General features: G+C 67.0%; 61 protein-coding genes, 1 tRNA gene and 1 pseudogene (2 of these 63 running past the window's edge). 37 read left to right on the forward strand and 26 right to left on the reverse strand.

Translation table 11 applies throughout. From position 1 onward, the window contains the following. Positions 1–23, forward strand: the final stretch of a protein-coding gene (locus CXY79_RS16920; RefSeq protein ID WP_199186747.1) for a PTS glucose transporter subunit IIA. It extends 256 nt beyond the left edge of the window; the window shows 23 of its 279 coding nt (coding positions 257–279); its start codon lies off the left edge, out of view; its stop codon occupies positions 21–23. A gap of 450 nt (positions 24–473) precedes the next feature. On the opposite strand, the gene CXY79_RS08650 is transcribed toward CXY79_RS16920, so the two are convergent. The 5 genes and pseudogenes from CXY79_RS08650 to CXY79_RS16930 form a co-directional block, all read right to left on the reverse strand. Further along, the gene (locus CXY79_RS08650) at positions 474–692 is read right to left on the reverse strand and encodes a hypothetical protein (protein ID WP_158250255.1); all 219 of its coding nucleotides are present in this window, start codon (positions 690–692) and stop codon (positions 474–476) included. A 195-nt stretch (positions 693–887) separates the two neighbouring features. Beyond that, positions 888–1217 (reverse strand): hypothetical protein, encoded by a 330-nt coding sequence (locus tag CXY79_RS08655; protein WP_104100727.1) that lies wholly within the window; start codon positions 1215–1217, stop codon positions 888–890. Continuing rightward, positions 1214–1738 carry a hypothetical protein gene (locus CXY79_RS08660; protein WP_233191373.1) on the reverse strand — a complete coding sequence of 175 codons (525 nt, stop codon included), beginning with the start codon at positions 1736–1738 and terminating at the stop codon, positions 1214–1216. Before CXY79_RS08660 ends, CXY79_RS08655 begins: the two co-directional genes overlap by 4 nt. A 112-nt stretch (positions 1739–1850) precedes the next feature. Beyond that, positions 1851–1985 (reverse strand): sigma factor-like helix-turn-helix DNA-binding protein, encoded by a 135-nt coding sequence (locus tag CXY79_RS16925; RefSeq protein WP_369827963.1) that lies wholly within the window; start codon positions 1983–1985, stop codon positions 1851–1853. 56 nt (positions 1986–2041) lie between these two features. Beyond that, positions 2042–2272 (reverse strand): annotated as a pseudogene (locus CXY79_RS16930) (RNA polymerase sigma factor); the annotation flags it as partial. A gap of 264 nt (positions 2273–2536) precedes the next feature. Here CXY79_RS16930 and CXY79_RS08670 point away from each other — a divergent pair. The 7 genes from CXY79_RS08670 (at position 2537) to CXY79_RS08700 (ending at position 7892) form a co-directional block, all read left to right on the forward strand. Next, on the forward strand, positions 2537–2974 hold the full coding sequence (locus CXY79_RS08670; protein ID WP_104100729.1) for an Asp23/Gls24 family envelope stress response protein: 438 nt from the start codon (positions 2537–2539) through the stop codon (positions 2972–2974). Between the two features lie 23 nt (positions 2975–2997). Next, positions 2998–3165 carry a DUF2273 domain-containing protein gene (locus tag CXY79_RS08675; RefSeq protein WP_347232577.1) on the forward strand — a complete coding sequence of 56 codons (168 nt, stop codon included), beginning with the start codon at positions 2998–3000 and terminating at the stop codon, positions 3163–3165. Between the two features lie 98 nt (positions 3166–3263). Further along, positions 3264–3563, forward strand: coding sequence for a hypothetical protein (locus tag CXY79_RS08680; protein WP_233191374.1), 300 nt, complete (start codon positions 3264–3266; stop codon positions 3561–3563). Next, positions 3560–4141 carry a DUF6286 domain-containing protein gene (locus CXY79_RS08685; protein ID WP_104100731.1) on the forward strand — a complete coding sequence of 194 codons (582 nt, stop codon included), beginning with the start codon at positions 3560–3562 and terminating at the stop codon, positions 4139–4141. The genes CXY79_RS08680 and CXY79_RS08685 overlap by 4 nt, the downstream gene beginning before the upstream one ends. Further along, complete coding sequence (locus CXY79_RS08690) at positions 4138–4758, forward strand: hypothetical protein (RefSeq protein WP_104100732.1); 621 nt, start codon at positions 4138–4140, stop codon at positions 4756–4758. The genes CXY79_RS08685 and CXY79_RS08690 overlap by 4 nt, the downstream gene beginning before the upstream one ends. Positions 4759–4849: 91 nt before the next feature. After that, a complete protein-coding gene (locus CXY79_RS08695; protein ID WP_233191375.1) occupies positions 4850–5731 on the forward strand; it encodes an SDR family oxidoreductase in 882 nt (293 codons plus the stop codon). A 628-nt stretch (positions 5732–6359) separates the two neighbouring features. Continuing rightward, positions 6360–7892 (forward strand): PTS transporter subunit EIIC, encoded by a 1533-nt coding sequence (locus CXY79_RS08700; protein WP_104100734.1) that lies wholly within the window; start codon positions 6360–6362, stop codon positions 7890–7892. A gap of 536 nt (positions 7893–8428) precedes the next feature. Here CXY79_RS08700 and CXY79_RS08710 read toward each other — a convergent pair. Continuing rightward, entirely contained in the window at positions 8429–8884 is a 456-nt protein-coding gene (locus CXY79_RS08710) for a hypothetical protein (protein ID WP_104100736.1), read from the reverse strand. Positions 8885–8979: 95 nt separating this feature from the next. Here CXY79_RS08710 and CXY79_RS08715 point away from each other — a divergent pair, with 95 nt between their 5' ends. The 4 genes from CXY79_RS08715 to CXY79_RS15965 all read left to right on the forward strand — a co-directional run bounded on the left by CXY79_RS08715 (position 8980) and on the right by CXY79_RS15965 (position 10897). After that, positions 8980–9555: a TetR family transcriptional regulator gene (locus tag CXY79_RS08715; protein ID WP_104100737.1), complete on the forward strand. Its 576-nt coding sequence runs from the start codon at positions 8980–8982 to the stop codon at positions 9553–9555. A 331-nt stretch (positions 9556–9886) separates the two neighbouring features. Next, the gene (locus CXY79_RS15960; protein WP_158250256.1) at positions 9887–10039 is read left to right on the forward strand and encodes a hypothetical protein; all 153 of its coding nucleotides are present in this window, start codon (positions 9887–9889) and stop codon (positions 10037–10039) included. Beyond that, positions 10036–10266: a hypothetical protein gene (locus tag CXY79_RS08720; RefSeq protein WP_134415406.1), complete on the forward strand. Its 231-nt coding sequence runs from the start codon at positions 10036–10038 to the stop codon at positions 10264–10266. Before CXY79_RS15960 ends, CXY79_RS08720 begins: the two co-directional genes overlap by 4 nt. Positions 10267–10702: 436 nt before the next feature. Next, positions 10703–10897, forward strand: coding sequence for a hypothetical protein (locus CXY79_RS15965; RefSeq protein WP_158250257.1), 195 nt, complete (start codon positions 10703–10705; stop codon positions 10895–10897). Positions 10898–11048: 151 nt separating this feature from the next. Here CXY79_RS15965 and CXY79_RS08730 read toward each other — a convergent pair whose 3' ends face one another. Next, positions 11049–12767 (reverse strand): AarF/ABC1/UbiB kinase family protein, encoded by a 1719-nt coding sequence (locus tag CXY79_RS08730; protein ID WP_104100740.1) that lies wholly within the window; start codon positions 12765–12767, stop codon positions 11049–11051. Between the two features lie 183 nt (positions 12768–12950). On the opposite strand from CXY79_RS08730, the gene CXY79_RS08735 reads away from it, so the two are divergent. Both CXY79_RS08735 and CXY79_RS08740 read left to right on the forward strand, forming a co-directional pair. Further along, positions 12951–13718, forward strand: coding sequence for an NAD(P)H-hydrate epimerase (locus tag CXY79_RS08735; RefSeq protein ID WP_233191376.1), 768 nt, complete (start codon positions 12951–12953; stop codon positions 13716–13718). A gap of 41 nt (positions 13719–13759) precedes the next feature. After that, positions 13760–13939 (forward strand): hypothetical protein, encoded by a 180-nt coding sequence (locus CXY79_RS08740; RefSeq protein ID WP_104100741.1) that lies wholly within the window; start codon positions 13760–13762, stop codon positions 13937–13939. Between the two features lie 108 nt (positions 13940–14047). On the opposite strand, the gene CXY79_RS08745 is transcribed toward CXY79_RS08740, so the two are convergent. Beyond that, complete coding sequence (locus tag CXY79_RS08745; protein WP_104100742.1) at positions 14048–14959, reverse strand: LysR family transcriptional regulator; 912 nt, start codon at positions 14957–14959, stop codon at positions 14048–14050. Positions 14960–15031: 72 nt separating this feature from the next. Between CXY79_RS08745 and CXY79_RS08750 the strand changes: the two genes are divergently transcribed. Continuing rightward, a complete protein-coding gene (locus tag CXY79_RS08750; RefSeq protein WP_104100743.1) occupies positions 15032–16000 on the forward strand; it encodes a DMT family transporter in 969 nt (322 codons plus the stop codon). A gap of 192 nt (positions 16001–16192) precedes the next feature. Here the strand turns inward: CXY79_RS08750 and CXY79_RS08755 are convergent, their stop codons facing one another. Further along, the gene (locus CXY79_RS08755; RefSeq protein ID WP_104100744.1) at positions 16193–17119 is read right to left on the reverse strand and encodes an ornithine cyclodeaminase family protein; all 927 of its coding nucleotides are present in this window, start codon (positions 17117–17119) and stop codon (positions 16193–16195) included. A 420-nt stretch (positions 17120–17539) separates the two neighbouring features. On the opposite strand from CXY79_RS08755, the gene CXY79_RS08760 reads away from it, so the two are divergent. After that, positions 17540–18481: a carbohydrate kinase family protein gene (locus CXY79_RS08760; protein WP_104100745.1), complete on the forward strand. Its 942-nt coding sequence runs from the start codon at positions 17540–17542 to the stop codon at positions 18479–18481. A 15-nt stretch (positions 18482–18496) separates the two neighbouring features. Here the strand turns inward: CXY79_RS08760 and arsM are convergent, their stop codons facing one another. The 4 genes from arsM to CXY79_RS08780 form a co-directional block, all read right to left on the reverse strand. Further along, complete coding sequence (arsM, locus tag CXY79_RS08765) at positions 18497–19285, reverse strand: arsenite methyltransferase (RefSeq protein ID WP_104100746.1); 789 nt, start codon at positions 19283–19285, stop codon at positions 18497–18499. Between the two features lie 174 nt (positions 19286–19459). Continuing rightward, a complete protein-coding gene (locus CXY79_RS08770; protein ID WP_104100747.1) occupies positions 19460–20212 on the reverse strand; it encodes an SGNH/GDSL hydrolase family protein in 753 nt (250 codons plus the stop codon). A 49-nt stretch (positions 20213–20261) separates the two neighbouring features. Next, a complete protein-coding gene (locus CXY79_RS08775) occupies positions 20262–20870 on the reverse strand; it encodes a HEAT repeat domain-containing protein (protein ID WP_104100748.1) in 609 nt (202 codons plus the stop codon). Between the two features lie 49 nt (positions 20871–20919). Beyond that, positions 20920–21384, reverse strand: coding sequence for a GNAT family N-acetyltransferase (locus CXY79_RS08780; protein WP_158250258.1), 465 nt, complete (start codon positions 21382–21384; stop codon positions 20920–20922). A gap of 55 nt (positions 21385–21439) precedes the next feature. On the opposite strand from CXY79_RS08780, the gene CXY79_RS08785 reads away from it, so the two are divergent. The 3 genes from CXY79_RS08785 to CXY79_RS08795 are packed head-to-tail and all read left to right on the forward strand — an operon-like array spanning position 21440 to position 23509. Continuing rightward, positions 21440–21886 (forward strand): MaoC family dehydratase N-terminal domain-containing protein, encoded by a 447-nt coding sequence (locus CXY79_RS08785; protein WP_104100749.1) that lies wholly within the window; start codon positions 21440–21442, stop codon positions 21884–21886. Then, entirely contained in the window at positions 21883–22317 is a 435-nt protein-coding gene (locus tag CXY79_RS08790; RefSeq protein ID WP_104100750.1) for a MaoC/PaaZ C-terminal domain-containing protein, read from the forward strand. The genes CXY79_RS08785 and CXY79_RS08790 overlap by 4 nt, the downstream gene beginning before the upstream one ends. A 13-nt stretch (positions 22318–22330) precedes the next feature. Further along, positions 22331–23509 carry a UDP-N-acetylmuramate dehydrogenase gene (locus tag CXY79_RS08795; protein WP_104100751.1) on the forward strand — a complete coding sequence of 393 codons (1179 nt, stop codon included), beginning with the start codon at positions 22331–22333 and terminating at the stop codon, positions 23507–23509. A 65-nt stretch (positions 23510–23574) separates the two neighbouring features. Here the strand turns inward: CXY79_RS08795 and CXY79_RS08800 are convergent, their stop codons facing one another. The 4 genes from CXY79_RS08800 to CXY79_RS08815 all read right to left on the reverse strand — a co-directional run bounded on the left by CXY79_RS08800 (position 23575) and on the right by CXY79_RS08815 (position 27570). Continuing rightward, the gene (locus CXY79_RS08800; protein ID WP_104100752.1) at positions 23575–24147 is read right to left on the reverse strand and encodes a hypothetical protein; all 573 of its coding nucleotides are present in this window, start codon (positions 24145–24147) and stop codon (positions 23575–23577) included. Next, complete coding sequence (locus CXY79_RS08805; protein ID WP_104100753.1) at positions 24147–25478, reverse strand: PspC domain-containing protein; 1332 nt, start codon at positions 25476–25478, stop codon at positions 24147–24149. Before CXY79_RS08805 ends, CXY79_RS08800 begins: the two co-directional genes overlap by 1 nt. A gap of 404 nt (positions 25479–25882) precedes the next feature. After that, positions 25883–26221 carry an ABC transporter permease gene (locus CXY79_RS08810; protein WP_104100754.1) on the reverse strand — a complete coding sequence of 113 codons (339 nt, stop codon included), beginning with the start codon at positions 26219–26221 and terminating at the stop codon, positions 25883–25885. Between the two features lie 146 nt (positions 26222–26367). Beyond that, entirely contained in the window at positions 26368–27570 is a 1203-nt protein-coding gene (locus CXY79_RS08815) for a pyridoxal phosphate-dependent aminotransferase (RefSeq protein ID WP_104100755.1), read from the reverse strand. A gap of 170 nt (positions 27571–27740) precedes the next feature. Here CXY79_RS08815 and CXY79_RS08820 point away from each other — a divergent pair. From CXY79_RS08820 to rplA, 5 genes are all read left to right on the forward strand, one after another. Then, positions 27741–27813, forward strand: a tRNA-Trp gene (locus CXY79_RS08820). Between the two features lie 42 nt (positions 27814–27855). Further along, the gene (gene secE, locus CXY79_RS08825; RefSeq protein WP_104100756.1) at positions 27856–28131 is read left to right on the forward strand and encodes a preprotein translocase subunit SecE; all 276 of its coding nucleotides are present in this window, start codon (positions 27856–27858) and stop codon (positions 28129–28131) included. Between the two features lie 134 nt (positions 28132–28265). Beyond that, positions 28266–29249, forward strand: a complete 984-nt coding sequence (nusG, locus tag CXY79_RS08830; RefSeq protein WP_104100757.1) for a transcription termination/antitermination protein NusG — start codon at positions 28266–28268, stop codon at positions 29247–29249. Positions 29250–29352: 103 nt separating this feature from the next. Beyond that, positions 29353–29784, forward strand: coding sequence for a 50S ribosomal protein L11 (gene rplK, locus CXY79_RS08835; RefSeq protein ID WP_104100758.1), 432 nt, complete (start codon positions 29353–29355; stop codon positions 29782–29784). 93 nt (positions 29785–29877) lie between these two features. Beyond that, positions 29878–30567: a 50S ribosomal protein L1 gene (gene rplA, locus CXY79_RS08840; RefSeq protein WP_104100759.1), complete on the forward strand. Its 690-nt coding sequence runs from the start codon at positions 29878–29880 to the stop codon at positions 30565–30567. 74 nt (positions 30568–30641) lie between these two features. Here rplA and CXY79_RS08845 read toward each other — a convergent pair whose 3' ends face one another. Beyond that, positions 30642–32201, reverse strand: coding sequence for an APC family permease (locus CXY79_RS08845; protein ID WP_104100760.1), 1560 nt, complete (start codon positions 32199–32201; stop codon positions 30642–30644). 208 nt (positions 32202–32409) lie between these two features. Here CXY79_RS08845 and CXY79_RS08850 point away from each other — a divergent pair, with 208 nt between their 5' ends. From CXY79_RS08850 to CXY79_RS08860, 3 genes are all read left to right on the forward strand, one after another. Next, the gene (locus CXY79_RS08850; protein WP_255409031.1) at positions 32410–33663 is read left to right on the forward strand and encodes a CaiB/BaiF CoA-transferase family protein; all 1254 of its coding nucleotides are present in this window, start codon (positions 32410–32412) and stop codon (positions 33661–33663) included. A gap of 38 nt (positions 33664–33701) precedes the next feature. After that, a complete protein-coding gene (locus CXY79_RS08855) occupies positions 33702–34856 on the forward strand; it encodes an acyl-CoA dehydrogenase family protein (RefSeq protein ID WP_104100791.1) in 1155 nt (384 codons plus the stop codon). A gap of 70 nt (positions 34857–34926) precedes the next feature. Further along, positions 34927–35586, forward strand: a complete 660-nt coding sequence (locus CXY79_RS08860) for a GntR family transcriptional regulator (RefSeq protein WP_146068117.1) — start codon at positions 34927–34929, stop codon at positions 35584–35586. A gap of 10 nt (positions 35587–35596) precedes the next feature. Here the strand turns inward: CXY79_RS08860 and CXY79_RS08865 are convergent, their stop codons facing one another. Both CXY79_RS08865 and CXY79_RS08870 read right to left on the reverse strand, forming a co-directional pair. Continuing rightward, the gene (locus CXY79_RS08865; RefSeq protein ID WP_158250259.1) at positions 35597–36505 is read right to left on the reverse strand and encodes an ATP-binding cassette domain-containing protein; all 909 of its coding nucleotides are present in this window, start codon (positions 36503–36505) and stop codon (positions 35597–35599) included. A gap of 292 nt (positions 36506–36797) precedes the next feature. Further along, positions 36798–36983, reverse strand: coding sequence for a hypothetical protein (locus tag CXY79_RS08870; protein WP_104100763.1), 186 nt, complete (start codon positions 36981–36983; stop codon positions 36798–36800). Between the two features lie 135 nt (positions 36984–37118). Between CXY79_RS08870 and CXY79_RS15970 the strand changes: the two genes are divergently transcribed. Further along, positions 37119–37271 carry a hypothetical protein gene (locus CXY79_RS15970; RefSeq protein WP_158250260.1) on the forward strand — a complete coding sequence of 51 codons (153 nt, stop codon included), beginning with the start codon at positions 37119–37121 and terminating at the stop codon, positions 37269–37271. 216 nt (positions 37272–37487) lie between these two features. Here CXY79_RS15970 and CXY79_RS08875 read toward each other — a convergent pair whose 3' ends face one another. Together CXY79_RS08875 and CXY79_RS08880 are read right to left on the reverse strand one after the other, a co-directional pair. Continuing rightward, positions 37488–38918 carry an FAD-binding oxidoreductase gene (locus CXY79_RS08875; RefSeq protein ID WP_104100764.1) on the reverse strand — a complete coding sequence of 477 codons (1431 nt, stop codon included), beginning with the start codon at positions 38916–38918 and terminating at the stop codon, positions 37488–37490. An 83-nt stretch (positions 38919–39001) separates the two neighbouring features. Further along, positions 39002–40492, reverse strand: coding sequence for an XRE family transcriptional regulator (locus CXY79_RS08880; protein WP_104100765.1), 1491 nt, complete (start codon positions 40490–40492; stop codon positions 39002–39004). Positions 40493–40678: 186 nt separating this feature from the next. Between CXY79_RS08880 and aceB the strand changes: the two genes are divergently transcribed. Then, complete coding sequence (gene aceB, locus CXY79_RS08885) at positions 40679–42361, forward strand: malate synthase A (protein ID WP_104100766.1); 1683 nt, start codon at positions 40679–40681, stop codon at positions 42359–42361. A 109-nt stretch (positions 42362–42470) separates the two neighbouring features. Next, entirely contained in the window at positions 42471–43007 is a 537-nt protein-coding gene (locus CXY79_RS08890; protein WP_104100767.1) for a GNAT family N-acetyltransferase, read from the forward strand. On the opposite strand, the gene CXY79_RS08895 is transcribed toward CXY79_RS08890, so the two are convergent. The 3 genes from CXY79_RS08895 to CXY79_RS08905 all read right to left on the reverse strand — a co-directional run bounded on the left by CXY79_RS08895 (position 43004) and on the right by CXY79_RS08905 (position 46567). Continuing rightward, positions 43004–44431: a deoxyribodipyrimidine photo-lyase gene (locus CXY79_RS08895; protein WP_104100768.1), complete on the reverse strand. Its 1428-nt coding sequence runs from the start codon at positions 44429–44431 to the stop codon at positions 43004–43006. The two genes, CXY79_RS08890 and CXY79_RS08895, sit on opposite strands and share 4 nt — an antisense overlap. Next, the gene (locus CXY79_RS08900; protein ID WP_233191378.1) at positions 44428–45492 is read right to left on the reverse strand and encodes an NADP-dependent oxidoreductase; all 1065 of its coding nucleotides are present in this window, start codon (positions 45490–45492) and stop codon (positions 44428–44430) included. The genes CXY79_RS08895 and CXY79_RS08900 overlap by 4 nt, the downstream gene beginning before the upstream one ends. A gap of 418 nt (positions 45493–45910) precedes the next feature. Further along, positions 45911–46567: a YqaJ viral recombinase family protein gene (locus tag CXY79_RS08905; protein ID WP_369827964.1), complete on the reverse strand. Its 657-nt coding sequence runs from the start codon at positions 46565–46567 to the stop codon at positions 45911–45913. Positions 46568–46763: 196 nt separating this feature from the next. On the opposite strand from CXY79_RS08905, the gene CXY79_RS08910 reads away from it, so the two are divergent. The 4 genes from CXY79_RS08910 to rplL all read left to right on the forward strand — a co-directional run bounded on the left by CXY79_RS08910 (position 46764) and on the right by rplL (position 50406). Beyond that, positions 46764–47513, forward strand: coding sequence for a response regulator transcription factor (locus CXY79_RS08910; RefSeq protein ID WP_104100770.1), 750 nt, complete (start codon positions 46764–46766; stop codon positions 47511–47513). Next, positions 47510–49018 carry a cell wall metabolism sensor histidine kinase WalK gene (locus CXY79_RS08915; protein WP_233191379.1) on the forward strand — a complete coding sequence of 503 codons (1509 nt, stop codon included), beginning with the start codon at positions 47510–47512 and terminating at the stop codon, positions 49016–49018. Before CXY79_RS08910 ends, CXY79_RS08915 begins: the two co-directional genes overlap by 4 nt. A gap of 436 nt (positions 49019–49454) precedes the next feature. Continuing rightward, a complete protein-coding gene (gene rplJ, locus CXY79_RS08920; RefSeq protein WP_104100771.1) occupies positions 49455–49970 on the forward strand; it encodes a 50S ribosomal protein L10 in 516 nt (171 codons plus the stop codon). Positions 49971–50022: 52 nt separating this feature from the next. Then, positions 50023–50406 (forward strand): 50S ribosomal protein L7/L12, encoded by a 384-nt coding sequence (gene rplL, locus CXY79_RS08925; RefSeq protein ID WP_104100772.1) that lies wholly within the window; start codon positions 50023–50025, stop codon positions 50404–50406. 136 nt (positions 50407–50542) lie between these two features. On the opposite strand, the gene CXY79_RS08930 is transcribed toward rplL, so the two are convergent. Further along, on the reverse strand, positions 50543–51577 hold the full coding sequence (locus CXY79_RS08930; RefSeq protein WP_104100773.1) for a LacI family DNA-binding transcriptional regulator: 1035 nt from the start codon (positions 51575–51577) through the stop codon (positions 50543–50545). A gap of 313 nt (positions 51578–51890) precedes the next feature. Between CXY79_RS08930 and CXY79_RS08935 the strand changes: the two genes are divergently transcribed. From CXY79_RS08935 to CXY79_RS08945, 3 genes are all read left to right on the forward strand, one after another. Beyond that, entirely contained in the window at positions 51891–53207 is a 1317-nt protein-coding gene (locus tag CXY79_RS08935; RefSeq protein WP_104100774.1) for an ABC transporter substrate-binding protein, read from the forward strand. 155 nt (positions 53208–53362) lie between these two features. Next, the gene (locus CXY79_RS08940; RefSeq protein WP_104100775.1) at positions 53363–54496 is read left to right on the forward strand and encodes a carbohydrate ABC transporter permease; all 1134 of its coding nucleotides are present in this window, start codon (positions 53363–53365) and stop codon (positions 54494–54496) included. Beyond that, positions 54493–54806, forward strand: partial view of a carbohydrate ABC transporter permease gene (locus CXY79_RS08945; protein WP_104100776.1) — the start only. It continues 661 nt past the right edge of the window; only the first 314 of its 975 coding nucleotides appear in the window; it begins with the start codon at positions 54493–54495; its stop codon lies beyond the right edge, outside the window. Before CXY79_RS08940 ends, CXY79_RS08945 begins: the two co-directional genes overlap by 4 nt.

Below are 54806 nucleotides of genomic sequence, written 5' to 3' on the forward strand. Positions count from 1 at the left end.
TAGGCCATCTTTCCAATAGCTGAGGATGTGCTCGGCAACCCGGGTGACCAGTTCAGAATTAAGCGCCGCCAATTCCAAACCGGACACCCATCGAGTAATACTCACGCGGGGCCGGTCTGCTAGCGCACGATGTTCGTGCGGCGGGTGCTGCCGGTCCGGCGGAATTCATGCTGTTCTGCATCTTGTTCTTCGCCTGCTCGGCCTGTTCTTTCACGCTGGGAGCGTTCTTGGCCTGTTCTTTCATCTTCGGGGCTTCTTCCTCGGCTTGACGAGGTAGGACTCCCAGCGGGCCTGTATGGGCTTGATCAGGCCGCCGAGGGCGCCCTGGATGAGGGTCTTCATGCCCGCGGCAACGGCCGCGGCGATGACGATGATCTTCGGCAGAAAGCGATGATCCCGGCGAGCAGATCACTAACCGGGTTGGGTCCGAATACTCCGAATGCAAACTGTAAAGCGAACAACACCAGCATGTACTACAGAATCTTTGAGATGATGTCCGACGCGTCCATGGACGAGCTGGTCAAGGCCTTTTTCACACCGCCGCGCTCCATAACGCGGTCAAAGTCCACCTTTCCGGGCAGCTTCGCCAGTGTCTTGGAGATCAGCTTCGCCACGATCAAGCCGACGATCACAATGACCAGGAACAACAGAAGCTTCGGGACAAAAGTCGAGAGCAGCCAGCCCAACTGCAAGGGCGCTGGTGAATTCGTTTTGCATGTCAACCTCCAGAGTTGGGTCGCGCCGATTGGTCGGCAGGGTCACTTCGTGTGTCGCGCCTGTCCTAAGTGAAGGGGCGCGTTACGATGCGAACCGAGCGCAAGAGTGCCACACCTCAAAGACGCAGCTACCGGCCGTTTCGTCACGCTCGGCGGAAAATGGCCGTACTTCTAGCCGATGCTGGCAACCGTCACAGAGATGGTGTTGATGGGGGCAAGCGCCAAAATGGCGGGATTCGCGGCGATCGTGTCATGCACACGTCGGCACACTCCGGTGGATGACGCTGCGTCGGCGACGCCGATTCTCGCGGTCACGCTCAGGCTGGCCTTTCCCGTCGTCACGGCAACTAGTTTCGGTGCCTTTTCCCGCTGCGTAAGGGCATCGACAACAGACCCGACAATCGTGACGACGATCGGCGTGGTCGGGTACAAGGCTGTCACCCCCGCGACAGACCTTACGATAACTTCGAGATTCCCTGCGAGCTCGGCGGCATCCGTCATGGTGTTGCTTCTTCTTCGCCGTGCTCTGGCTTAGTGAGGTAGATGTCGCGAATGATCACGTCGATGCCCGCGATGGCGAGCTCGGTGTGGGTGCGTAGCGCGCCGACGAGCGTGTCTCGCAACTTGTCGGCAAAGGGGGGAATGTTCTCACCCTTGCAGGCCCTGGCATCGACCGTGACCGTGATCGGAGCTCCCAGCACAGTGAGCTCCCCGTCGAGCCGGCATCGACCCACGATGAGGTTGTCGACGGTATCGCCTGCCGCGCGAACGAGTCCGCGGACAGCTCCCTCGGTGACGAAGAGTTGCGCGTTCGGCGACGGGTGCGAGATGGGGATGTCGCGCCCGGACCGGACGTCGAGCACGATCCTGTCCGGGATGGCGGTGACCCAGTTGTCGTCTCGGGCCGGTTGCTCTTCTGCCTCATCCCGGAGCAGCGTGCTCATTGCGCCGCGCAGGCGCTCAAGGGAGGCCATCGCCATCTGGCACGCAGCCGATGTGTCGATCGACGGGTCGGTGGGCATCTTGCCTCGGTCGAGGTAGTCGCTGAGTTCGTCAATGGTGTGGCCATCAAGGAGGTCAGGTTCGTCATTTGACTCGTACCAGGCCGGGGGTGAGGCGGGCGTTTCCTAGTCGTCACCGCCAGGCCTCCATCTCGCGAATCAAAGTTTCGCGGGCGCTAGCAAGCAGCCCGCGAACGGTAGAAAGGGGTAAGTCGAGTTCCTCAGCGATCTCCGAATAACGGTAGTCCCCAAACTCTCTAGGTCCCAGCGTTGTCGTTGATCCTCCGGAAGGGCGGACAAGACTTGGGAGAGTGCCTCGTTACACGAACGCGCCTCCACTATCTGCGTCGGTGAATGGTCCTCCGATGCGGGCACGCCGACGTCGTCGAGGTTGGAGTTCTGCCGCCGCGCGCGGATTCGATCAATGCTCTTGTGGCTGGCGATGCGCATCAGCCAACTTCTTACCAGCGCAGAATCTTTCAAGGTCGATAGCTTCGCCCATGCCGTGATGAACGTGTCCTGTACGACATCGCCTTCATCGTGGCTGCAGCCCAGGTTGCGGGTCGCGTGCGCGCGTACCTACGGGCCGTGCCGTCGCACAATCACTTCGAATGCTCGAACGTCTCCGTCAACAGCGCGGTCCACCAAGGTGCGGTCGTCGGCGTGGGCCAGCAGTGCCCTGCTCTTGCTATCTGAAATGTTTGCCCCTCGATTCGCTGGGAACTGTAGCACCGGGTGTGACGAACGCGTCGTGGCATGCGTCTACATATTAAGCATTGCAATACGTCCCGTTCAGGGGACACGAACAAGGAGCCTCCCATGGCAGATCTCACCAGACCTACTCTTTCCACCGCACCGAACTCCGCCTCGGCGACCCCCGGCCGCGGCAAGACCGTGATCAACGACGCTGTGGTGGCAAAGATCGCCGGCATTGCAGCCCGTGAGGTCAGTGGTGTGCACGCTCTTGGCGGCGGAGCCGCCCGGGCGCTCGGTGCCATCCGCGATGCCCTGAACACCTCGGACGTGAGCCAGGGCATCAACGTGGAGGTCGGAGAAACTCAGGTCGCGGCCGACGTCACCATTGTCGCGGAGTACCCCATGGCCCTGCAGGATGTGGCCGAGCGGGTGCGGTCTGCCGTGATCCGTGTGATCGAAGATCTGGTTGGAATGGAGGTCACCGAGGTGAACGTGAACATCAACGACGTGTACCTGCCGACCGACGACAAGGACGAGAAGTCCGAGGCTCGGGTTCAGTGAGCACCTTGGCGAAAACGGGGGCTGTGTTCGGAGCCGTGCTTGCTCTGACGTGGCTGGTCCTTGGCTTTTGGCCATGCGTGTTCGTGGCCGCGGCCATGGCGGTCGGCGCGATCGTCGGGCGGATTATGGACGGAAAGCTGAGCGTTGCGAACCTGGTTGACGCATTCCGGGGCAAGCGGTCGTCGTCATGACAACCCTCAGTTCCGAAACAGCGGCCCGTCATACGCTATCGCCGACGGTGCTCAAAAACGGCCGGACCACCGTCTCGACTCGTGCTTTGAATCGGTTAGTGTGTGCGGTCGCGGCGGACGCTCTGGGCGTTGACCCCTCGGCGGTCGGTGCCGAGATCACCGATGATCAGGGCAACCTCGCCCTCACAGTCAGCGCCCCCATCCGGGTCGTTGCGCTCACCCGTGTGCACCGGGATCCCTCCGTCGTGACTCGCATCGGGGGCACGATTCTGGAGCGGGCCGAGCGCGCCAGGCAGCACATTCATTACCGGGTGGGCGAGTTGACCGGTTCTACCCTGTCCCGGGTGACCGTGCGGCTCACCGGTGCCGACATTCGACCAGAGGGCCGCGTGCGATGACTAAGTATCGTTCCACCTACCAACGGATCAGCCGTCGCGAGCTTTACTCGCCGCGTTCGGTTGCAGCGATCACTCTCGCGATCCTGGCCATCGCCGCCTGCCTCTGGCTCATGATCGAGATCGTGTTGAACCTGCTCGGCCGGCCGGGGCTCCTCGCGACCCCCGCGGGTATGGCGGGCGCGGTCGCAGGCGTTTCCTCTGCACCGCCCGTGTTCGTGGGCGGGCTCGGCCTCACCGGCGCCCTCATCGGGCTGCTTCTCCTTGTCGTGGCTGTCACTCCTGGCCGGCGATCTCGCCATCTGCTCGAGACCGAACGGGCCGCGACCATCGTCGACAACGAGGTGATCGCATCCGCGTTGGCTCGTGAAGCGGCCCGCGTCGCTGGGTTGGCCCCAGACAACGCGCGGGTCACCGTGACCCCCCGTAGCGCCACCGTGCACCTCACTCCTACCTCTGGAACGGCGATCGATCAGCAGGCGGTGCTAACGGCCGTGCGCGAACAGATTGAGGCTTTTGGATTGCTGCGTTCCCTGCACGCGAAGGTCGTTGTTGTCTCCACGGGGAGGGTGGGCGGATGAACTCCACCAATCGCATCCTCAACCGCATCTTTGTTTTCCTGGTCGGACTCCTCGTCTTGACCGGTGGCGCGACCCTGGCCCTGGTGGCACTTGTTCCGCTCGTCCGCGACAGCTGGACGAACGCAACTCGTGTTGGCATCGATAGGGCAACCCGGTGGCTTCAGGCCACCCCCTTTCCCGAATCCTTGATCCCGGTCAGCGGCAGCTGGTTATGGCTCATCGTCCTCGCCGCTGGAGTGCTGCTCATCGCGGTGCTGGTCACCTTCTGCCTGCGTCAAGGCCAAGGGCACACCGGCCGGATCGTCTCACTAAACGGAAAAACCAGCAGTGGCGCGGTTGTCATCGAGTCGAGAGTGGCCGAGCACGCCATCCAAGATGCTCTCACAAACCGACCGGAACTTGTTGCCTCCCACGTCTCCACCTACCGCGTCAAGAACCAGTCAGCACTGAAGGTGGCCATCACCTGCCGCCGAGGAATCTCACCTCGGGAAGCCAGCCGGATTGTCAACGAGGTGCTCTTTTCCTTCGATAATCTCCTCGGCCTACAGCTCCCCGCCCTCGTGCAGATTAGCGGCGGCTTCCGCGCGCGAACGACCAATGCCGCCCGCATCCGCTGATGACTCACCGGCTCACAGAAGTCATCTGACGGCGGTCAGCCGTGCTCCCTCAACCGGCAACATCCACCGATTTTCGATAGGGAGTCACGCCTTGACGAACCAAAACGACAACCCAAGGACGAAATACATCACCGGCGGCAACCCCAAGCAGGAACAGAGTCAACCCGGCCTGACCGAGGCGACTAAGCCCCACCCGGATCGTGGCGAAGACACCTACCATGGCGCCGGAAAACTTGTCGGGAGGCGGGCACTCATCACAGGCGGCGACTCAGGCATCGGCCGGGCCGTGGCCATCGCCTACGCCAAAGATGGTGCCGATATTGCGATCTCCTACCTGCCTGACGAACAGACGGATGCCGAATTCACGGCAGAGCAGATCCGGGCCGCCGGCCGCACCGTCCTGCTCATCCCGGGCGACATCCGCGAGGAAACCCACTGCGTCAACCTCGTAAAGGATACCGTGGCAACCCTCGGCGGCTTGGATATCCTGGTGCTCAACGCCGCCTACCAAAAAAACCGGAACGGTCCAGAAAACCTGTCAACGGCAGAATTCGACCGGGTCTTCAAAACCAATCTTTATGCGACTCTGTGGATCGCGCGCACCGCCATCCCGCACCTCTGGCCGGGAGCATCGATCATCTCCACGTCATCAATCCCGGCATCGAGCCCCGCACAGGTGTTGATCGACTATGCCATGACCAAAGCCGCACTCGTAGCGTTCACACGGGCGCTCGCCCAAGAATTAGGCCCAGCCGGGGTTCGGGTCAACGCAGTCGCGCCCGGGCCAGTCTGGACGCCGCTTATCCCCGTAACTTCATGGCCAGACAAGCTGTCCACTCTCGGTCGGGAAACCCCACTGGGCCAGGCAGGACAAACAGCCGAACTCGCCGCCGCCTACGTTTTCCTAGCCTCACCCGAAGCGTCCTACATTTCAGGTTCCGTAGTGCCCATAACGCGCAGCCGCAGTTTCTAAGAGTCGAGCGAAAACTCGGACCCTGTGGCGCACGCGCTACACGCAAGTCTACGAAAGAGCCCAGCCGTATTCCTGCTTCTAACGAGGATCGCGGCAATTGTGCGGATAGCCAAGTCAGCGAGATTGATTCAGCGGACACGGGATTACGCTTTTTTTTTTGAGGCTCCTGACTCTTCCGTGGGTCGGCTCCGGCCGGCTATTGTCGCTCCGAACACTTCGGCCACCGCCGTCCTCGCGATAGTTACGGTCGCACAGGCGTTACCCGCCACATACGGCGCACCCGTGTGGTTCCGACAGGGTCGTGGCCTGCCTGACTCCGTTACTGAGGGACTACAACTTACGGTTTCAAAATAACTACATCAACTGCAAAATGGTCCACTCGTTTAAGTGCATCAGAGCCACACCTGATCTCCCCGGTGACCAGTGCGCAGCAGCGCAGCAGAGATTTCAGCCTGGGGATTGTCGAAACCTGCCGTCAACAACGCAGACGAGTGGTGAAAATAATTACCTCTTGACTCCTAAGTCTGTGAAAGCTATTTTCATATTACGACATAATTTTGTAGCCCGGGTTCTCCATCCCGCTAGGAGCCCCGTGCAACCCCGCACTTTGCTCGAAAGGACATCAGTCATGGCCGACTCACGAGTCATCGCAGACCAGTTGCTCATTGGTCTGGGCGGCGCCGAGAACATCATCGACGTCGAGAAATGTATGACCCGATTGCGTGTCGGCGTCCGTGACCAGGATCGAGTCGATGTCGCCGCACTGCGTGCGATCGCCGGGGTGCTCGCCGCGCTGCCCGGCGATAACTGCCAGATCGTGCTAGGCCCGGGTCTGGTCGACCGGGTGGCCATCGACGTGGAGTCGGCCCTCAGCGCCGCCCGCGCGGAAGGGTCGGCTGCCTCCTCGGCCGCTCAGCTGGCCGACAAAGGTGCGGCCATCCGGCAACAGAACAAGCAGCGCAACAACACCCCGGTCAAGAACGCTCTGAGGCGCATCTCCAACATCTTCGTCCCACTGATCCCCGCGCTGATCGCCTGCGGACTCATCGCCGGCATCAACGGAATCCTGACCAACCTGGCCACAAGCGGCCAGGTTCCGTGGTTGGCCACCCTGTCTCCGATCTTCAGCGTCATGTCCAGCGGGTTCTTCGCCCTACTCGCCGTGTTCGTTGCGATGAACGCTGCCAAAGAGTTTGGCGGCACACCCATCATCGGCGGCGTTATCGGGGGAATCATTGTGGCTCCTGGAGTCGCAAACATCGTCGTCTGGGGTCAGCAACTGGCCCCCGGCCAGGGAGGGGTTCTCGGCGCCATGGCCGCCGCCATCCTGGGCGCCTACGTCGAGCGGTGGGCCCGCAGATGGGCGCCCGACGTGCTCGCCTTGTTCATCGTGCCCACGTCGACCGTGCTGATCGCCGGCCTCGCCGCCCTGTTCCTCCTGATGCCGGCCGCCGGCTGGGTGTCTATCCAGATCGGTATCGGCGCCACCTGGCTGCTGAGCACTGCGGGTGTCTTCGCTGGCTTCGTCCTCGGCGGGCTGTTCCTGCCGTTGGTGATGACCGGGTTGCACCAAACACTCACCCCTATCCACACCACCCTGATCGAACAGGTCGGTTACACCACCCTGCTGCCGGTCCTGGCCATGGGCGGCGCCGGCCAAATCGGTGCCGCCATCGCCGTGTTCTTCAGGCTCCGCCGCAACACCAGCATCGGACGTACCATCAAGAGTGCACTGCCCGCAGGATTCCTCGGCGTTGGCGAGCCACTCATCTACGGCGTCACCCTGCCGCTGGGCCGCCCCTTCATCACCGCTTGCATCGGCGGCGCATTCGGCGGCGCAGTAATCGGCCTATTCGATCAGCTCGGCTACACCGTCGGCGCGATCGCCATCGGCGCCAGTGACGTCTCGCTGTTCCCACTGCTCCAGGGCAGCCAGGGCTGGGGCGCCGCCGCACTCGGCTACGCTTGCGGCCTGATCGTCGCCTACACCGTGGGATTCTTCGCCACCTGGTTCTTCGGGTTCACCCGCGACCAGCTGGTACGCCTGAACACCGACGACACTATCGACGCAGGATTGGTGCCCGCCGACGACGTCCCAGAGGGGACGGACGACCCCGCCGATCAGATCCCCACCCTGGCCGGCTCCCACCACCGCTCCTGAAATCTCAGCTCTCGCCTACTTCGAACACCGCCCCCGACGTACTCTCAGGGGCAGGCGTTGTGTTGCCGCCCACCGCTATCTCCCAGGGTGGTACGAGAACCGAGTGAGATTGCGGGTGTCGCAGGCGCGAAAGCGAATTCCGCGGCCGAGCGATTCATAGGCGGTCTGACTTGTCGCGACCAGGCTCACCAGGTATCCGCACTCGGCGATGTGCCGCGAGTCGGGTGCACAGTTAGCTCTCGCTCCCATCACCTCGAGCACCTGCCGGCGGATCTGCCCTGCGGAATAGGCCACGGCGCCGTGTGCGTCGGGGACCGCACAGCCCGTGATGATCAACAGCCTCACAGCACCAGTCTGGGCGGGCGCTATAAACAGCCCAAGGCCCCCACCAGACCTAGCACCACCCAAACACGCCACTGGTGGACCCGGCGGCGTAGCTTTGGCCGTGGTTAGTGGACACAGGGTTATCCGGCTTGAACGAAGACCTCATTCTGGTGAGGAGACTTACCCCAGGCGCGTGGACGAAGTGGGGATGCTCATTCCGTTATCCGATCAGTGGTGGGAAGCCAGGCGATCATTGTGGTGATCGCGCCGACCGCGGCCACGGCGATGCTCACTATGCGCCACGGCAGCGGCAGGATGGGGGAGCCGTGTTCGGAGACAACCGCCGCAAAAATTAGCAGCGCACTACCCACGCAGAAGGTGGCCGCGCACCACCACCGAGACCACCATGCTTTGCGCCATGCGCCAACGGACGCGATCGCCCACCCGACCACCCCGACCGCGAAGATGCTGTACAAGAAAATCCAGGGAACAATCGGGTCAGGGATCTTGCCAAACGGTTCGTAGAGCTCCTGGACGTGGGCGGCAATACTGTCACTACTCACTTGGTCGACAGCCATCAAGATGAGGGCCACTACCGTCCCAGCCAATCCCATACCAACACAGATCGACAACGCGACCTGCCGCGATGCCGTGCGTTCCGTCTTCATAACACCCCATTCGACAGTGACTATCAGTTGATTGTGACTATATAAAATTATGGCACTGCAAGTCAAATGCAAGTCACTAGTATTATCATGGGGAGATGGCATTAGGATTGCGGGATCGCAAGCGACGCGCGGCGATGCGTCACATTCAACAGATAGCGTTGGACTTGTTCGACGAGCGTGGCTTCCAGCACGTAATAGTCGAGAACATTGCAGAAGCTGCCGAGGTTTCTCCTTCTACGGTCTACCGATACTTCGGCACCAAGGAAGGGATCGTCCTTGCCGATGACTTCGACACCCTGAGCGAGGCCGAACTTGCTGCTGTCATCGACGTCACTGACCTACTCGGCACGGTGCGCGCCATCGTGGCTCGGTTTGAGCCAGCACCTGATCAGCACATCCCGGAGGGGAGCCTTGCGCGTCGACGCATCCGTTACTTCTTCGACGAACCATCCGTCCGCAGGTCTTCCTACGAGATGCTGGCCAACGCAGTCGATCGGATCGCTCCAATCCTCGCCGCATCCGGTGGACTCACCACCTCGGAAGCACACATCAAGTCGTCTGCCTTAGTCTTCGGCTACTTCTCCGCACTTGAACAATGGCACCGCAACCCGGCAGGCCGCTCAATCTCGAGTGCACTCGATGACGCACTCGGAGTCCTAAGCCGCCTATAACGACGCGAGACGCGGTGCCCGCGAACGCGGGTCCCTACGGTTGTGCTGGCGTAGCCGCCATCATTTAGAGCGATACCACTTTACAATCTCTGTGCCGCGAAGCAGCTCCACCGGGAAATGGCTCCGACGGCTGCGCCGCTATTTCGTCGCGTTCCGAAAGGGCATGAGCTTGGTTGTGCAAGGTGCTGTCTCCGTGCCGGGGCCGGGGACAGGGAAGCTCAGCGTGGAAGCGGGGCCACTGTCACGCCGGAGCTTGGACTGAGACTATTCCTAGGTGACCTCATCCCAACGGGGGCTTGAATACCCAGCGGGGTGGGGGAAAAGTGAGCTCATGAGGCGAATCTCCTCCAGCGGGGCATCTTTCCTCACCGCTGATGCCCTCTCCGGCGCACTTTTCCACCTCGTCACCGCCCTCGGCATTAGTCAGACAACCGAATCACTCAACCTGCCCACGGTCAATATCACCGGGAAACGATCTTCGTGAAACTAATCGCGGGGCCCATGAGCGAGCTGATCAGCGCCCCCGAGAACTCCCTGTGGGACGAACCGGACATCAGCGAAGTTCTCGCATTCTTCCAAGGCCGCATTCCTGAAGACCTGACCAAGACTGTCTCCGCGGATGGAATCACCTACGCGACCTCGCCCAGGTGCTGCCACCGGTTCTCCGGGCTCAGCAGGCCCGCGCCCACCAGATCGAGCGCGGAACGGTGATCGGCCCGGTTCGTGCTGGCTCGCGGATACCGCGGCCACAACCGCTCACCCGGCGTGCTCGCCCCAAACAACGGCCGGCTCGATACATGCGGGCGCCGCGGCCGAGATCTGGGCGTTGACATCATGGTGGTCAGTGCGGCTTGCCACCACGCCCACACCTCCCGCTCGATCCGATACCGCTCCGCCCGAGCCAACAGGGTTCCCAGCACGTTGAGCTGCAGGGCCGCCTGGTTCCGAAGATATCGGGTGCATCAACATGCGACGAACCTTCCGCGCATCACGGGGACCCTGTCGAAGTACACGAATCTGTTGGAAGAGCCTCCTAATCATGCCAGTGGCCGCTCTCGCGGCGGTTTGACCACCAAGATTCATCAGCTTTGCGACGGAAAAATGCGCCCGCTTGTGGTTCTTCTGCGCACCGGGCAGGGATTCGCCAATGCTCACGGAGATTATGGCTTCGCTCAGCGTCGACCGGATCGGCCCGGGACGGGCCCGCACTCGACCCGACCGGGTGCTGGCAGACAAGGCCTACTCGGCCAAAGCGCACCGGGCCATGCTGCGAAAACGCAATATCCAGGTCGTCATTTCGGAACGCTACGACCAGATTCGTAGCGTGGGGTCGATTGATTGAATCGGAACGATTGTGATGATTGTGTCGCGGGTTCAATTTCCGCTCTCGCTACCAGAACGTATGACGAAGGCCCTGCTTCAGGCGGGGCCTTCGTCGTTTCCCGACGCGCGTAGCAGTCGCACGTGGCAGTCGCTCGATTCAGCCGCACGGGTCACGCGCGGCTGCGGGTCACGAGCGAATCCACGAACGCCGAAACCAGCAGCACCACGGAGCCGGCACCCAGGCTGAACCCGGCCGTCACCGTGCTGATGACCCCCGGGTCCGCCGGTGCGGGTGTCGTGAGGTAGACCAGGGACATCACCCCGGCGGCCCCGCCGACCAGGGCCAGCAGGCTCTGCCGCACCAGCCCGGTGAGCAGCCGCCGGTCGCTCTGATCCGCGAGCAGCCGCACATTGACGTTGAGGTTGCCCATCTCGAGGGCCTGCCCGATCTGGTCGAAACGCCGGGGGAGCCGGCGCACGCTAGGCAGCAGGGCCAGAAGCTCGGTGGTCAGGAGTTCGCGCACGTTGGCCGGCGCCATCTGGTCGCGGATCTGTACGCTCGCCAGCCTGCGGGACTCCTCGAGCAGGTCGAACTCCGGCATGCTGGAGCGCAGGGTGCCCTCGAGCACCGCGAACGCCCGCGCCGCCGCTACGAACTCGGCGGGGATTCCCACGCCGTACCGGGTGAGGATAGCCACCAGGACATCCACGGTCAGCACGCTGACCCGCGCGCCGGGCCCCAACTCGAACGTGATGAACGCGCTCAGCTCGCGGCGGAACGCCTTCTCGTCCGCACCGTCCCGCAGCGGGGCGACTTTGAGGAGCCCGTCGGCGATGAGCTGGGTGTCGGACTGGAGGAAAGCGATCAGCAGCTCCTGGATCGTCTCCCGCAGCTGCAGGTCGAGCCGGCCCACCGATCCGAAGTCGACTAGCGCGGGGGTGCCGTCGGCCAGCAGCATGATGTTGCCGGGGTGCAGGTCGGCGTGGAAGACGCCGTCGAAGACGATCTGGCGCACGAAGGCGCTGAGCACGGTGCGCATGGCGGCGCCGAGCTCGGCCCGAGGCGCGTCGGACGTCTCGTTCAGGTCGCTGAACGTGTCGCCGACCAGGTACTCCATCACCAGCACGCGATCGCTGGACAGAGACTCGAACAGCTCGGGGAAACGCAGGTCGCCGGCCCGCGGGCCGCGCAGCTGGAGGGCGCGCATGGCCGAGAGGTTCAGCGCCTCCAGCCGGAAGTCCAGTTGGCGCACGAGGTCGGCCGCATAGTCCTCGGCGACCGCCTTGATGCCCAGAGTTCTGGCCTGCGGAGACGTCAGGCTCATCAGGTTCGTCACCCGCACGGCGATGGCGACGTCGCGCCGCAGCTCCGGCACGATCCCGGGCCGCTGCACCTTGACGGCCACCACAGTGCCGTTCATCAGGGTCGCCCGGTGCACCTGGCCGATGGAGGCCGCGGCGATGGGGTCGGGATCGAAGCTGGCGAAGACGCCGGCGAGGGGTCCGCCGAACTCCTCCTCCAGCATCCGTTCGACCTCGCCCCAGGGGGCAGGCTTCACGCTCTGCTGAAGCGTCGCGAGGGCCCGGGCGAATTCCGGGGGCAGGAAGTCGGATCGGGTGGAGAGCAGCTGGCCCATCTTGACGAAGGCTCCACCGGCCTCCTCCAGCGCGGCCCGCAGACCCTCGGCCTGCACGGCGCGAACGGCTGCCCCGCTCGGGTTGGTCGTGAAGTCGAGCCGCCGCACCGGCAGCAGTCCATTCTTCCGGGCGATACGCACGAGTTCGGCGAAGCGGCGGCCGCGCTGCAGGAAGGGCCGCGGGGGAGCCGGGCGGCTCCGCTCGGTGGCCAGAGTCAGTTTCGGAAGGGTGATGCCGCGTGCGCCGGCCACTGTTTCAGCTCTCTTGTCGCGCGCCGGCCGGAGTGGCGGGCGATCAGGACTTCAGCATGCCCGGTCAGGATGGGAGACGGGTGCGAACCGGGTGGCACGAGGGGGCACGGACAGATCTCGGCAGGGCTCGGCCGGTCGCCCTCGGTGCCGTGAGCCGCACCGCCGCGGGAGTACTCTGGCGACGTGAAAACCTACACCGCCGCCCAGATGCGCGAGGCCGAGACTCCCTTCCTGGCCGAGGGCGTGCCTCTGATGGAGCGGGCATCGGCCGCGCTCGCCGCGGAGACGGCGGCCCTGCTCGAGGAGCTGCTCACGGAAAGCGGGGGAGTGCCGGACGCGCGGGTGCTGGTGCTGGCCGGTGCGGGGAACAACGGCGGCGACGCCCTGCACGCGGCCGCGCTGCTGGCCGCGCAGGGTGCCTTGGTGACCATCGTGCCCACGTCGGCACAGCTCCACGACGGCGGCCTCAGCGCTGCCCTGGCGGCCGGGGCGGCGCTGCTGCCCCTGGCTGAAACGGATGCCGCTCTCGCCCGAGTGGCGCGGGTATCCGCCGTGATCCTCGACGGCATCCTCGGCACCGGCACGAGCACCAGCCCGGCGCTCCGCGGGCGGGCTCGTGAGGTGGTGGCGGCCATCCTTCCCGCGCTGCACGACCCCGGTGCGCCCCTCGTGGTGGCGGTGGACTCGCCCAGCGGGATCGGCGTCGACGACGGCGCCGTGCCGGACCCCACCGTGCTGCCCGCGCACCTGACGGTGACGTTCGGAGGCTGCAAACCAGGTCTGCTGCGGGAACCCGCGGCGAGCCTGGCCGGACGAATCGTCGTGGCCGACATCGGCATCGGCGACGAGCTCGAACGGATCGCGGCCCGGGATCGCGGGGAAGTTCTCTCTCTGCTGTTTCCACGGTCGGCGCCGTTGCGTATCCGCACCCGGAGCATCAATGGACGGTAGTCATTTCCTCCCGCCCAAAGGCACTGAGGGGGGCCGATACCGTGATCACAGTTCCGCCCGCAGGGTTCGTCGCCGTCTTCGGTATGCTCCAGACCCCTGCCGGGCTGTGGCTGTTCCTGCTGGTCCCCATCTGGTTGGTGTGGGAGATCCCCGCGATGGTCAGGCATCAGCAGTTCACGTTCGATGTGCAGCGAGACAGGGCGCAGCTCGTCGACTGGTGAGGCGACGCATCCGTCGCCCGTCCCCGCTCTCGCGGGGTGGGGTGTCCGCTGGAAGACCTCGGCGACATTGACCATGCCGGTGAGTCGGACATCCTCTCAACGCAGCGGTCATTCCGTGCGGGAGCCGGCCACCGCTCGCAGCTCGCCCAGCACCCGGCGCACCGACGCCCGCAGCAGCGTCTCGGGGCGGCTGAGAACGTCGATCTGGCGGCCGACCCGCAGGTCGTCGATCGGCAGCAGCACCAGGCCGGACCCTGGCGCCGGGGCCATCGTGTACCGGGCCAGCAGTGCGATCGCGGACCCCGAAGCGACCACGGAGGCCGCCACGAAGAACTCGTTGATGCGGTGCTCAATCCGTAGGGGGTGCCCGGCGCTCGCCGCGACGACATTCACCGCCTCCGCGAGCGGGAAGCCCGGGTGCCCGGCGATCCAGGGCTCGTCGGCGATGTCGGCGACCGACACCGACGACCGACCGGCCAGAGGATGTCCGACATGCAGCGCCACATCCAGCGGTTCGTAGAGCAGCGGGGTGACCGTGACCCGTTGCGGCCAGAGGGGATCGTGCGGCAGCCGGTGGGCGATGACGAGGTCATAGTCGGCGACCAGTGCCGGGAAATCCTGCCGTGCGACATCCTCGTCGCCGCACCGGATTGGCGTCCCGGTGGGTCCGGCCGGACTGGCCAGTCGCGAGATCAGAGGCCCGAACCAGGCCAGCCCAGCGCTGTGGAACGCCGACAGGCTCACCGGCGCGGCCGGCTCTTCGTGGAAATGTGCCACCGACTGCTCGGCGGCGGCCATCGCGGTGGACACGCTGGCGGCGGCGGTAGCGAGAGCCGTGCCGGCGGGTGTCAGCACAAGCCTGCGCCCGCGTCGTTCGGTCAGCGCCACGCCCGTGCTGCGCTGCAGCGCGGACAGCTGCTGCGACACCGCCGACGACGAGACGAACAGCGCGCGGGCCACCGCGGCGACGCTGCCGCGCTCGCCGAGTTCCCGCAGGATGAAGAGCTGATGCAGATCCATAAGCAAACACTAAAGTGTTAGTTCAGAATTGGTGATCTGGACTTAACGGATGCCGCCCGGCAGCATTGGCCCATGACCTTCCTCCCGCGGCTCGGACGTTACCGCATCGACGCCGTCCTGCTGCTTGTCGCGCTGGTCTGGGGTGGCAGCTACCTCGCCGCCAAGGTGCTGACCGAGCAGGCGAGTGTGGGCGCCGTGCTCGCGCTGCGCTTTCTGGTGGCTGCGCTGGCGCTGCTGCTGATCTGGGCGTTGAGCCGGCCTCGGCGGCCGACCCGCGCCGAGCTGGCCGGGGGCGCGCTGCTCGGGCTCACCCAGGCGGCGATTCTCTGGTTGGAGACGGCCGGCGTGGCCGTGACCTCGGCCACCAACGCGGGCCTGATCATCAGCTTGACGATCATCCTCACCCCGATCCTCGAGTCGGTCGCGGCGCGCAACTGGCTACCGCGTTCGTTCTTCGTGGCTGCGGTGCTCGCGGTCGTCGGGGTAGCGCTGCTCGTTTCCGGCAATGGTTTTCGCGCCCCGAACCCTGGCGACCTGCTCATGCTCGCCGCAGCGCTCGTGCGCGCCCTGCACGTCACCATGGTCGGCCGGGTGACCCGCGCCGACGACGCCGGCCGCCGGCCCGGGACGCTCACGATCACGCTGGTGCAGGCCGCCGTGGGTGCCCTGGCGTTCACCGCAGCGGATGCGCCGGGAACACTTCGGGCGATCGGCGCCTTCGGTCCGGCCGCCTGGCTCGGGGTGCTCTACCTCGGTCTGGCCTGCAGCGTGTTCGCGTTCCTGGCCCAGACCTGGGCGATCCGGCACACCTCGGCCGCGCGGGCCAGCCTGCTGATGGGCACCGAACCGGTCTGGGCGGTGGTCGTGGGGGTGAGCCTCGGCAGTGAGAACCTCGGCCTGGTGGCGGTGCTCGGGGCAGGCCTGATCATCGCGGGCACCTCGTGGGGACAGCGGGTGGAGCAGGGGCACCGACTACGGGCGGCGGCCGACGTGCTCGCGGTGCCGGCCCGGTCACATCCGTCGCCCGCGGCCATCGGCTGAAGCCGGGTTCGGCTGCAGCTCAGCGAGCGCGCGCTCGCCTGCATTAAATCCAGCCCGAACGAATTCGACGGAGATTTTGCCTGAGACGGTCTCAAACCCTCTGAAACAGCGCCTTGATGAGAAAATCTCCGTCGAATTGGTTCGACGCTACACACGGCGCTCCGTGATGAACGGCGTACACGCGCGGTGGGATTACGGGCGGAAGACGGCCTGGGCGACCACCAGGTCCTGCCAGGACATGCCGGAGCTCGTGAAGACGCGGGGACGCGACTGGTCGACGGCGACCGTGCCGGTCAGGATGTCCCGCATCGGCACCAGGGAATCGGCCTGGATCACGCCCTCCCGGAGCGGGATCAGCACGTCGCCGCCCTCCCGCAGCGCGACCTGGCTGTCTTCGACGACGACCTGCGCGCGTCCGATCAGCTCGCTGGAAAGCTCGCGGGCGTCGGGCTCGTGCGACCCGACCGCCACCGTGCAGGAGTTCCGCGGCACCAGGGACCCGTCGAACAGCGGGGTGCGGGCGGTGGTGGCGCAGACGATGAGCTGAGCGTCGGCCACGGCGCCGGGGGTGCCGGTCTGCGCGGGCAGCCCGCCCGCCCGCACCTGCTCGGCCAGTGCCTCGGCGCGGCCCGGGTGCCGGCCGACCACAGTGACCCGACCGACCCGGCGGATGGCGCGCATCGCCTCGACATGCCCGCGCGCCTGGGGTCCCGCGCCGAACACCACGAGGTGCTCCACCTCGGCGGGCGCGAGCAGGTCGGCGACGGCCGCCGACACCGCCGGGGTGCGCAGGGTCGTCAGTGCGATGCCGTCGAGCAGGGCGACCGGGCTGAGCGTGACAGCATCCATCAGCAGGTAGACGCCCTGGATGCGTGACCGGCCGAGCTGCGGGTTGCCCGGCGCGACGGTGGCGATCTTGACGCCCACGAACTCCGCGGACTGCGACGGCATGAGCAGCAGCTGGCCCCGGTCGAGGGGCAGGATGCTGCGGCTGAAATCAAGCGCCGGGTCGAGCCCAGCCCGCACGGCGACCTGCAGGGCGCGCGCCGCGGCGCCGACGCCGACGCGGGCGAAGATCTCGTCGGCGGAGATCCACGGGGTGGGTGCATCGGAAGCCATGCTCCGACTGTACGTGTCGGAGTGTGGGGGCAGGTCACCCCGATGATGTCCTGCCCCCGACGAGGGGTGCTTCGCTCCGGTCTCATACGGACCCTGCAATCAGGGACTAAGGACCGGTGTTCGGGGAGCCACCCTGCCTGTGTTCGAGCGTACGACGATGCCGCGCCCGGCGGAAGGGTCTGGACAAACGGGGCCGCATTTGGTTTCGCGGGCTGACTCGGGGTGACGCGGGGTGACACAGGCCGGCTCGGGCTAGCGCCCCGAACGAATTCGACGGAGATTTTGCCAGAGTTGCTCCTCAACGCGCCTAAAAAGCAGTTCTGCACGAGAATCTCCGTCGAATTGGTTCAATATCGATGAGGACTCACTCACCTAGACTTGGTGCGACAGGGTTGTTGGCAGGGGCAAGGGAGAGAGCGAATGACTGAGCAGAACCTGACTGAGCAGAACCTGACTGAGCAGAACCTGACTGAGCAGAACCGGGTGGTCGTGGTCGGCGACGCACTCATCGACGAGATGCTGAGCCCGGGGTCCCGCCTGGAGTTCCCCGGCGGCGCCGCCCTCAACGTGGCCGTCGGCCTGGCCGTGCTCGGTGTGCCGACCACCCTGATCGCCATGGTCGGCGACGACGCCGACGGTGCCCGGCTGCGCGAGTTCCTCGCCGCGCACGACGTGACGTTGGTCGCCACACCCGGGCCGTTTGGCAGCTCCCGCGCTACCTCCGACCGCACCGACGGCGAGCCCACCTACGCCTTCAACGAGGCCGCACGGAAGCGCCGCATCGAGTTCGGCCCGGCCGAGCGCGCAGCCCTGGACACCGCCCGCCTCGTGGTCGTGAGCTGCTTCCCTTTCGATGACACGGCCCAGACGGATGCCTTCATCGCCGCGGTCGCGGAGCCGGAACGCCGCCTCGTGATCGACCCGAATCCGCGTTCGGGCATGCTCGCCGACGGCGACCTGTTCGTGGCGAACTTCGAACGAATCGCTGCCCGGAGCCTCCTCACGAAGGTGGGGGACGAGGACGCCGAGCTGCTCTACCGCAGCACCCTCGAAGAGTTGCGGGAGCGGCTGCTGGCTGCCGGCACGCAGACGGTGCTGGCCACGGCCGGGCGCGCGGGGGCATCCGTTGCCTGCGGCGCCGATCTGCGGGTCAGCGAGCCGATCGCCTTGCTTCCCGGCGCCGTCGTCGACACCATGGGCGCGGGCGACGCCACCCTCGCCGGGGCCGTGCAGACCATGCTGACGAGGGGCGTGCCCACGGATGCTGCGGGCTGGCAGGCCCTGCTGGCCGACGCCATGCTGATCGCGGCCGCCACCTGCCGCCGGGAGGGTGCCCTGCTGCGCGTACCCACCGCGGGTTAGGCGTCGCTGGCCGGTCTAGGCGGCGCCGGCCGGCTTGACCGCCCGCACAATGGCGCCGTGCATCCCGTCGGTCACCTCGTGGGTCAGGGTGACGCCCACCTGCTCGAAGCCCGCGGCGGCGAGCAGGGACTTGTACTCCGTGATCGAGAGCGCGCCGGCGATGCAGCCCACGTGGGAGCCGCGCTCGGCCCGCTGGGCGGGAGCGAGGTGGTTCTCGGCCACGACGTCGGACACTCCGACGCGGCCGCCGGGCCGCAGCACGCGAAACATCTCGCCGATCACGGCGGGTTTGTCCGTCGACAGGTTGATCACGCAGTTGGAGATGACGACGTCGACGCTGCCGGAGCCTAGTGGGATCTCCTCGATCGTGCCTTTCAGGAACTGGACGTTCTGCGCCTGGGCTGCGGCCGCATTATGCCGGGCAAGGTCGAGCATCTCGTCGGTCATGTCGAGGCCGTAGGCGAACCCGGTGGGGCCGACCCGGCGGGCGGAGAGGAGCACGTCGATGCCTCCGCCCGAGCCGAGGTCGAGCACGGTTTCGCCGGCCTGCAGGTCTGCGACCGCCGCGGGGTTGCCGCAGCCGAGGCTCGCCAGCAGGGCCGCGCCCGGGAGGTCTGCGGTCGACGCGTCGTCGTAGAGCGCGGAGCCGAAAACCAGGCTCTCGTCGATGGCGGCCGGTTCGCAGCAGCCGGCGGCAGGCGTCTCGGTGAGCAGCGACCGACGCCCCTCATTCGTAACCGAGACGGCCACGCTCGCGTAGCGGGCCCGCACCTCTTCGCGCACCGGGTTACTATTCTCGCTCATGGCGTTCTCCCTCGACTGGGACCTACATACATTGATGACTATCGATGCAATCTACCGCCGAAAATCGATCGCCGTCAATCCACGCGCGTGAGGGGACGCAAATCGACTCTCCCGGGCCGGATGCGGGCCCGACGCGGCAGCCTGGTCGCGGCGCGGGCGCCCCTTCCGGAAAGATCAGCCGACATCGACCGGCTCCAGGGTGGGCCGCTTGGGCGGGCGGCCGTCTCCGGAGGAGCGTCCGGTGAGCCGGCGTCCGATCCACGGCAGCACGAACTCGCGGTAATACGCGGTCGTGCTCTGCACCTGCTCGTCGGCCGCGGCGGGCGCATCCAGCCACTCCACCGGAACCGGCACCCCCAGCTCGGCCAGCACGTTTGTGGCCACCCGGGTGTGCCCGAGCGCGTTGAGGTGCAGTTTGTCGACCGACCAGAACCGCTTGTGCTCCAGCTCGGAGTCGGCCCAATTGTCGACGAGCGTGACGCCCGGCCGGTCGAAGGCGGCGCGCGCGGCATCCGCCAGCTGATCGCCACGCCGGCGCATCAGGTTGCCGAGCGGCAGGTGGTGCGAGGGATTGCCGCCGCTGAGCACCAGCACGTGCACGCCCTGCGTCTCGGCCCGGTCGACGACCTTCCGCATCAGGTCGACCACATAGGGGATCTCGACCCGCGGCCGCATCACGTCGTTGCCGCCGCCGCAGATGCTGAGCAGGTCGGGGCCGAGCGCGAGCGCGGACTCCAGCTGCTCCGCCACGATCGGGCCGAGCAGCCGACCGCGCACGGCGAGGTTGGCGTAGGAGACGGGGTGGGTGGATGCCGCGGCGAGCCCGAGCGCGACCAGGTCGGCCCAGCCGCGCACCTGGCCGCCCGGCAGGTCGTCACCGACGCCTTCGGTGAAACTGTCGCCCATGGCCACAAAGCGATGGAACATCCGGACCCCCCGTCTCGGTACTGCGTGTGTGTCCCGGTTCCGGGCTCGGCTACGCGCTCGGGTGGGTGTGCCGGGTTCCGTGGGTCTGCTCGGTGCCCTGGCCCTGCTCGACCGCAAGGTTCCACCGTGCGTTGAGCACGTCGCGGGCCTGCTGGGCCGCGCGGCGCACCTCTTTGTCGGGGTCGCGCAGACGCTGCACGATGGTGGCGAGGTGGTCGGCGGTGCCCTGGGCGGCCAGCGCGTGCAGGGCCGCGGCGCGCACGCGCGGAACCTCGTCGGTGGTCAGGCGCACCAGCTTGGGCGCCACCTCGAGGCCGCGCAGCAGGACGACCTTGGCGCACATCTCGCGCACCCGCCAAGCCTGGTTGTTCATGCCGACGACGATGTACGGTGCCGCCGAATCGCCCCAGACGTAGAGCAGCGCACGGGCACCCCACAGCTCGGGCCAGTAGAGGGCGGGGGCACCTTCGAGGATGCCCAGGGCGTGGCGTCCGCCGGCGTAGAGCAGGAAGTCCTTGCCGGCGTTCTTGGCGCGGAGTAGCGCGACGGAATTGTCGATGACGGCCTGTTCGCCATAATGCGCGACGGCCGCATGGATGCGTTCGGCCGTGGGCAGGTCGATGGGAAGGTCGGGATGTGGCTCTAATTTGTTAGGCATGACGTGTCTACGCTAGCAAGCGGGCGTGTCGCAGGCCAATGCCGGACTGTCAGGCGGGGCGTTCCGGGGAGGCAAACGTGCGCTCGAACCCGGTCGCGTTCTCGTAGATCCCGTAATTGCCGATCTCCCGGTAGCCGAGGCGCCGGTACAGCGCGAGCGCCTCCGGCTGCGCGTGGCCCGTCTCCAGGCGCAGGTGCCGGTAGCCGAATTGCTGCGCCACCTCCTCGAGGGCGGCGAGCAGGGCCACGGCGTGGCCCTGCCGGCGGTAGGCCGGGTTGGTCCACATCCGTTTCACCTCGCCGGTCGTCTCGCTCAGGCGACGGATGCCGCCACCCGCCACCGTCACGCCCCCATCGAGCAGCACGAGGAAGGTGCCGCTCGGCGGGGCGAAGGCATCCGCCGGCACGTCGTGCACCGAGTCGCCGTCGCCGTAGCGCTCGTCATACTCCCGCGCCAGGTCGGCCAGGAGCGGGACCACCTCAGGGTCACCCAGACGCACGCGCTTGATCTTCACACCAGCCAGTCTGCCCGATGGCGCCGTCCCCGGCCGAGGCCGGTAAACTCGGCCTGTGTCTGTCAACCCCGAACTGCAGGGCCGGGTCTTCCCGCCCGTCGCCCCCTATCTCGTCGGCCGGGAGAAGGTGCGCGAGTTCTCCCGCGCGGTCTTTGCCACGAGTCCGATCAACCTCGACCCGGAGGCCGCGCGCGCCGCGGGCTACGCCGACGTCGTCGCCCCGCCCACATTCGCCGTGGTCGTTCAGGAGGCCACCCTGGCGCAGCTTCTGGCCGTCCCGGATGCCGGCATCGACTTCACCCGCGTCGTGCACGGAGACCAGCGGTTCACGTTCAGCCGCCCGATCGTGGCCGGTGACGAACTCACCGCCACGCTCCACGTGGCCGGCGTAAAGAGCCTCGGCGGCCACTCCATGGTGACGGCCGTGTCAACCATCGTCGACGCCGCCGGCGCGCACGTCGTGACCGCGACCTCCACCCTTGTCGTCAGGGGAGACGAATGACCATCATCGCTACGCCCCGCCTCGCTGACCTGACCGTCGGAGACGTCGTCGCCGAGGGCACGTTCCCGCTCACGCGCGACTCCCTCGTGCACTACGCCGGGGCATCCGGAGACTTCAACCCCATCCACTACCGCGACGACGTGGCCGTGTCCGTGGGACTGCCCGGCGTGCTCGCGCACGGCATGCTCACCATGGGCTTCGCCGTTCAGCCGGTCGTCGCCTGGGTCGGCGACCCCGGCCGCATCGTGGACTATCAGGTGCGGTTCACCCGCCCCGTGCTCGTGCCGGCCGACGGCGCGGCGGTCGTGACCGTGGTCGCCAAGGTTGGCGCCATCGACACGGATGCCGGCGTCGCCCGCATCGACCTCATCGTGTCGTCGGGCGAGGTGACTGTGCTGGGCAAGGCGCAGGCACGCGTGCGCCTGGTCTGAGTGGTCGTTCCCGATGACGAGCCCCGCTGCCTCCGCGCCGACCTTTGCCGACCTGACCACCATGGGCGTCGGCGGCCCTGCCGCCCGGATGGTGTCGCCCGCCACCGAGCAGGACCTTGTCGACCAGACCCTGATCGTGTGGGCCTCGGGCGATGAGTGGCTGCTGCTCGGCGGCGGATCGAACACGATCGTGGCCGACGAGGGCTTCGACGGTACGGTGATCCGGGTGCTGACCCGCGGGGTGGACGTTGTCTCGGCTTCCTCTCCCGCGTCCCCTTCGCCGTCTGATCACCCGGACCGGCTGGTGCTGCGAGTGCAGGCTGGCGAGCCCTGGGACGAGCTGGTGGCCTACACCGTGGCGCAGGGCTGGTCCGGTATCGAGGCACTCTCCGGCATCCCCGGTTCGACCGGGGCCTCCCCGGTGCAGAACATCGGCGCCTACGGCCAGGAACTCGGCAACAGCCTGGCTGCCATCGACTTCCTCGACTACGACAGTGGCGAACGGCGACGGATGGAGGCTGGCGAGCTCGAACTGGGCTACCGCACCTCGGCTCTGAAACAGGGGCTCCGCGGTCTGGTGATCGCGGTCGAATTGAACCTGCACGACACGCAGAGCGAGGCATCCGTTCTCGGCGGCGCGCTCAGCCGGCCGGTGTCCTACCCGCAGCTTGCGACCGCACTCGGCGTGCAGCTGGGCGATCGGGTGCCGCTCGCGCAGCTGCGGGGCGCCGTCCTGGCCCTGCGCGCGGGGAAGGGCATGGTGCTCGACCCGAATGACGCTGATACCCGCAGCGCCGGCTCCTTCTTCACCAATCCGATCGTGTCGCTGGCGTTTTCGCGCACATTGCCGGACGCCGTGCCCCGCTGGCCGCTCGGCGAGCAGGAACTGCCCGACCGGGTGATCCCGCTCGACGAGTATGCCGGCGTCGGACCGATCCCCGGGGAGCGGTCCGTGCCGCTCGTGAAGCTGAGCGCCGCCTGGCTGATCGAGCACTCCGGGATCTCGCGCGGCTTCCGGCTGCCGGGCTCCCGCGCCGCGATCTCCAGCAAGCACACCCTTGCGCTGACCAACACTGGCGGGGCCACCGCCGACGAGATCGCGCAGCTCGCCCGGCTGGTGGAGGCTCGCGTGCAGTCCGAGTTCGGCGTGATCCTGCAGCCCGAGCCAGTGCTCGTCGGCCTCGACGCCTAGCGCGGCCCGCGCCGCTCTCGCGGGCCTGAAGCCGTCAAACCGGGGTGTGAGCGCGGGCGGGGGCGTCAGCCGGCGCGGCGGAGCGCGGCGATGATGCCGACCACGATTAGCAGGAGTCCGATCACAATCACGCCGCCGAGCAGCCAGAGCGTGGGATCGGCGGGAGCAGGTACCAGCACCCCGAGCAGCACGTAGCCGGCCAGGGCGAGCAGGATCACTCCCCAGACGATCGTGCTGAACAGCGGGCGGCGGAGAAGTCGCATGGATGCCTCGGGGTACGCCGGTTCGGCGGCGGCGGCGGTCGGGGCCGCGGCGCGGGCCGTCGGCACCGGCGCGACCGGAAACGGCGGGTCCGAGGCGAGAAACGCCTGTGCCGTCGCTGGCGGCTCGACGGAGGGCTCCATCGCGTAGTCAGGGATGGGGCTCGGACAGGCGACCGTGTGAGCCGGGGCTGCACGGGTGGTCTCAACCTCCACCTCGTGACCGCTCTCCCCATGGCCCTCGGGCTCGGCGGGCGCGGGGTCAGGTGCTGCCGTCACGGACGTGACGGCATCCGTGGGCTGATCGTCGAGCGGCCGGGCGAACGGCGGGTTCGGCGGCTCGTTCGGCGGCTGGTTCGGGTCGGGGGTCGTGGTCATCAGGGTTCCAGACGCGAGGGGCCGACGACAGTGACCTGGCCGAGCGCCGTCCAGACGCGGACGCGGGCCACGGTGCCGGTGCCGTCGTCGTTGAAGGTACGCGAGTCAGAGTAGAAGGCGCCGCCCTGCTGCACGGCGACCGAGCCGCCGACGTAGTCGATCCTGCCGGCCAGCGCATTCGTCTCCACCAGCACGGCCCGGCCGCGGGGCAGGATCAGCTCGGTGACGCCCACGCCCATCCAGATATCGATCGTGCGGTCCTCCACGCTCGCCGCGTTGAGGGCCGTGAGATCGATGGTGGCCCGGCCGGAGAGCACGGCATACCCCGGGGGAGCAGCGTCGGCATCGGCGCTGACCGTCCAGACCGGGATGCCGACCAGGAAGAACGCGGTGCCGCTCGGGAATAGGCCCAGCAGCACCAGGGCCACCGCCGCAAGGAAGGCGAACCCACCCAGGGCGCCGCTCTGCTTTCCGCGAATGCCCGACACGATGATGCCAACGGCCAGCACCCCCAGCGTGACGGCCAGGCCCAGCACCAGTGCGGCATCCGACCAGTTGCCGCCCGACCACACACCGGCGGCGACCGCGCCGCAGAGCAATGCCGACCCGAGCACGATCGCGCTGAAGCCGGCCCCGGGGCGAAGGTCGCGCCAGGAGCCGCGTCCGGGTGGTGGCGCGGCAGGGCCGCCGACGGTGACGGCGCCGCCGGCTGTGCCGGCTGTCCCGGAGCTGCCCGCTGCTTCGGCGGGCTGCATGGCCCCGAAAGCGACACCGGCCCCGATGCCTTCCGCGGCGGTGCTGTGCGGGTACCCGCCGGCCGGCGCCGTGGTGCGTCGGGCCAGGAAGAACACCAGCCAGATGAGCCCGATCGTCACCCCGACGCTCCAGCCCACCGCGAGTGTGGTCGCCAGCCAGTCGGGCAGCACGGCCGCCGGGCTCTGCCACCACAGGCTGCGCGTGTAGGAGGCAGAGCTGATGCCCACCAGCGCGATGATCCCGATCATGACGGGCGGAAAGACGCCGCGAACGGCCTGTTCGGCATGGATGCGACCGGTCGGGCCGGGCAGGAGAGCCCAGCCGACCGCGCACGTGAACAGAACCGGACCGCCGAGGACGCCCAGCGCGATGGTCACAACTCGCACCAGCGTGGGGTTCAGCCCAGCTCGCAGTGCGACTCCGCCGCAGACGCCGGCCAGCCAACGGTCGCTCCCGCGCACGATCCCCGTGGAACGGATTGCGGCGAAGAAGTCGTTGCTCCCGTCGGAGGGGGTGGGGGGAGTGCCGGGCCCCGCGGCCGACGGCGTCGTCTGGCTCTCGGGTGCGTCGGTCATGCTGCCAGTGTGCTCGCGGTGGCCCGAGCCGACAATGCCGGGTGTCGTTCGGTGAGTGAGCCCTGATGGCTGCGGGCGATGGGGGTTCGCGGCTCGGGGTTCCGAGGTCGTTGTTCTGGAGGCCGACGCAGGCGTGCAGTGGACCGCGACGCGGGATGGACGTGCGCTGCAAACGCCATGTCGGTCGAGTCTGGGCCCTGCCGCAACTCGTCCCGAACGAATTCGACGGAGATTTCACTCTGAACAGCGCGTTTGGGCTCAAAAATGGGTGTTTGGCCCAAAATCTCCGTCGAGTTGGTTCGAGGCCGGGCCCGGTGCTCATCCTGTGATGAACAGTGTCCACGCGGTGCGGTCAGCTCTGACCTTCCGTGAGCGACACAACAAGCCGTTCAGGAGTCACGCTCCTAGGTGTCCTTGCGGATCCAGCGAAACGTGACCCGGCTGAGCACCAGCCCCACCACCAGCCAGATGAGCAGGCTCAGCGCGATCAGCGGAAAGTCCTGGGAACCGCTCTGCTCAAGGTTCGCGAAGCTGTCGGGCAGGAACACTCCGCGCATGCCCTGCGCCATCCACTTCAGTGGGAATACGCTGGCCGCGTTCTGCATCCAGTCGGGCAGCAGGTAGAACTGCAGGTAGACGCCGGAGATGAACTGCAGGATCAGCACGATGGGGATGACCAGCGGCAGCGGAATGCCGACGATCAGGGCGGCGGTGTGATGACTGAGGAAGGCGCCGGGTGGCATCCGTCGCAGGATGGCGGTGCGGCGCTCGAGCGTGGACAGGGTGCCGGAGATTGTCCACAGCCCCGGCCGAACCGACAGGAAGGGGGCAGGAGGGCTCCTGACCCCCCAAGCTGTCGGTTCACCGGCGAGCCGTTTGGCGTGCTGCGCTAGGCGAACAGCCGCTGGAGGCGCTGCACGCCCTCGAGCAGGGCCGCGTCGCCGAGCGCGTAGGAGAAGCGCAGGTAGCCGCTGGGGCCGAACGCCTCGCCGGGCACGACGGCCACCTCGGCCTGGTCCAGGATAAGATCGGCCAGCTCCAGGGAGGTGGTCGGGGTGACGCCGCCCCAGGTGCGTCCGAGCAGGCCGGTGACGTCGGGGTAGACGTAGAACGCCCCCTGCGGCGTCGGCGTGACGATGCCGGGGATCGTGTTCAGCTCGGCGACGATGACCTGTCGGCGACGGTCGAAGGCATCCCGCATGGCGATCGCGGCATCCTGAGGGCCGTTGAGTGCGGCGATCCCGGCGCGCTGGGAGATGTTCGACACGTTCGACGACAGGTGCGACTGCAGGTTGGCGGCGGCCTTCATCGCGTCCTGCGGGCCGACCATCCAGCCGAGCCGCCAGCCGGTCATCGCGTAGGTCTTGGCGACGCCGTTGACCAGGATGGTGCGGTCGGCCAGCGTGGGGACGGCCTCGACGATCGAGATCGCACGCACGCCGTCATACGTGAGGTTCTGGTAGATCTCGTCGCTGACGATCCAGAGGCCGTGTTCCTCGGCCCACTCGCCGATGGCCTTCGTCTGCTCGGGGGAGTAGACGGCTCCGGTGGGGTTGGACGGCGACACGAACAGCAGCACCTTGGTGCGCGGCGTGCGCGCCGCCTCGAGCTGCTCGACGGTGACGAGGTAGCTCTGGTCACTGCCGGCGAAGACGTCGACCTGCACGCCGCCGGCCAGCCGGATCGACTCCGGGTAGGTGGTCCAGTACGGCGTGGGCACGAGCACCTCATCGCCCGGGTCGAGCAGCGTGGCGAAAGCCTGGTAGACGGCCTGCTTGCCGCCGTTGGTGACGACCACCTGGCTGGGCGAGATCGCCAGGCCGCTGTCACGGAGCGTTTTGGCCGCAATGGCCTCGCGCAGGTCGGGCAGCCCGGCCGCCGGAGTGTACCGGTGGTTCTTCGGGTCGCGGACCGCCAGTAGGGCGGCTTCGACGATGTGCTCCGGGGTGGGGAAATCAGGCTCGCCCGCGGCGAAACTGATGACCGGCCGGTCGGCGGCCTGCAGGGCCTTCGCCTTGCCGTCCACCTTGAGGGTCGCGGACTCCGCAATGGAGCCGATTCGGGTAGAGATGCGCTTGGATTCGTGGGCCACGCTTCGAGCATACGGGGCTGCCTCGTTCTGCTGGGGCTGTCTCGGCTTTACAGTGGCCCCCGGGTGACCTAGACTCGACGAGGTAATTCAATTCTGCCAATCTTTTTTGCGCCCGCTTGTCGGTTCGTTCCGGGGTCCGAGTGCTACGAGTAGTTTGAATTTCGTTCCATAGGGTGGTGGCTCAATTGGTAGAGCAGCGGTCTCCAAAACCGCAGGTTGCAGGTTCGAGTCCTGTCCGCCCTGCAAGTCGGTGGCATTCCGTCGGCACATGAAAGGTGTAATCAGGTGGCCCGAAAAGTTGTCGACGAACCCAGTGAGGAAATCGTCGCAAACGCGAAACTTGCGCTCGATTCCAAGCGCGGTCCTTTCGCTCGGATGTCCCTGTTCATCAAGCAGGTCATGGCGGAGCTCCGCAAGGTCGTCACCCCCACCCGCAAAGAACTCCTCAGCTACACGGGTGTGGTGCTGGTATTCGTTGTCATCATGATGGCCATCGTTTCCGCCTTCGACTGGATGTTCGCGCTCGCCGTCACGTACGTGTTCGGAACGCCGGGCGGGTAGGCAGCTTCCGGTTCCGCATCCGCTCCCAGCGGCCGCAGCCACGCATCAATCAAGAAGAGTCACTGCAGAATTCAGGGCAAACGCTGTTTGGGTCACGGTTTCGTGCCCACGCAATAGAAAAGGATTGAAATTTAGTGACTGACACGAATCACGACGATGTCGACTGGGCCACCGCCGCCGAGCAGTCCTCCACCGAGGACGAGGCGCAGGAGGGCAACACCCTCGCCGCTGAAGAAGACTCCGTAGAGGCTGCCGAGCAGGTCGCCGTGCACGTGTTCGACCCGAGCATGGGCGTCGAAGTCAACCTCGACGCCGCGCTCGACGCGTTGGCCGAGCCCGCTGACCCCGACGCCGACGCTCTCGTCGACGAGGCCCTCGACATCGATTCCGACGACGAGGCCGAGGCCGCCGTCGAGGCCGTGGAAGACGAAGACGAAGTGGCAGTCGAGGCTGAAGAGGCAACGGATGTCGATGCCGAGCCCGCCGAGGACGAGACCCCCGAAGACCCCTACGAAGAATTCCGCAAGGAACTGCGCTTCCAGCCCGGCAAGTGGTTCGTCATTCATTCCTATGCCGGCTTCGAACGCCGCGTGAAGTCGAACATCGAGAACCGCAAGCAGTCGATGGCCATGGAAGATTTCATCTACCAGGTCGAGGTTCCGATGGAAGACGTCGTCGAGATCAAGAACGGCCAGCGCAAGATGGTCACCCGCGTGCGCATCCCCGGCTACGTGCTCGTTCGCATGGACCTCAACGAAGACAGCTGGTCCGTGGTGCGTCACACGCCCGGCGTCACCGGATTCGTCGGCAACGCGCACAACCCCACGCCGCTTCGCTTCGAGGAAGCCTTCGGCATGCTGAAGAGCCTCGTCGAGATCCAGGACGTCCCCACCGCCAAGACCGGCGGACACGGCGGCAAGGTCCCGACCCGCGCCCTCCCGGCCGAGATCGACTACGAGATCGGCGAGACGATCACGATCAAGGAAGGCTCGTTCGCGGGTCTGCCCGGATCGATCAGCGAGATCAAGGCGGAAAGCGGCAAGCTCATCGTGCTGGTTTCCCTCTTCGAGCGCGAAACCCCGGTCGAGCTCAGCTTCGACCAGGTCACCAAGCTCTAAAGGGACTGCACACCCTCCCCACGGATTCAAGTTCACCGGGGCCCGTCCGGGCCACCGGGAGAGCGGCCCCTGGCTGCTCGTCATTACAAAGTAAGGAAGAACAATGGCACCGAAGAAGAAGGTAACCGGTCTGATCAAGCTTCAGATCAAGGCCGGCGCCGCCAACCCCGCACCGCCCATCGGGCCGGCGCTGGGTCAGCACGGCGTCAACATCATGGAATTCTGCAAGGCGTACAACGCTCAGACGGAATCCCAGCGCGGCAACGTCATCCCGGTGGAAATCACCGTCTACGACGACCGTTCATTCACTTTCATCCTGAAGACTCCTCCGGCGGCGGAGCTCATCAAGAAGGCGGCCGGCGTCGCCAAGGGCAGTGGAACCCCGCACACCGTCAAGGTTGCGAAGCTCACCCAGGCCCAGGTCCGCGAGATCGCCGAGGCCAAGATGGTTGACCTCAACGCGAACGACCTCGACGCAGCGTCGAAGATCATCGCCGGCACCGCCCGCTCCATGGGCATCACGGTCGAGGCCTAACCACCTCCCCCAGGCATCCCGCCACCAGCAGTACGTGGAAGAGCCAGCCAGGCTCGCACCACACTCTCAATTTCGTTTTACAGGAGATTCAACATGGCACAGAAGTCAAAGGCCTACCGGGCCGCGGCCGAGAAGATCGACGCAGACAAGCTCTACACCCCGACCGAGGCCGTCACTCTGGCCCGGGAGACCGGCTCCGCGAACTTCAACTCGACCGTCGAGGTCGCCCTCAAGCTCGGCGTCGACCCTCGCAAGGCTGACCAGATGGTTCGCGGTACCGTGATTCTTCCTCACGGCACCGGTCGCACCGCCCGCGTCATCGTCTTCGCAACGGGCCCCGCGGCCGAAGCGGCAATCGCTGCCGGTGCCGACGAGGTCGGTGGCGACGAGCTCATCGAGAAGGTGGCCGCCGGCTACACCTCGTTCGACTCCGCCGTCTCGACCCCGGAGCTCATGGGCAAGGTCGGTCGTCTCGGTAAGGTTCTCGGCCCGCGCGGCCTCATGCCGAACCCGAAGACCGGAACCGTGACGCCTGACGTCGCGCGCGCCGTGTCCGACATCAAGGGCGGAAAGATCGCGTTCCGCGTCGACAAGCACGCCAACGTGCAGTTCGTCGTCGGCAAGGTGTCCTTCACCGCCGAGCAGCTGAATGAAAACATCAGCGCCGCTCTCGAGGAGATCGTCCGCCTCAAGCCCAGCTCCTCCAAGGGCCGTTACATCATGAAGGGTGCCGTTTCGACCACGTTCGGCCCCGGCATCGCTCTCGATGTGAACAGCATCTAGTCAGTTCCACCGCAGCCCGGCTGCACCAGGAAGGGCCCGTCGAAAGACTGGGCCCTTCCCTCGTTAACGGATGCTCACTCGCTGGCCATCGTGGGGCGTGCGTCTCTGCGTGCGGGGTCGTCCCGATCGGTGTTCTGCGGGTGCGCGCGGAGCATCGCGGCGACCGCGATCGCGTCGCCCTCCGGCTGGTGCGAGGTGGTGTGCGGCTTCGCGATGAAGAGGTAGAGCAGGCCGCTGCCCATCACTACAGCCAAACCGATCAGCACGATCCAGTCGTCGAGGAACACCCCGGTCGTGCCCGGGCGCGCCAGCAGGATCATGGCGGAGATCCCGTAGGCCAGGGCGATGATGTTTACGATGAACCCGAGAGGTCCCAGGCTGAACGGCCCGGCCGGACGCCACCCCTTGAAACGCTGGCGCAGCGCGGCCAGAACCACGGCCTGGAACGCGACATAGATGCCGAGCACCGCGAAGGCCGTGATCTGGGTCAGGATCGTGCTGCCGCCCAGGTAGATCACAACGCAGAGCAACAGCGGGATCGTGGACGCGACGATCAGTGCGTTGACCGGCACTGCCGTGCGCGGGGACACCTGGCCCAGCCAGGTCTTGCCGGGGACCATCCCGTCTCGTGCGAAAGAGAAGATCAGGCGGCTGGCCGCGGCCTGCAGGCTGAGCACGCAGGACAGGAAGGCCGTGATCGCCACTATGAGGAACAGCGTGGCACCGACCGTGCCGAGGGTCGCGTCCAGGATCGCGGGGATCGGGTCGATGTCTGTCCCGTCGACCACGGCCTGCAGGTCCGGCGCGGCCAGGACGTACCCGCCGAACGAGAACAGGGCGGAGACGCCGCCGACCAGGATGGTGAGGATCATGGCCCGGGGGATACCTCTGGCCGGGTCGGGCACCTCCTCGGCCACGTCGCCGCAGGCTTCGAAGCCGTAGAACAGGAACAGTCCGGCAAGCGCGGCCCCGAGGAACGCGGTGGCGTAACTGCCGTCACCCTCGACGCCCAGGGTGTCGAAGAAGACGCTGAACTCCTGCTTGCGCTGGAAAAGGAGTAGGTAGAGGCCGAGACCGATCACGCCGATCAATTCGGCCGCGAGTCCGATCCGGGCCGCGCGGGCCAGCATCTTTGTGCCGGAGAAGTTGAACGCGAAGGCCACGACGAGAAAGAGCACCGAGAGCCCGAGCGTGACCTCTTTGGTGACGGGCGCGTTGATCAGGCTGGCGAGGAACCCGCTGCCGAATTCCGCGACGGCGGTGATTGTGACGAGCATCGCCCAGACGTAGACCCAGGCGGTCATCCATGCGTACCTCTTGCCCCAGAGACGACGTGTCCACGGGTAGATACCACCCGCGATCGGGTATTGGGACACCACCTCGCCGAAGACCAGTGCCACCAGCAGCTGGCCGGTGCCCACGATCACCAGCCAGAAGATCGAGGGTGGCCCGCCCGTGCTCAGGGCCAGGGCGAACAGCGAGTAGACGCCGACGAGCGGCGAGAGGTAGGTGAAGCCAAGGGCGAAATTGCCCCAGAGCGACATCGAACGATGGAAGGTGTCTTCGTAGCCGAGGGCCTCGAGGTGCTCGGCGTCGCCGAGCCCTTTCCTCTGGGATGACGCGTGTGATGACATGGGAACCTTTCCGATCGAGCCGGAGAGCGAGAATGTGCTCACCATAGTGCTGTGCGCGCGCAAACGCACGGAACCGATGGATTCAACTTTCACCGAGAGTTCCCGTTCGCAGTTCCTGCCTCCGGGTCACGACCCGCCCGGTAGGATCGGAGTTAGAGCGGCCACTGGCGGAGTCCTGTGGTCCGAGTCGACGGGGACAGAGGTGGTCGTGCCGCAGGACGCAACCGGGCAGCCGTTGGCGGGCCTTCGGGTCGCGGATTTCTCCCGGGTACTGGCCGGCCCCTACGCCACCATGATGCTGGCCGACTTCGGCGCTGACGTGATCAAGATCGAGAGCCCGGCCGGCGACGACACCCGGCAGTGGCTGCCGCCGGTCGACGCGCAGGGGGACTCCACCTACTTCGGGTCGGTGAACCGCAACAAGCGCAGCGTCGTCTGCGACCTCGGCACCGATGCGGGACTGGCCGTGGCCCGGCGACTCGCCGAGACCGCCGACGTCGTGGTGGAGAACTTCCGGCCCGGCGTGATGGACCGGTTTGCTCTGGGCTTCGAGCAGCTGCGGGCCGTCAATCCGAGCTTGGTCTACTGCTCGATCACGGGCTTCGGCGCGGGGGCCGGCGCCCGCCTGCCCGGCTACGACCTGCTCGTACAGGCTGTCGGCGGGCTGATGAGCGTCACCGGTCGCCCAGACGAAGAGCCGAGCAAAGTGGGGGTGGCCCTCGTGGACGTGCTCTCCGGGCTCAACGCGGTCAGCGGCGTCCTACTCGCCCTGCGTGCGCGTGACGCGACCGACGCGAGCGGGACCGCCGGCCACCGGGTGGAGGTGGACCTGCTGACCACCCTGCTCTCCGCCCTGACCAACCAGGCCGCGGGCACCCTCGCGACCGGGCAGTCACCGACCCGGATGGGCAATGCGCACCCGAGCATCGCGCCGTACGAGCTGTTCGACGCCGCCGACCGGCCGCTGGTGATCGCGGTGGGCAACGATCGCCAGTTCCGCACCCTGGTGCGACTGCTCGGGGCTCCCGCCTTGGCCGACGACGACCGGTTCCGCGGTAACGCTGACCGGGTGCGGCACCGCACGGTGCTGAAAAAGTTGATTGAGGACCGGCTCCGGCCCGAGCCCGCGGCGCACTGGGTGGGCGTTCTGACCGATGCCGGTGTGCCGGCCGGCCAGGTCAACACCCTCGACGAGGCGTTCGCCTTCGCCGCCGCGCTGGGGCTCGACCCGGTGGTGGAACTGGGTGCGGCCGGCCGCACCAGCCGCCAGGTTGCCAACCCCATCCACCTCGCCGGCCGCCCGGCCGCCTACCGCCTGTGCCCGCCGCGGCTAGGCGAGCACGAGGGCGCCGACTGGCTCGCCCCGTCCCCGACCGCTGCCCCAGGGCGAGCCCCCGTACCAGCCCCCGTACCAGCCACAGATCTCTATCGTGTTCCGCCGACCCCCAAAGGACTCTCGTGACCGCCGCAGGCCGCCCCACCCCGCTTGTGCCCAGCCCGCTGGTCGACACCGTCTTCGACCTCGATGCCCTGCTCGAGCCGGAGGAGATCGTCTGGGCGCGCGCGGCGCGCGCTTTCGCGACCAACCGCATCCTGCCGACCATCGAGGACGACTTCGAGGAGAAGCACTTCCGGGCCGAGCTGATCCCTGAACTCGGGGCGGCCGGGTTCCTCGGCATGCACCTCACCGGGTACGGCTGCGCCGGCGCGGGGGCGGTGAGCTACGGGCTGGTCTGCCTCGAGCTGGAGGCCGCTGACAGCGGCTGGCGCACTTTCGTCTCGGTGCAGGGCTCGCTGGCGATGTCGGCCATCCACAAGTATGGGTCTGCGGAGCAGAAGCAGCGCTGGCTGCCGGGCATGGCCGCCGGCCAGCTCGTGGGCTGCTTCGCGTTGACCGAACCGACCGGCGGCAGCGACCCGGCCGCGATGGCGACCACCGCCACCCGGGGCGCCGACGGCTGGGTGATCGAGGGTGCCAAACGCTGGATCGGCCTGGCCAGCATCGCCGACGTCGCGATCGTCTGGGCCCAAACGGATGCCGGTGTGCGCGGCTTCCTGGTTCCGACCGACAGTATCGGTTTCACCGCCATCCCCATCGGCAAGAAGCTTTCGATGCGTGCGTCGATCCAGTGCGACGTGCACCTGGACGCCGTGCAGGTGCCATTCGATGCGATCCTGCCCGGTGCCGCTGGGCTGTCCGGGCCGTTCGGCTGCCTCAACGAGGCGCGCTTCGGCATCGTCTGGGGGGCCATGGGCGCCGCCCGCAGCTGCCTCGACGCCGCCATCCTGCGCGCGAAGACCCGTGAGGTGTTCGGCAAACCGATCGGGGCCACCCAGTTGATCCAGGCCAAGCTCGCCGACATGCTCGTGGAATACGAGAAGGGGGTGCTGCTGGCCCTGCACCTCGGTCGGCTCAAGGAGCGCGGCACGCTGACCCCCACCCAGATCAGCATCGGCAAGCTCAACAGCGTGCGCGAGGCGATCCAGATCGCCCGCGAGGCCCGCGTCATCCTCGGCGGCGACGGCATTACCAGCGAATTCCCGGTGATGCGCCACCTGGCGAACCTGGAATCGGTGCGCACCTATGAGGGCACCGACGAAATCCACCAACTCGTGCTCGGGCGGGCCCTGACCGGCCTGAACGCGTTCTCCTGAGGCCGCGATGTGACATAGTGGCAAGCAGATTGGCCGTCAGGCCGATCGACGGGGGAGGAGCACAGTGGGGGTGACGGGGGGACAGACCGTGTTCGCGAACCTGCGTGCGCGCATCCTCTCGGGGGAATTGCCCGCCAGGGCCACGCTGCGGGAGACGGCGCTGGCCCAGGAACTCGGCGTCAGCCGCACCCCCGTGCGCGAGGCGCTGCGCCGGCTCGACGAGGCCGGCCTGGTGGAGTTCGTGCCGAACCGGGGTGCCACGGTCGTGGAATGGACCACCGAGCAGATCTGCGAGACGTATTTTCTTCGCGCGGCTCTCGAGAGCAGGGCGGCGGGCCTCGCGGCGGCGCGGATCGAGCCGGCCGACCTCGACCGGCTGGCCATCCTGATTGACGCCATGGAGGAGTTCGTGCGCGCAACCGACGCCGAGGGCATCGGCCGGCTGGGCGTGCTCAACGCCGAATTCCACCGCATCATCGTGGCCGCGTCGGGCGTCACCCAGCTGATGGCCCTGGCCACGTCCGTCGGCCGCGCCCCGATGATGGCCTCGCTCTTCCGCCGCGACGCCGCCGTCTTCCGGGCCGGCAGCAACCACCACCACCGCGACATCCTCACGGCGCTATGGTCGGGAGACGCACTCTGGGCCGAGGTCGCCATGCGCTCGCACATCCTCGCAGCGCGCAACGCGGTGTCGCCGGGTCGGTCCGGATCGCGAACGGAACCGGCCTAACCGGAACCGGTCAGCCGCGCGCGGAGCGGGCCGCCTCGAGCAGGCTGTGGGTGTGCGGATGCCGCGGTGAAGCGAGGATCTCAGCCGCCGAAGCCTGCTCGACGACCCGTCCCGCCTCCACGACCGCCACTCGGTCGCAGGTGGCGGCCGCCAGGCCGAGGTTCCGGGAGACCACGATGATCGACAGTCCGAACTCCTGGACGAACCCGCGGCAGAGCTCCAGTGCGGAGGGCTCGCCCGCAGCCTCGACGGCGCGCGTCGGCTCGTCCAGGATCAGGATGTCCGGGGGCTGTGAGAGCGCGGCCGCGATCGTCACCTGGAGCAGCGCGGTCGGTTCGAGCTGGGTCGGAACCACCAGCGACGTCGCCTGCGGATCCGGCAGCCCGACCTTCTCGAGGAGTTCCAACGCACGCCGGGCGGCATCCGTTCGGGACAGACCCCCTGTCCGGCGCAGGGTTCGGGCGAGCTGGCGGCCGATGACCTGGTCCGGGGCCAGGCCCGTGGGCGCGGCAGGGGAAATGAGAGAGATTCTCGCGTCGCGCAGCCGGTTGAGGGCGCGCCGCGATGCCCCGACGAGCTCGATACCGTCGATCAGGATGGAGCCGGCCGCGATCACCGCCGGTTCGGGCAGCCGGCCCGGGATGGCCAGAGCGATCTCGCGTGCCCCGGAACCGGTGACACCGACCAGGCCGATGACCTCACCCTGCGCCACCGAGAGGGAGATGCCCGTGGCCAGCACCGGGGCACCCGTCTGGGTGCTCTCGGTAATCTGCAGACCGCGCAGGTCGAGCAGTGCCGTGGCGCGGAATCCGTCGGAGGGGACAGGCTCATCGTCGGCCGACGTCGGGGCCGACGGGCGAGAGAGCAATGAGGTTCGCCGGGGGATTGCCAGGAGGGGAGGAAGGTCTTCACGACTCATCCCTCCGTTCCGACTCGATCCAGGGGGTTTTACTGTATGCAATCTTCTCGAATCCCGGTGCTCACTACGCCATATTCCTCTGAGATGGACCCTGAATCGGGGGGCACTGTTGCATACAACCATGGTGTCTTGTGGGGAGAAGATTCCGGCAACACCGGGCCGCTACGAGCCCAGCATGGTTGACCTCGTCGAGGGCTATGGCGGACCGCAGTCTTGCGGGCTGAGCGGCTGGACGCGCTGGACGGGGCGCGCCCCGCGCCGGGGGATGAAATGTTCCCCGAGCTCACCTCGCTCACGGCCCGTCCCGCTGGCCGCGGTGCCCCGCGTGATCGAGCAGGAGGAGCGGCCCACGGTCGAGTCCGGCGTCAGCCGCGATGAGGCGCGGCACTTCTGCAGCCTGGAGCAGGGAGACATGACCGCACGGTTGCTGGCCAACCCGGTCGTTGACCGAGGCCAGCGGGCCTTCGGGGACGACCATCCGGCGCTCCGTCGGGGGCCTACGAGGCCGGCTGTTTCCGCGGTCGGTGGCCTTGTTCATCTCGCGGGCGGAACAATGCCTGCGCGAGATGGAACCGCACACCGACCGCGTCGGTGTGACCGAGGGTCGCAACGGGTGCTGGGTCAGATCCGCAGCCAGCTGGAATACCGGCCGATCATGGACCTCCTGAACGACCTGTCGAATCAGATGGACATCGTGCAGGCCACCAGCACGGCCTTTGAGGTCATCGGCGACCGCTATCTCCTGATCAGCGCCGTCCCGACCTGAACCCGGGGAGGCCTGAGCCGCGCCGCGGCATCCGTTGCCTCGGACCCACGGATGCCGTGGCTCACCCACCCCGCCCGTCGAACCAATTTGACGGAGATTTTAAGGATGGAGCGCTCTCCCAACGTGGTTTAAACCGTTTTGAGCCAAATCTCCGTCGAATTCGTTCGGGCCGCGGACGCTGCCAGGGTTCCGAGCGCTATCGAGCGCTATCGAGCCCTACGAGTCGAAGCCGAGGCCCAGCGCGTCGAGCGTCTTCAGGATGATGTTGCGGCGGCCTCGGTTGTGGTCGGCGCGGTCGAGTGACCAGCGCGTGGTCTGGATGCCCATCGAAGCGAGGGGCTCCGGTGGGAACGGGAGCGGCCGCCCGCGCACCATCTCCAGCTGCGTGCGCTCGGTCCTGCGCTCCGCCAGTTGGTCGAGCATGACCTTCGCCGCGAAGTGCGTCGCGGCCACGCCCAGACCGGTGAACCCGGCGGCGTAGCTGATCCGTCCGCCGCGGGCCGTGCCATAGAACGCGCAGAACTGGGTCGACGTGTCGATGGCGCCGGCCCACTGGTGGCTGAAGCGCAGCCCGGCCAGCTGCGGAAATGTGGTGAAGAAGTGGCCGGCCAATTGTTGGAAGCTTTCCGGCCGGTTCTCATAGCCGCTCCGCACTCGGGCTCCGTAGTGGTAGATCGCGTCGTAGCCGCCGAAGAGTATGCGGTTGTCTGCGCTCAACCGGTAGTAGTGGAACTGGTTGGCCAGATCGCTCAGCCCCTGCCGCTTCTGCCAGCCGATGGCGGTGAGCTGATCGGGCGACAGCGGCTCGGTCATCAGCACGTAATCGTAGACCGGCACCGTGGACAGGCGGTTGCGGGCCAGCAGCGAAGGGAACACGTTGGTCGCCAGCGCGGTCTTCGTCGCCCGCACCACACCCGACTCGGTGCGGAGCCGGGTGCCCTGCGCCGGACTGAGTCCCTGCGTGTCCAGGTTCTTCACCGGGGTGTGTTCGAAGATCTCGACCCCAAGTTCGGTGGCGACCCGGGCGAGCTCGGTAGCCAGCTTACCCGGGTGCACGAGCGCGTTGCTTCGCTTGTGCCAGATGCCGGCCAGGTACGTGGGGGAGCCGACCTCGGCGCGCAGGGCCGCGGCATCCAGGAACACGCTGTCGGTTCCGGTCGGTTCCTCGCGCAGCCAGTCGACCTGGTGCTCCTCGACGGCCAGGTCGATGGCGCCGGTGCGCTCGAAGTCGCACTTCAGCCCGAGCTCGGTGACGGCCCGCTCGATCTCGTCGAGGTTCTTGAGGCCGAGTTCGGTGAGCCGGTCGATCTCCGTCGGCCAGCGGCGTCGGCCGTTCTCCTCGCCGTGGGTCAGGCTGGCCTCGCAGAAACCGCCGTTGCGGCCCGACGCAGCCCAGCCGATCGTGCGCGCTTCGAGCAGCACCACGCGAGCGCCCGGGTTCTCCTGCTGAGCGAGCACGGCGGTCCAGAGTCCGAGGTAGCCGCCGCCGACGATGGCGAGATCACAGTCGAGGTCGGCCGTGAGGGTCGGGTAGCCGGTCTGCGGAGACACGTCGTCCAGCCAGAACGGCGCGGAGCGGGTGTCGGCGAGGGCGCCCGCGATGACGGATGCGGCGGGCCTGGCCCGCTCGAAAATGGTCGTGCCCACGGATCGTCCTTTGTTCGGCGCGGCTCTGCTACTCGTTCATCATCTCAGGCGCGGTCCCCGTCGGCCATGTGCCCGCCCCGCTCTCATCTCACCGGCGCGTGCGACTCCAGAAACTGGAACACCTCGGTCTGGTCGACGCCGGGAAAGGTGCCCGTGGGCAGGGCCGCGAGCAGGCTGGTGGGCGTGCGCGCGGCCGGCCAGGACTGCCCGGACCAGCGCTCCGAGAGCTCCTCGGGCGCGCGGCGGCAGCACGACTCGTCGGGACAGGTGGACACGGCCCGGTTGTTGGTTTCGCGGCCACGGAACCACTTCACGTGCGTGAACGGCACGCCCACACTGACGGAGTAGTCGCCCTCTTTGGCCTTCTCGATGCGCGAGGTGCACCAGAAGGTACCGCTCGGGGTGTCGGTGTACTGGTACCAGGGGCTGAACCGGTCGGCGACGTGGAAGACGGTGCGCGCGGTCCAGTTGCGGCAGACCGTCGAGCCCTCGACCGCGCCGAGCGCGTCGCTCGGGAAGCGCACCGAATCGTTTTCGTACGCCTTGATCATGGTGCCGGACTCGTGCACCTTCATGAAGTGCACCGGGATGTCGAGCCGCGCGGTGGCGAGGTTCGTGAACCGGTGCGCCGCCGTCTCATAGGACACCGCGAAGGCGTCCCGCAGATCCTCCATCGAGATACGTCGCAGGTTCTTCGCCTCGGTGAGGAGTTTCACGGTGTCTTTTTCGGGCAGCAGGATGGCCGCGGTCAGATAGTTGGTCTCCACCCGCTGAGACAGAAATTCCGCATAGTTTCCGGGCTCCTCGTGTTCGCAGAGCAGGGTGGCGAACGCTTGCAGAATGGGGGAGCGGGAGTCGCGGGACGCCGACTGCTCGGTGGGCAGGTAGATGCGCCGGTTGCGCTTGTCCGTCACCGAGCGGGTCGAGTTCGGAAGGTCGCCCACGTAGTGCAGCGAGTAGCCGAGATGGGTCGCCATGTCGGCCACCACCTGGTGGGAAACCGGCCCGCCGGTGTGGCCGACCGCGGCGAGCAGGCGCTGCGCCTGTGCCTCGAGCTCGGGAAAGTAATTGTCCCGGGCCCGCATGGTGGCTCGCAGCTCCACGTTCGCTCGCCGGGCCTCCTCCGGGGTCGCCGCCCGCTCCCGGTGCAGGCGCAGGATCTCGTTGTGCAGGCTGAGCAGTGTCTGCAATATTTCGTCGCTCGTTCCCCGGCCAACACGGATATGCGGCAGTCCGAGGGCGGTAAGCACGGGGCCCCGCTGAGCGCGCTCGACGGCGATTTCCAGCGCCGCCCGCTCGGACGGGGCATCCGTTTTCAATAGGTCGTCGACCGTGGTGCCGAGCGCGGTCGCGATGGTGCGCAGCATCGACAGGCGCGGCTCGCGCTTGCCGTTCTCGATCATCGACACCTGAGAGGGTGCCCGGTCGATGGCGGCCGCAAGGGCGTCCAGAGTCATGCGCCGGTTCGTGCGCAGTTCACGGATGCGCCGCCCCAGGGTGAGCGCATCGAGCCCTGCCTCCTCGGGAGGAGCCGCGGACAGGGAGGAGCGGAAGGCGGGATCGACGGTGACCATGCCCCATGCTCACATACTCCGGGGATAACTTCTCGTAGCCAGAAGAAATGCTGTTCTTCTGTTATGCCGGCGACGGCGTGACCGGGTCTCCTAGTCCACAGTGGGAATCAGGCAAGCAATGGCGCTTTCCCCAGGCGGCGCCAGTCACGCAGCCCTCCCCGTTCAACTTCCGAAGGAGCTCAGCCCATGAACACCCCGCCCCTGGCGACATCCGACCAGGTCCAGGCCGCCAGTCTGACCACGAACACCGGCAGTTTTGCCACCATCGAACCGCACCTCGAGATCACCGGCGATCTCGGTCCGCGCTATGAGGAGATCCTCACGCCGGAGGCGCTGGTATTCCTGGCCGAGCTGCACGACCGGTTCGCCGGTACGCGGCAGGACTTGCTGGCGACTCGACTGCGCAAGCGCGTGGATGCCTCCAATGGGCGCGACCCGGGATTCCTCACCGAGACCGCGCACATCCGTCGTGACCTCACCTGGACGGCTGCCGGTGCGGGTCCCGGGCTGGTCGACCGCCGGGTGGAGATCACCGGGCCGACCGACCGCAAGATGGCCATCAACGCGCTGAACTCGGGCGCGAAGGTCTGGCTGGCCGACCAGGAAGACGCCACCAGCCCCACCTGGGCGAACGTCGTCGAGGGCCAGCTGACCCTGTTCGACCAGGTGCGCGGTCAGCTGAGCTTCACCAGCCCGGAGGGCAAGCAATACGCCGTCACCGGCGACGCCACCGGCGCCACGCCCACCATCGTGATGCGCCCGCGCGGCTGGCAGCTGGTGGAGAAGAACCTGACGTTCGTCGACCGCGCGAACCGCCGGACGAACGCGTCCGGCAGCCTCGTCGACTTCGGGCTGTACTTCTTCCACAACGCGCAGCACCTGATCGAGGGCGGCAGCGGGCCGTACTTCTACCTGCCGAAGCTCGAGAGCCATGTCGAGGCCCGTCTCTGGGACGATATCTTCAGTCACTCGGAGGACCGCCTCGGCATCGAGTACGGCACCATCCGGGCCACCGTGTTGATCGAGACGATCCAGGCCGCCTTCGAGATGGAGGAGATCCTCTACGAGCTGCGTGACCATTGCGCAGGCCTGAACGCCGGACGTTGGGACTACATCTTCAGCATCATCAAGACGTTCCGCACCCGCGGGAGCCGGTTCGTCTTCCCCGACCGCAAGCAGATCACGATGACCGTGCCCTTCATGCGTGCCTACACCGAGCTGCTGGTGTCGACCTGCCACCGGCGCGGTGCGTATGCCGTCGGCGGAATGAGCGCGTTCATCCCGAACCGGCGCGACCCGGAGGTGACCCGGCGTGCCCTCGAGGCGGTGGCCGCCGATAAGAAGCGCGAGGCCACCGACGGCTTCGACGGCACCTGGGTGGCGCACCCGGACCTCATCCCGACGGCCCAAGCCGAGTTCGACCGCGTGCTCGGCGACCAGCCGAACCAGCTGCACCGCACCCGCGCCGAGGTGAGCGTCACGGCCGCCCAGCTGCTCGACGTGGAGTCCGTCGGCGGGCAGATCACCGAGGCCGGCGTTCACGACAACCTCACGATCGGGTTGCGCTACATCGAGTCCTGGCTGCGCGGCGTCGGCGCGGCGGCCATCGACAACCTGATGGAGGACGCCGCGACCGCGGAAATCTCCCGCTCACAGATCTGGCAGTGGATCCACCTGGGCTCGATCACCGCCGAGGGCATCCGGATCGACGGAACCTGGGTCGAGGAACAGCTCGTCGACGTTTACGAGGCACTCGAGCGCACGCCCGGAGACCGGTTCGACGACGCGCTCGAGGTGTTCCGGGCATGCGCGCTCGAGCCCGAGTTCCCGACGTTCCTCACCGTGGGAGCGTACGCCCGTTACCTGTAGCTCCTGGCCGCGTAAGCGCGCACTCAGCCCGTTCAGCACTACTGAGGGGGCATCGTGCGCGCTCTCGCATGCAGTGGTGGGCTGGTGGGGTCGTCGATAAGCTGGATCGGTGATCGAGATTCGCACGGCGACGGCGACGGATGCCGCGGCGCTGGCCGAGCTGGCCGTCGCCACCTTCGCGCTCGCCTGCCCGCCACACACCTCGGCCGAGGCCATCGCCGCGTTCCTGCGTGACGTGCTCGCGGAGGGCAACTTCGACGCCTACCTGGCCGACCCGGACCGGCTGATTCTCGTGGCCGAAGTGGCCGGGGAGGCCGGGGTCATGCTCGGCTACACGATGCTCGTATTCGCCGAGCCGGCCGATGACGATGCGCGGGCGGCGGCCACGATCCGACCCACGGCGGAACTGAGCAAGTGCTACCTGCGCGCCGAGACGCACGGCCGCGGGGTGGCGGCGGCCCTGATGAACGCGACCCTGGACGCCGCCCGGGCGCGGGGCGCGGCCGGCAGCTGGCTGGGCGTGAACCAGGAGAACGCGCGGGCCATTCGCTTCTACGAGAAGAACGGGTTCGTCACGGTCGGCGAGAAGCGCTTCCTGGTGGGCGAACGGTACGAGGACGACTTCGTGCTGGAGCGGGCGCTCTAACCGGTGCCCTCCGCCCCGGCCGCGCGGGCCGCGATCGACTGCTCCTTCATCCCCTTGATCTGTTCGTAGGCGGCGAGGGCCGCCCGTCTCGTCTCGCCGAGGTCGACGATCGGGGCCGGGTAGGCATCCGTGCCGTATTCCGGCACGTTCTGACGGATATACTCCGCGTTTGGATCGAACTTCTTCGCCTGCAGCTCCGGGTTGAAGACCCGAAAGAAGGGGGCGGCGTCGGCGCCGGACCCGGCCACCCACTGCCAGCCGAACGGGTTGCTCGCGGCGTCGGCGTCGACGAGGGTGTCCCAGAACCACTGCTCTCCGAGCCGCCAGTCGATCAGCAGGTTCTTGATCAGGAACGATGCCGTCACCATGCGCACTCGATTGTGCATGCTGCCGGTGCGCCAGAGTTCTCGCATGCCGGCGTCGACGAGCGAGATCCCGGTGCGGCCGCGCTGCCAGGCTTCGAGCACGCGCTGGTCAAGTTTCGGCCAGGGGAAAGCGTCGAATTCGGGCCGCAGGTTGACGGTGGCGAGGGTGGGGTTGGTGAACAGCACGTGGTAGCTGAACTCCCGCCAGCCGATCTCGGTAAGGAATCGGGTCGCACTGGCCTGGGCGGGCCCGGTGAGGCCGATCCTGGCCCGCTCGGTTGCATGCCAGATCTGGAATGGACTGATCTCGCCCCAGCGCAGGTGCGGCGACAGACGCGAGGTGACCGCCTGGGCCGGCTCGTCGCGCTCGTCGCCGTACCGAGTGAGGGACTCGCTCAGGAAGGTCTCGAGCAGGCGGTGAGCGGAGTCCTCGCCGGGCTGCCAGGCGCCCCGCAGCCCGGCCGCCCAGTCGGGCCGGGTCGGCAGGAGGCCCCAGCTCGCGAGCGCGTCGGAGGGGATCTCTCCGGGGAAGCCGGGGATCGACTCGGGTGCGGGGTAGGGTGCGCGCGGCGGCGGGCCGGCCGTGCACGCCCGCCAGAAGGGGGTGAACACCGAGTAGGTGCCCCCCTGGCCGGTCTGGATCGTCCACGGCTCGAACAGGAGAGCGCCGGCAAAGCTGCGGGCCTCCGTTCCGGCCGCGGTGAGGTTCGACTTGATCCGGGTGTCCACCTCGCGCTCGGCGGCGCCGTAGCGACGGTTCCAGAATACGGCGTCGGCGCCGACGGATGCCGCGAGCGCCATGATCATGTCCTCGGCCGGCCCCCGGCGCAGCGTCAACCGGCCGCCCAGGCGTTCCAGCGAGTCGGCCAGCGCTGTCACGCTCCCGTGAAGCCACCACCGGGCCGCGCCACCGAGCGGCCGGACCGCAGGGGACTCCTCGTCCAGCACGTACACGGCCACGATCGGCTTGCCGCGTTCGAGCGCGGCCTGCAGGGCCGGGTTGTCCGCGAGGCGCAGGTCGTCGCGGAACCAGACGAGGGACGGGCCGTCGCCGCTCACGAGCGAGGCCCGGCAGAGTCGGAGCCGGCAGCGGTCGAGGCAGAGGCAGTGGCAGAGTCCGCAGAGGAGCCGGTCGGGTCATCCGTCACCCGCAGCACGATCTTGCCGCGTGTGTGTCCCTCCTCGATCAGGCGGTGCGCCGCCGCGCCTTCTGCGAGGGGGAACACCCGGTCCACGTGCACCCGCACGGCGCCGTCGTCGATGAGTTCGGTGATGACGTCGAGGGTGTGCCCGGAGGGCGCCACCTTGAATCCGGTGGCACGGATGCCCGCGGCCACGGCCTCCTCCACCATGGTCGGCCAGCTTCCGGTCGGCGCGTTCACCAGGATTCCGCCGGGGCGCAGCACGCCGAGCGACCGAGTGCCGGTGTTGTCGTGAACATTGCCGACCAGGTCGATCACCGCGTCCAGCCCGGAGAGCACCTCGTCGAACCGGGTCTGGGTGTGGTCGATGACGACGTCGGCGCCGAGCTCTCGCAGGAAATCAAGGTTGCGGGTCGACCCGGTCGCGGTCACGTGGGCGCCGAAGGCCTTGGCAAACTGCACGGCGAAATGGCCGACCCCGCCGCTGCCGGCGTGAATGAGCATCCGTTGCCCGGGAGCCGCCGCGGCCAGGTCCACGACCATGCCCCACGCGGTGAGCGCCGCTACCGGTACAGCGGCCGCCTCGACGTGACTGAGTCGCACGGGCTTGCGGGTGACGTTCAGGCTGGAGACGGTCACCAGCTCGGCGTAGCTGCCGGGGGTGCGGGGCACGCGGGCGATGCCGAAGACCGCGTCGCCGGGCTGCAGCGGGAACGCCTCGTAGGGCGCGCTGACCACGACGCCGCTGAAATCGAGTCCGAGCACGGTCGGGTAGCCGCGGATGGCCTTCGTGACGCCGCCGCCGGCCCTGGTTTTGGCATCGATCGGGTTGACTCCGGCGGCGACGACCCGCACGAGGAGTTCATCAAAAATCGCGATCGGGGCGTCCACCTCGGCCAGGTGCAGCTCGTCGGCCGGGCCGGGGCGGTCGATCACGAGGGCGCGCATGGTCGGTGAGTGATTCGTGGCGTTTCCCATCTGCCCATTCTCTCGTGGGTTGCGCGCCGCCGGGGCACAACCGGGACAAACCGGCACATCCCGGTGTCCCTCGAATTGGGGGTGCAAGAGGCCGAATCTGGTGGCGGCGAGGTCTGGCTGGAAGGGGGGCCAGGCGCATAGTCTGTCCACATAAAGGGGGACCGACCCCGGTGTGTGGAAGAGTCCCTGGTTTCCCGCATCCGGTCTCTCTTGGGTTCGGATCATCCCCCCACCGAGCCAGTACTCAGCACTCCGCCCGGCTCATCTGAAAAAGTCGTACCGCACCCGAAGCGGCGCGAACTTGCTCGATCAGTAGTGGCGTGACGCCGAGGGGAAAGCCGCCTGCGACACCCGGCAAGCGGCTTTCCCGCGGGCATCCGCGCGCTGCGAAACCGGTGGACGACCGGTGGACGACCGGTCAGGCCTGCGCGGGCGGTGGACCCGAGGTGGTCTGCTGGTTGAGCAGGGCGATCAGGTTGTTGGCGTACCCCACCAGGATCGCGATCTGGTCTTCGTCACGGTCGATCCACCGGCACTCGGGCTCGGCATTCACGGGGACGAAGTCCTGGTGCTGTTCCCAGACGAGCAGGGTGCGTTCGGCGCCGAGCACGTACTGCTGCCACCACACCTGACGCAAGTACGAGCGCGGGATGCTGCGCCAGGCCTTGCTCGTCGTCTTGATCTCGGCCAGTTCAAGGCCGCCGGCACCCTGGCCTGAACCGGTGCCGACGCCGTCGGGGGTGGCCAGGTGCCGCCGGTGGTGGGCCGCGTGGAACAGGGCCGTGCTGGGCTCGATGCCGTAGCGGCCGAGCACCCAGGCCGCGATCTCGGGCTCCCGGGCGCGCCCGTGGTCCGTGAAGCTGTTGCCGTTGAAGCTGCTGCCGTTGAGCTTGTCGTAGACGGCGGTCTGCAGCGATTTCGGGGTGGCGAGCTTGGCGACATCCGTGGCCGTGATCCCCTGGGCGCGGGCCCGCAGCCAGGTCACCCGGTCGGTGGAATCGGCAACGATGCGCCGGAGGTGCGCCGCGGCGACCAGGGGCGCCACCGGCCGGGCATCGACGGGCGACGGATGCACCTCCTCATCGAACAGGGAGAGCAGCTGGTTCGTCACTGTTCCATTGTGCCTGTTCGCCGGGCCTGCCCACGCCGGGCGGCATCAGCCGTCGCGCTATGGCTGCGGGGCGACAGCGGACGGATGACGGTTTCGCGTCACAGCAGAGACCAAGACTGCGCATAGCCGATTCATAGCCAACACTCGGATACTGGTAATCATGAGCACTAGCGAGAACGAGCGAGTGGTCCGCGCACCGCGCCTGACCAGGGCGGACGGCAGCGCCATCCGGGTGCTCGTGGTCGACGACGAACCCACGCTGACCGATCTGCTCCAGATGGCGCTGCGCTATGAGGGCTGGGAGGTGCGCACGGCCGGCGAGGGGCGTCAGGCGCTCACGATCGCCCGCGAATTCCGGCCGGATGCGATCGTGCTCGACATCATGCTGCCCGACCTCGACGGCCTGCAGGTGTTGCAACGCGTGCGCTCGGACGGCCACGAGACGCCCGTGCTCTTCCTCACGGCCAAGGACTCCCTCGACGACCGGCTCAAGGGGCTGACGGCCGGCGGCGACGACTACGTCACCAAACCGTTCAGCCTTGAAGAGGTCGTCGCCCGGCTCCGCGGGCTCATCCGCCGGTCCACCCTCACCGTGGCCGACTCCCTGGATCCCCGCATTTCGGTCGGCGACCTCACCCTCGACGAGGACAGCTACGAGGTGTTCCGCGGGGGAGACGCGATCGAGCTGACCGCCACCGAATTCGAACTGTTGCGCTTCCTGATGCGCAACCCCCGGCGGGTGCTCAGCAAGGCCCAGATCCTCGACCGGGTGTGGAGCTATGACTTCGGCGGCAAGTCCTCCGTCGTCGAGATCTACATCTCCTATCTGCGCAAGAAGGTCGACGCCGGCCGCGTGCCGATGATCCACACGGTGCGCGGCGCCGGCTATATGTTGAAGACCGCTTCGTGACCCCGAATTCTCCCCGCGAGCCGGGAGCTCGCCGGCGACGCGCGCCGTGGACCCTGCGCCGGCGGCTGGTGCTCGCCGTCGTCGGCCTCCTCGCCCTGGTCAGTATTGGTATCGGGATGGTCAGCGTCGCCATTCTCCGTGCCTCCCTGATCGACGGCCTCGACCAGCAGCTGCAAAGCGCGTCGGACCGGTCAGGCGCCGTGATCGACGTGCGCCGGGATGCGGACGACGAGGGCGGCAACGGGGCACTCTTCACACCGACGGCGCAGATGATTCTGTCCGGTCCGGCCCAGCAGCCTGGAACGCTGGCCCTGGTCTACGACGGCTCGACCGTCACGGCCGGCTACACGGAGGAGGAGAGCGGCGAGATCGCCAAGCTGACCGGTGAGCAGGTGCAGTTGCTGGCCGAACAGATGCGGGAATCGACCGCGGTGACGGTGCATCTCGGCGAAGACGCCGGCAGCTACCGGGTCAGGGCCGACACGACCCGCAACGGCACCCTTTACCTGGTGGGCCTGCCGCTCTCCGGGGTGCAGAACACGGTCACCCAGTTGGGCATCATCATTGCGGTGGTCTCCCTGGTCGGCATCCTCATCGTCGCGATTCTGGCCACCTGGATCGTGCGGCTCGCCCTGCGCCCGTTGGTGCGCGTGACCGAGACGGCGGCGCGGGTGTCCGAGCTCCCCCTGGACCGTGGGGAGGTCTCGCTCGTCGACCGGGTACCGGCCGCCGACACCGACCCCCGCACCGAGGTCGGCCGGGTGGGATCGGCGCTGAACCGCATGCTCGACCACGTGGACGTGGCGCTCGAAACACGTCAGGCCAGTGAGCGCAAGGTGCGCCAGTTCGTCGCCGACGCCAGCCACGAGCTGCGCACGCCGCTGGCGTCGATCCGCGGCTACGCCGAACTCACCCGCCGCTCCGACCAGGAACTGCCGCCGGACGCGCTGCATTCCCTGGGGCGGATCGAGTCGGAATCGGTGCGGATGACCGGCCTGGTCGAAGACCTGCTGCTCCTCGCCCGTCTCGACGAAGGCCGGGAGCTGGTCAGCAGCCCGGTCGACCTGACCAGCCTGATCGTGGACGTCGTCAGCGACGCCCACGCCGCCGGCCCGGGACGGGTGCTGGGCCTGGAGCTGCCCGACGAGCCGGTGGAAATCGTCGGTGATGCCGCGCGGCTGCACCAGGTGTTCGCCAACCTGCTCGCCAACGCGCGTATCCACACGCCCCCCGAGACCACGGTCGACGTGGCCCTCGCGCGCCAGAACGACCGCGTTATCCTGACAGTGACGGATGACGGCCCCGGCATTTCCGAGAACCTCCGGGCCACACTGTTCGAGCGTTTCACCCGCGGCGACAGCACGCGCTACCGGGGAACGGGCAGCACGGGCCTCGGCCTGGCCATCGCCCACGCGGTCGTGGCCGCGCACCAGGGCGAGATCGAGGTCGAGAGCCGCCCCGGTTTCACGTGCTTCCTCGTCTCCCTCCCCGTCGCGCTCGCCTGATCCCGTCCCGTGCCGGTGCGTGGTCTGCCCGGTTCGCCATGCGAATTCGACGGAGATTTTGCTCCAGAACAAGGTTTTGAACCCGAAACCGGCCATTTCGGGCAAAATCTCCGTCGAATTGGTTCAGGGTCGGGTTCAGGAGTCGCAGGCGGGCAGCGGGCAGCAGGCAGCGGGAGGCGGGTTCGGGGATGCAGTGAACGGATACCGATTTGCACCGGCCTCCACCATCCCGTATCGTGGGCGAAAGCCAAAGACCGCCGGTTATTGCCGTGTAGAAATGCACTGGCAATCGAAGGTTCATTCACGTGAACGGCCCGCGCAGGATTCGAAGTCAGACTGCATTCACTGGAATGCGTTCCCAGCTCCGGCGCCTGCGCCGGAGCTTTTTTCATGTCTGCTCCCCGGGCTACCGGCACATGAAACCAAGAGGAGCGCCATGGCGAACAAGGAAGCAACGGTCGCCGAGCTTACGGAGAAATTCCAGAGCTCGACCGCCGTTCTGCTCACCGAGTACCGCGGTCTCACTGTTGCGCAGCTCAAGTCGCTGCGCGTTTCCATCAGTGCGGACGCCACGTACGCCGTGGTGAAGAACACGCTGACCAAGATTGCGGCGAACAACGCCGGCATCACGTCGTTTGACGACGAGCTTGTCGGTCCGTCCGCAATCGCATTCGTTCACGGAGACCCTGTCGCCGTTGCGAAGACCCTGCGTGCCTTCACCAAGGCAAACCCTCTCCTGGTAGTGAAGGGTGGTTACTTCGACGGTAACCCGCTCACCGCCGCAGAGGTAGGCAAGCTCGCCGACCTCGAGTCCCGCGAAGTGCTGCTGGCCAAGCTGGCCGGCGCATTCAAGGCCTCGCTGTTCGGAGCCGCATATCTGTTCAACGCACCGCTGTCGAAGGCTGTTCGCACCATCGACGCGCTGCGTGAGAAGCAGGAGTCCGCGAACTAGGCATCTGCCTGGCATCGCGGTGAGTAACTAAGAAACTATAGGGAGAAAAATCATGGCAAAGCTTTCCACCGAGGAATTGCTCGAACAGTTCAAGGGCCTCACCCTCATCGAACTCTCCGAGTTCGTCAAGGCGTTCGAGGAGACCTTCGAGGTCACCGCCGCTGCACCGGTCGCCGCTGCCGGCGCTGCCGGTCCCGCCGCCCCCGTTGAAGAGGTCGAAGAGCAGTCCGCTTTCGACGTCATCCTCGAGGCTGTCGGCGACAAGAAGATCCAGGTCATCAAGGTTGTGCGCGAGCTCACCAGCCTGGGCCTCGGCGAGGCCAAGGCCGTCGTCGATGGCGCGCCGAAGGCCGTCCTCGAAGGCGTTTCCAAGGAAGCCGCTGAAAAGGGCAAGGCTGCTCTCGAAGCTGCCGGCGCCACCGCAGTCCTCAAGTAGTCGGGGCCCCGCGAGGGGTTCTCTGCTTCTCGTAGAGGCGTGACGGCGCAAGCCGTCCACACAGAGAAGGCGTCGCATCCATCGGATGCGGCGCCTTCTGTCGTTATGCCCGTTCCGTCAGGCCCGACGCACGGTGTCAGCCCCCGTGGGTGAGCCGTGGGCCGCTGGTGCTCGAGCGGATGACCAGGTTCGTGGGCAGCCGGGTCAGGTGATCCTCGTCGCCGTGCTGAGTGGGGTTCTCCAATTCCGTCAGGAGGGCCTGCACCGCGAGCCGGCCCTGTGTGCGCGGGTGCTGCTCAAGGGTGGTCAGACGGAACATATCGGCATACGGATGTCCGTCGATCCCGATCACGGACAAGTCGGCCGGCACCTGGATGCCCAGTTCCCTGGCGGCGACGATCAAACCGATCGCGATCTCGTCGCTCGCGGCGAAGACCGCGGTGGGGCGGGTGCGCGGGTCGCCGAACACGGCGAGGCCCACCTCGTAGCCGCCCGGCATCGTGAACTCGCAGGCGTAGAACAGGCCCGAGCGTTCGGTGGGCAGGCCGGCGGCGCTCATGGCGGCGTAGAAACCGGTGAGCCGGTTGCTGTGCACCTGGAAGTCCATCTCGTCTTCTTTGCTGCCGCCGATGTGCACGATGTCCGTGTGCCCCAGGCTGAGCAGGTGCTCGGTGGCGAGCCGGGCCGCGGCAACGTCGTCGATGGCGATCGTGTCCACGCCGCGGATGGGTCCGCCGATTCCGACCAGCGGGCGGCCCAGACGGTGCAGCAGGGTGACCTCCTCATCGCTGAGCGCCACACCGACCGAGATCACTCCGTCGAAGCGTTTGCGCGCGAGGAAGTACTCGAAGACCCTCTCTCGTTCGGGTGAGGGTGCCGGCAGGTTGTAGAGGGTCATGTCGTACCCCTTGTCCAGCAGCGCCTGTTCCATGCTCTCCAGAACCTCGGAGAAAAACCAGCGGCTGATGAACGGGATGATCACGCCGATGCTCTTGGTTCGGCCGGTGACGAGGCTGGCCGCGTTGGGTGAAGCGACGTAACCGATCTCCCTGGCTGCAGCGATGACCTTGATCCGGGTCTGCTCCGACACATAGCCACGACCGCTCAGGGCACGGGAGGCTGTGGCCTTCGCGACGCCGGCGAGGCGTGCGACATCCGCAATTGCGCTCATTCCAGCCTCCGCCCTTGGACCCGTTTCCAACACTGTACAGCTCTGGCAGGCCCGCTGGAACCGGTTCCATTATATCCGCCGGAATGCGACACGTCCCGCGGGACGAACTTTCGAAGGTGTCGTGGCGGGAGTGCGATCTTTGCCATTCCGTGACAAATCTGGTCTTGCGATTCGGCCCGGCGTACCGTACCTTGTGGTGTGGAACCGGTTCCTTATCTGATCGTTTTCGGCACAGAAGCTGTTCCTGCAGCACCTGGGTGTTTGTCCGGGGATATCCCCGGCGCATCTTCATCAAACTCAACGAGGAGGAAAAATGCGGTCATTCCACCGCCGAATCACAGCACCCATTGCCATTGCGGCGATCGCCGGTCTGACCTTGGCCGGCTGTTCCGGTGGCCCCGGCAGCACGAACACCGACTCCGGAGCTGAAGGCGACGGCGTCGTCTCCGTCTACGGCACCATCGGTGACACCGAGGCCAAGCTCCTCGAGAAGTCCTGGGCTGCCTGGGAAGAAGAGAACAACATCGACATCCAGTACGAGGCGTCGAAGGAGTTCGAGGCTCAGATCGCCATCCGCGCCCAGGGTGGCAGTGCTCCCGACATCGCGATCTTCCCGCAGCCCGGACTGATGGCTGACCTTGCCAGCCGCGACTTCCTCAAGCCTGCCCCGAAAGCCGTCGAAGACAACGTCGACGAGTTCTGGTCCAAGGACTGGAAGGCCTACGGCACCGTCGGGGACACGTTCTACGGCGCGCCACTGATGGCCAGCGTCAAGGGCTTCATCTGGTACTCCCCGGCTAAGTTCACCGAGTGGGGTGTCGAAGTTCCCGAGACCTGGGACGAACTCCTCGCCGTGACGAAGACCATCCAGGAGAAGACCGGCAGCGCCCCGTGGTGCGCCGGATTCGGCTCGGGCGACGCCACCGGCTGGCCGGGCACGGACTGGGTCGAAGACCTCGTCCTGCGTCAGGCCGGAGCGGAGACCTACGACAAGTGGGTTGCCAACGAGATCCCGTTCACGGACCCCGCAATCAAGGCCGCCTTCGACTCCGTCGGAGAGATCCTGCTGAACCCTGCCAACGTCAACGCCACGTTCGGTGATGTCCGCTCGATCAACAGCACCCCGTTCGGTGACGTGGCCACGCCGCTCGCCGCAGGAACCTGCGCGCTGCACCACCAGGCATCCTTCTTCGACGGCTTCATCACGGATGCCGGCGGAGAGGTCGGTCCCGACGGTGACGTCTGGGCCTTCATCACCCCGGCCGAAGAGGCCGGCAGCCAGGCCGTGACCGGTGGTGGCGAGATCGTCGCCGCATTCGCGGATGACGCCGACACCCAGGCCGTTCAGACGTACCTCTCCAGCGACGACTGGGCGAACAGCCGGGTGAGCCTCGGTGGAGTCATCAGCGCCAACTCGGGTCTTGACCCGGCCAACGCGAAGAGCCCCATCCTGCAGGAAGCCATCAAGATCCTTCAGGACCCGGAGACCACCTTCCGCTTTGACGCCTCCGACCTGATGCCCGGCTCCGTGGGCGCCGGCACCTTCTGGAAGGGAATGGTCAACTGGATCAACGGAGCCCCGACCGACGAGGTTCTCACCAGCATCGAAGCCGGCTGGCCCTCCAGCTAGTTCAATTCGGAACCAACGCATCTAACAGCACCACAACCGTGCGGGTCGTCCTCCTGAAAAGGGGCGACCCGCACTCCCCTGCTGGTGTACCGTGGCGGTAGTTTTCCGCCCCACCAGCAAACTGTGAGCCCGCAGTCGTACTCGAGAGGTTTCATATGTCGGTGTTCCTTGCCTGGCTGGCTGACTTGCCGCCCCTGGTCCAAGTCCCCATCATCATCCTCGCGTTCGTCGCCCTGGTGGCCGCGATCCTGTTCGTCGTCGAGATAGCCCCGCGCAAGGGCACCGGCTACACCGTGATCCGTCTCGCCGTCTGCGTCGCCGCCCCGCTGCTCATCCTGCTCGCCGCGGGATCGTACTGGTGGGCCATCGCCGCGGCCGCCGTTCTCGGCGGAGTCTTCTTCATCGTCGACTACCGCTCACGCTCCGGCGCCGGCTACCTCTTCCAGCTCTTCGGCTTCCTCGCTCCGGCCATCCTGCTCCTCATCGTCGGACTCATCATCCCGACCATCCAGACCACGGTGCAGGCGTTCATGAACTCCCGCGGAACCGAGTTCATCGGCCTCGACAACTTCGTCTGGGTGTTCACCCAGCCGGAGGCCATCCGCACGGTGCTCAACACGATCGTCTGGGTGCTCATCACTCCGCTCGTGTCTACGATCGCCGGCCTGGCCTATGCGGTCTTCATCGACAAGAGCCGCGGCGAGAAGTACTTCAAGATCATGGTCTTCATGCCCATGGCAATCTCTTTCGTCGGGGCGTCCATCATCTGGCGCTTCGTCTACACGGCCCGGCCGGCCGACCAGAACCAGATCGGCCTGCTCAACCAGGTTGTGGTGTGGTTCGGCGGCCAGCCCGTCGACTTCCTCGCCAACGCACCCTGGAACACGGTCTTCCTGATCGTCGTGCTGATCTGGGTGCAGACCGGATTCGCCATGGTCGTGCTCTCCGCCGCCATCAAGGGCGTGCCTGCCGAGCAGATGGAGGCCGCCGAACTCGACGGCACCAACGCCTGGCAGAAGTTCACCAACGTCACGGTGCCCGGCATCCGCGGCGCCCTCGTCGTCGTGTTGACGACGATCTCCATCGCCTCCCTCAAGGTCTTCGACATCGTCCGGACCATGACCGCAGGCGCCAACGACACCAGCGTCATCGCGAACGAGATGTACACGCAGTTCAAGAACTTCGAGCAGGGCCGGTCCGCCGCCTTCGCCGTGATCCTGTTCCTGCTCGTGCTCCCGATCGTCGTCTACAACGCCCGCCAGATTCAGAAGCAGAGGGAAATCCGATGAGCGCGATTCTTCCGGTTGAGCTCCCCGTCGACAAGAACACCAAGAGCCAAACTCGCCGAGGCGAGCGCCGTCAGGAGTTCGCGGCGGCCAAGCGCACCAAGAAGCGGTTGACCAGCCGAGGCGCCACGATCGCGGCGCTCGTGATCGCCGTGCTCTGGACCGTTCCGACCTTCGGGCTCTTCGTCTCCTCCTTCCGCCCGGCGCAGGAAGTACGCACCACCGGCTGGTGGACGCTCTTCTCGAACTGGGGTCTGACCATCGACAACTACAGCGATGTGCTCCAGGCCGGCAACAGTCAGCTGAATCTGGC

This window comes from Cryobacterium sp. M96, from assembly GCF_002929845.1.
GTDB lineage: Bacteria > Actinomycetota > Actinomycetes > Actinomycetales > Microbacteriaceae > Cryobacterium > Cryobacterium sandaracinum.

What these genes read in the sequence shown, in the direction of transcription:
- CXY79_RS08750 (WP_104100743.1), top strand. Translation starts at nt 15,032, where the DNA reads ATGACCTTCCTCCCGCGGCTCGGACGTTACCGCATCGACGCCGTCCTG.
- CXY79_RS08685 (WP_104100731.1), top strand. Translation starts at nt 3,560, where the DNA reads ATGACTAAGTATCGTTCCACCTACCAACGGATCAGCCGTCGCGAGCTT.
- CXY79_RS08770 (WP_104100747.1), bottom strand. Translation starts at nt 20,212, where the DNA reads ATGTTCCATCGCTTTGTGGCCATGGGCGACAGTTTCACCGAAGGCGTC.
- aceB (WP_104100766.1), top strand. Translation starts at nt 40,679, where the DNA reads ATGAACACCCCGCCCCTGGCGACATCCGACCAGGTCCAGGCCGCCAGT.
- CXY79_RS08715 (WP_104100737.1), top strand. Translation starts at nt 8,980, where the DNA reads ATGGCATTAGGATTGCGGGATCGCAAGCGACGCGCGGCGATGCGTCAC.
- CXY79_RS08910 (WP_104100770.1), top strand. Translation starts at nt 46,764, where the DNA reads ATGAGCACTAGCGAGAACGAGCGAGTGGTCCGCGCACCGCGCCTGACC.
- CXY79_RS08865 (WP_158250259.1), bottom strand. Translation starts at nt 36,505, where the DNA reads ATGAGTCGTGAAGACCTTCCTCCCCTCCTGGCAATCCCCCGGCGAACC.
- arsM (WP_104100746.1), bottom strand. Translation starts at nt 19,285, where the DNA reads ATGAGCGAGAATAGTAACCCGGTGCGCGAAGAGGTGCGGGCCCGCTAC.
- CXY79_RS08805 (WP_104100753.1), bottom strand. Translation starts at nt 25,478, where the DNA reads ATGACCGACGCACCCGAGAGCCAGACGACGCCGTCGGCCGCGGGGCCC.
- CXY79_RS08880 (WP_104100765.1), bottom strand. Translation starts at nt 40,492, where the DNA reads ATGGTCACCGTCGATCCCGCCTTCCGCTCCTCCCTGTCCGCGGCTCCT.
- CXY79_RS08870 (WP_104100763.1), bottom strand. Translation starts at nt 36,983, where the DNA reads ATGGTCGTCCCCGAAGGCCCGCTGGCCTCGGTCAACGACCGGGTTGGC.
- CXY79_RS08760 (WP_104100745.1), top strand. Translation starts at nt 17,540, where the DNA reads ATGACTGAGCAGAACCTGACTGAGCAGAACCTGACTGAGCAGAACCTG.
- CXY79_RS08795 (WP_104100751.1), top strand. Translation starts at nt 22,331, where the DNA reads ATGACGAGCCCCGCTGCCTCCGCGCCGACCTTTGCCGACCTGACCACC.
- CXY79_RS08700 (WP_104100734.1), top strand. Translation starts at nt 6,360, where the DNA reads ATGGCCGACTCACGAGTCATCGCAGACCAGTTGCTCATTGGTCTGGGC.
- rplL (WP_104100772.1), top strand. Translation starts at nt 50,023, where the DNA reads ATGGCAAAGCTTTCCACCGAGGAATTGCTCGAACAGTTCAAGGGCCTC.
- CXY79_RS08710 (WP_104100736.1), bottom strand. Translation starts at nt 8,884, where the DNA reads ATGAAGACGGAACGCACGGCATCGCGGCAGGTCGCGTTGTCGATCTGT.
- rplA (WP_104100759.1), top strand. Translation starts at nt 29,878, where the DNA reads ATGGCACAGAAGTCAAAGGCCTACCGGGCCGCGGCCGAGAAGATCGAC.
- CXY79_RS08690 (WP_104100732.1), top strand. Translation starts at nt 4,138, where the DNA reads ATGAACTCCACCAATCGCATCCTCAACCGCATCTTTGTTTTCCTGGTC.
- CXY79_RS08810 (WP_104100754.1), bottom strand. Translation starts at nt 26,221, where the DNA reads ATGCCACCCGGCGCCTTCCTCAGTCATCACACCGCCGCCCTGATCGTC.
- CXY79_RS08790 (WP_104100750.1), top strand. Translation starts at nt 21,883, where the DNA reads ATGACCATCATCGCTACGCCCCGCCTCGCTGACCTGACCGTCGGAGAC.
- CXY79_RS08660 (WP_233191373.1), bottom strand. Translation starts at nt 1,738, where the DNA reads ATGCCCACCGACCCGTCGATCGACACATCGGCTGCGTGCCAGATGGCG.
- CXY79_RS15960 (WP_158250256.1), top strand. Translation starts at nt 9,887, where the DNA reads ATGAGGCGAATCTCCTCCAGCGGGGCATCTTTCCTCACCGCTGATGCC.
- CXY79_RS08745 (WP_104100742.1), bottom strand. Translation starts at nt 14,959, where the DNA reads ATGGATCTGCATCAGCTCTTCATCCTGCGGGAACTCGGCGAGCGCGGC.
- CXY79_RS08755 (WP_104100744.1), bottom strand. Translation starts at nt 17,119, where the DNA reads ATGGCTTCCGATGCACCCACCCCGTGGATCTCCGCCGACGAGATCTTC.
- rplK (WP_104100758.1), top strand. Translation starts at nt 29,353, where the DNA reads ATGGCACCGAAGAAGAAGGTAACCGGTCTGATCAAGCTTCAGATCAAG.
- CXY79_RS08940 (WP_104100775.1), top strand. Translation starts at nt 53,363, where the DNA reads ATGTCGGTGTTCCTTGCCTGGCTGGCTGACTTGCCGCCCCTGGTCCAA.
- CXY79_RS08900 (WP_233191378.1), bottom strand. Translation starts at nt 45,492, where the DNA reads ATGGGAAACGCCACGAATCACTCACCGACCATGCGCGCCCTCGTGATC.
- CXY79_RS08930 (WP_104100773.1), bottom strand. Translation starts at nt 51,577, where the DNA reads ATGAGCGCAATTGCGGATGTCGCACGCCTCGCCGGCGTCGCGAAGGCC.
- CXY79_RS08845 (WP_104100760.1), bottom strand. Translation starts at nt 32,201, where the DNA reads ATGTCATCACACGCGTCATCCCAGAGGAAAGGGCTCGGCGACGCCGAG.
- CXY79_RS08670 (WP_104100729.1), top strand. Translation starts at nt 2,537, where the DNA reads ATGGCAGATCTCACCAGACCTACTCTTTCCACCGCACCGAACTCCGCC.
- CXY79_RS08800 (WP_104100752.1), bottom strand. Translation starts at nt 24,147, where the DNA reads ATGACCACGACCCCCGACCCGAACCAGCCGCCGAACGAGCCGCCGAAC.
- CXY79_RS08655 (WP_104100727.1), bottom strand. Translation starts at nt 1,217, where the DNA reads ATGACGGATGCCGCCGAGCTCGCAGGGAATCTCGAAGTTATCGTAAGG.
- CXY79_RS08935 (WP_104100774.1), top strand. Translation starts at nt 51,891, where the DNA reads ATGCGGTCATTCCACCGCCGAATCACAGCACCCATTGCCATTGCGGCG.
- rplJ (WP_104100771.1), top strand. Translation starts at nt 49,455, where the DNA reads ATGGCGAACAAGGAAGCAACGGTCGCCGAGCTTACGGAGAAATTCCAG.
- CXY79_RS08775 (WP_104100748.1), bottom strand. Translation starts at nt 20,870, where the DNA reads ATGCCTAACAAATTAGAGCCACATCCCGACCTTCCCATCGACCTGCCC.
- CXY79_RS15965 (WP_158250257.1), top strand. Translation starts at nt 10,703, where the DNA reads ATGCTCACGGAGATTATGGCTTCGCTCAGCGTCGACCGGATCGGCCCG.